This is a genomic window from Streptomyces sp. NPDC126510, assembly GCF_040302345.1.
In the GTDB taxonomy this organism is placed as follows: domain Bacteria; phylum Actinomycetota; class Actinomycetes; order Streptomycetales; family Streptomycetaceae; genus Streptomyces.
Map to the genome: position 1 here is coordinate 56,109 of NZ_JBEORR010000029.1, position 54,772 is coordinate 110,880.

The 54,772-nt window shown below is 72.0% G+C and carries 56 protein-coding genes and 1 tRNA gene (2 of these 57 only partly in view); 26 read left to right on the forward strand and 31 right to left on the reverse strand.

Annotation, left to right across the window (positions count from 1 at the left end):
• On the forward strand, positions 1-281 hold the end of the coding sequence (locus ABTX60_RS32665; RefSeq protein ID WP_352100620.1) for a phosphoribosyltransferase. It extends 2,377 nt beyond the left edge of the window; 281 of the gene's 2,658 nt are visible here — the last part of the coding sequence; the start codon falls outside the window, past its left edge; it ends in the stop codon at positions 279-281.
• Positions 281-1,090, forward strand: coding sequence for an HAD family hydrolase (locus ABTX60_RS32670; protein WP_352100621.1), 810 nt, complete (start codon positions 281-283; stop codon positions 1,088-1,090). Before ABTX60_RS32665 ends, ABTX60_RS32670 begins: the two co-directional genes overlap by 1 nt.
• Here the strand turns inward: ABTX60_RS32670 and ABTX60_RS32675 are convergent.
• Together ABTX60_RS32675 and ABTX60_RS32680 are read right to left on the reverse strand one after the other, a co-directional pair.
• Positions 1,011-1,793: a DedA family protein gene (locus tag ABTX60_RS32675; RefSeq protein WP_352100622.1), complete on the reverse strand. Its 783-nt coding sequence runs from the start codon at positions 1,791-1,793 to the stop codon at positions 1,011-1,013. The two genes, ABTX60_RS32670 and ABTX60_RS32675, sit on opposite strands and share 80 nt — an antisense overlap.
• A 57-nt stretch (positions 1,794-1,850) precedes the next feature.
• Complete coding sequence (locus tag ABTX60_RS32680; RefSeq protein WP_104780813.1) at positions 1,851-2,075, reverse strand: FmdB family zinc ribbon protein; 225 nt, start codon at positions 2,073-2,075, stop codon at positions 1,851-1,853.
• A gap of 249 nt (positions 2,076-2,324) precedes the next feature.
• On the opposite strand from ABTX60_RS32680, the gene ABTX60_RS32685 reads away from it, so the two are divergent.
• From ABTX60_RS32685 to ABTX60_RS32695, 3 genes are all read left to right on the forward strand, one after another.
• Positions 2,325-4,478, forward strand: coding sequence for a transglycosylase domain-containing protein (locus tag ABTX60_RS32685; RefSeq protein ID WP_352100678.1), 2,154 nt, complete (start codon positions 2,325-2,327; stop codon positions 4,476-4,478).
• Between the two features lie 60 nt (positions 4,479-4,538).
• A complete protein-coding gene (locus ABTX60_RS32690; protein ID WP_352100623.1) occupies positions 4,539-5,816 on the forward strand; it encodes a polysaccharide deacetylase family protein in 1,278 nt (425 codons plus the stop codon).
• Between the two features lie 107 nt (positions 5,817-5,923).
• Positions 5,924-7,096: an amidase domain-containing protein gene (locus ABTX60_RS32695; protein WP_352100624.1), complete on the forward strand. Its 1,173-nt coding sequence runs from the start codon at positions 5,924-5,926 to the stop codon at positions 7,094-7,096.
• A 19-nt stretch (positions 7,097-7,115) separates the two neighbouring features.
• Here the strand turns inward: ABTX60_RS32695 and ABTX60_RS32700 are convergent, their stop codons facing one another.
• Positions 7,116-8,519: a hypothetical protein gene (locus tag ABTX60_RS32700; protein WP_352100625.1), complete on the reverse strand. Its 1,404-nt coding sequence runs from the start codon at positions 8,517-8,519 to the stop codon at positions 7,116-7,118.
• A 74-nt stretch (positions 8,520-8,593) separates the two neighbouring features.
• Complete coding sequence (locus tag ABTX60_RS32705) at positions 8,594-9,421, reverse strand: DUF4097 family beta strand repeat-containing protein (protein WP_352100626.1); 828 nt, start codon at positions 9,419-9,421, stop codon at positions 8,594-8,596.
• Positions 9,422-9,632: 211 nt separating this feature from the next.
• Between ABTX60_RS32705 and ABTX60_RS32710 the strand changes: the two genes are divergently transcribed.
• Positions 9,633-9,704: transfer RNA gene (locus ABTX60_RS32710), tRNA-Val, on the forward strand.
• A gap of 79 nt (positions 9,705-9,783) precedes the next feature.
• Here the strand turns inward: ABTX60_RS32710 and ABTX60_RS32715 are convergent.
• Positions 9,784-10,335: a hypothetical protein gene (locus ABTX60_RS32715; protein WP_352100627.1), complete on the reverse strand. Its 552-nt coding sequence runs from the start codon at positions 10,333-10,335 to the stop codon at positions 9,784-9,786.
• 178 nt (positions 10,336-10,513) lie between these two features.
• On the opposite strand from ABTX60_RS32715, the gene ABTX60_RS32720 reads away from it, so the two are divergent.
• Both ABTX60_RS32720 and ABTX60_RS32725 read left to right on the forward strand, forming a co-directional pair.
• The gene (locus ABTX60_RS32720; protein ID WP_352100628.1) at positions 10,514-10,942 is read left to right on the forward strand and encodes a DUF6153 family protein; all 429 of its coding nucleotides are present in this window, start codon (positions 10,514-10,516) and stop codon (positions 10,940-10,942) included.
• A gap of 97 nt (positions 10,943-11,039) precedes the next feature.
• Complete coding sequence (locus tag ABTX60_RS32725; protein ID WP_352100629.1) at positions 11,040-11,711, forward strand: DUF305 domain-containing protein; 672 nt, start codon at positions 11,040-11,042, stop codon at positions 11,709-11,711.
• 42 nt (positions 11,712-11,753) lie between these two features.
• Here ABTX60_RS32725 and ABTX60_RS32730 read toward each other — a convergent pair whose 3' ends face one another.
• Both ABTX60_RS32730 and ABTX60_RS32735 read right to left on the reverse strand, forming a co-directional pair.
• The gene (locus ABTX60_RS32730; protein ID WP_352100630.1) at positions 11,754-12,107 is read right to left on the reverse strand and encodes a DUF8825 domain-containing protein; all 354 of its coding nucleotides are present in this window, start codon (positions 12,105-12,107) and stop codon (positions 11,754-11,756) included.
• A gap of 51 nt (positions 12,108-12,158) precedes the next feature.
• The gene (locus ABTX60_RS32735) at positions 12,159-13,055 is read right to left on the reverse strand and encodes a ketopantoate reductase family protein (RefSeq protein WP_352100631.1); all 897 of its coding nucleotides are present in this window, start codon (positions 13,053-13,055) and stop codon (positions 12,159-12,161) included.
• A 102-nt stretch (positions 13,056-13,157) separates the two neighbouring features.
• Between ABTX60_RS32735 and ABTX60_RS32740 the strand changes: the two genes are divergently transcribed.
• Entirely contained in the window at positions 13,158-13,412 is a 255-nt protein-coding gene (locus tag ABTX60_RS32740) for a DUF2277 domain-containing protein (protein ID WP_352100632.1), read from the forward strand.
• Positions 13,413-13,573: 161 nt separating this feature from the next.
• Here ABTX60_RS32740 and ABTX60_RS32745 read toward each other — a convergent pair whose 3' ends face one another.
• From ABTX60_RS32745 to ABTX60_RS32770, 6 genes are all read right to left on the reverse strand, one after another.
• Entirely contained in the window at positions 13,574-14,860 is a 1,287-nt protein-coding gene (locus ABTX60_RS32745; protein ID WP_352100633.1) for a phosphatase PAP2 family protein, read from the reverse strand.
• Between the two features lie 130 nt (positions 14,861-14,990).
• The gene (locus ABTX60_RS32750; protein ID WP_352100634.1) at positions 14,991-15,587 is read right to left on the reverse strand and encodes a DedA family protein; all 597 of its coding nucleotides are present in this window, start codon (positions 15,585-15,587) and stop codon (positions 14,991-14,993) included.
• Between the two features lie 284 nt (positions 15,588-15,871).
• Positions 15,872-16,324, reverse strand: a complete 453-nt coding sequence (locus tag ABTX60_RS32755) for a DoxX family protein (protein WP_352100635.1) — start codon at positions 16,322-16,324, stop codon at positions 15,872-15,874.
• Positions 16,325-16,407: 83 nt separating this feature from the next.
• Positions 16,408-18,333, reverse strand: a complete 1,926-nt coding sequence (locus tag ABTX60_RS32760; RefSeq protein ID WP_352100636.1) for an FAD/NAD(P)-binding protein — start codon at positions 18,331-18,333, stop codon at positions 16,408-16,410.
• A 270-nt stretch (positions 18,334-18,603) separates the two neighbouring features.
• A complete protein-coding gene (locus tag ABTX60_RS32765) occupies positions 18,604-20,238 on the reverse strand; it encodes an alkaline phosphatase D family protein (protein WP_352100637.1) in 1,635 nt (544 codons plus the stop codon).
• Between the two features lie 78 nt (positions 20,239-20,316).
• Entirely contained in the window at positions 20,317-20,961 is a 645-nt protein-coding gene (locus ABTX60_RS32770; protein WP_352100638.1) for an HNH endonuclease family protein, read from the reverse strand.
• Positions 20,962-21,352: 391 nt separating this feature from the next.
• Between ABTX60_RS32770 and ABTX60_RS32775 the strand changes: the two genes are divergently transcribed.
• Positions 21,353-21,934 (forward strand): TMEM165/GDT1 family protein, encoded by a 582-nt coding sequence (locus ABTX60_RS32775; RefSeq protein WP_352100639.1) that lies wholly within the window; start codon positions 21,353-21,355, stop codon positions 21,932-21,934.
• Between the two features lie 207 nt (positions 21,935-22,141).
• Positions 22,142-22,801 (forward strand): HAD-IA family hydrolase, encoded by a 660-nt coding sequence (locus ABTX60_RS32780; RefSeq protein WP_352100640.1) that lies wholly within the window; start codon positions 22,142-22,144, stop codon positions 22,799-22,801.
• A gap of 28 nt (positions 22,802-22,829) precedes the next feature.
• Here the strand turns inward: ABTX60_RS32780 and cpt are convergent, their stop codons facing one another.
• Positions 22,830-23,384 carry a chloramphenicol phosphotransferase CPT gene (gene cpt / locus ABTX60_RS32785; protein WP_352100641.1) on the reverse strand — a complete coding sequence of 185 codons (555 nt, stop codon included), beginning with the start codon at positions 23,382-23,384 and terminating at the stop codon, positions 22,830-22,832.
• Positions 23,385-23,411: 27 nt separating this feature from the next.
• Positions 23,412-24,674 (reverse strand): peptidoglycan-binding protein, encoded by a 1,263-nt coding sequence (locus tag ABTX60_RS32790; protein ID WP_352100642.1) that lies wholly within the window; start codon positions 24,672-24,674, stop codon positions 23,412-23,414.
• A gap of 159 nt (positions 24,675-24,833) precedes the next feature.
• Between ABTX60_RS32790 and ABTX60_RS32795 the strand changes: the two genes are divergently transcribed.
• Positions 24,834-26,885: an MDR family MFS transporter gene (locus ABTX60_RS32795; RefSeq protein ID WP_352100643.1), complete on the forward strand. Its 2,052-nt coding sequence runs from the start codon at positions 24,834-24,836 to the stop codon at positions 26,883-26,885.
• A gap of 45 nt (positions 26,886-26,930) precedes the next feature.
• Here ABTX60_RS32795 and ABTX60_RS32800 read toward each other — a convergent pair whose 3' ends face one another.
• The gene (locus ABTX60_RS32800; RefSeq protein WP_502992441.1) at positions 26,931-27,452 is read right to left on the reverse strand and encodes a GNAT family N-acetyltransferase; all 522 of its coding nucleotides are present in this window, start codon (positions 27,450-27,452) and stop codon (positions 26,931-26,933) included.
• 172 nt (positions 27,453-27,624) lie between these two features.
• Here ABTX60_RS32800 and ABTX60_RS32805 point away from each other — a divergent pair, with 172 nt between their 5' ends.
• Positions 27,625-28,320 carry a hypothetical protein gene (locus ABTX60_RS32805; protein ID WP_352100645.1) on the forward strand — a complete coding sequence of 232 codons (696 nt, stop codon included), beginning with the start codon at positions 27,625-27,627 and terminating at the stop codon, positions 28,318-28,320.
• A 5-nt stretch (positions 28,321-28,325) separates the two neighbouring features.
• The gene (locus ABTX60_RS32810) at positions 28,326-29,015 is read left to right on the forward strand and encodes a hypothetical protein (protein ID WP_352100646.1); all 690 of its coding nucleotides are present in this window, start codon (positions 28,326-28,328) and stop codon (positions 29,013-29,015) included.
• Positions 29,016-29,033: 18 nt separating this feature from the next.
• On the opposite strand, the gene ABTX60_RS32815 is transcribed toward ABTX60_RS32810, so the two are convergent.
• On the reverse strand, positions 29,034-29,441 hold the full coding sequence (locus tag ABTX60_RS32815) for a DnaJ family domain-containing protein (RefSeq protein ID WP_352100647.1): 408 nt from the start codon (positions 29,439-29,441) through the stop codon (positions 29,034-29,036).
• Between the two features lie 96 nt (positions 29,442-29,537).
• Between ABTX60_RS32815 and ABTX60_RS32820 the strand changes: the two genes are divergently transcribed.
• A complete protein-coding gene (locus ABTX60_RS32820) occupies positions 29,538-29,930 on the forward strand; it encodes a hypothetical protein (RefSeq protein WP_352100648.1) in 393 nt (130 codons plus the stop codon).
• Positions 29,931-29,940: 10 nt separating this feature from the next.
• On the opposite strand, the gene ABTX60_RS32825 is transcribed toward ABTX60_RS32820, so the two are convergent.
• Complete coding sequence (locus ABTX60_RS32825) at positions 29,941-30,612, reverse strand: O-methyltransferase (protein WP_352100649.1); 672 nt, start codon at positions 30,610-30,612, stop codon at positions 29,941-29,943.
• An 89-nt stretch (positions 30,613-30,701) separates the two neighbouring features.
• On the reverse strand, positions 30,702-32,087 hold the full coding sequence (gene proP / locus ABTX60_RS32830; RefSeq protein ID WP_502992440.1) for a glycine betaine/L-proline transporter ProP: 1,386 nt from the start codon (positions 32,085-32,087) through the stop codon (positions 30,702-30,704).
• A 345-nt stretch (positions 32,088-32,432) separates the two neighbouring features.
• On the opposite strand from proP, the gene ABTX60_RS32835 reads away from it, so the two are divergent.
• Together ABTX60_RS32835 and ABTX60_RS32840 are read left to right on the forward strand one after the other, a co-directional pair.
• Positions 32,433-34,487, forward strand: coding sequence for a bifunctional glycosyltransferase 87/phosphatase PAP2 family protein (locus ABTX60_RS32835; protein ID WP_352100651.1), 2,055 nt, complete (start codon positions 32,433-32,435; stop codon positions 34,485-34,487).
• Between the two features lie 182 nt (positions 34,488-34,669).
• A complete protein-coding gene (locus ABTX60_RS32840; protein WP_352100652.1) occupies positions 34,670-34,945 on the forward strand; it encodes a peptidoglycan-binding domain-containing protein in 276 nt (91 codons plus the stop codon).
• Here the strand turns inward: ABTX60_RS32840 and ABTX60_RS32845 are convergent.
• A complete protein-coding gene (locus tag ABTX60_RS32845) occupies positions 34,942-35,337 on the reverse strand; it encodes an ATP-binding protein (RefSeq protein WP_352100653.1) in 396 nt (131 codons plus the stop codon). The two genes, ABTX60_RS32840 and ABTX60_RS32845, sit on opposite strands and share 4 nt — an antisense overlap.
• A 91-nt stretch (positions 35,338-35,428) precedes the next feature.
• Between ABTX60_RS32845 and ABTX60_RS32850 the strand changes: the two genes are divergently transcribed.
• The gene (locus ABTX60_RS32850) at positions 35,429-36,256 is read left to right on the forward strand and encodes a helix-turn-helix domain-containing protein (protein WP_352100654.1); all 828 of its coding nucleotides are present in this window, start codon (positions 35,429-35,431) and stop codon (positions 36,254-36,256) included.
• Positions 36,243-36,422 carry a DUF397 domain-containing protein gene (locus tag ABTX60_RS32855; RefSeq protein WP_352100655.1) on the forward strand — a complete coding sequence of 60 codons (180 nt, stop codon included), beginning with the start codon at positions 36,243-36,245 and terminating at the stop codon, positions 36,420-36,422. Before ABTX60_RS32850 ends, ABTX60_RS32855 begins: the two co-directional genes overlap by 14 nt.
• Here the strand turns inward: ABTX60_RS32855 and ABTX60_RS32860 are convergent.
• On the reverse strand, positions 36,406-37,575 hold the full coding sequence (locus ABTX60_RS32860) for a steroid 3-ketoacyl-CoA thiolase (protein ID WP_352100656.1): 1,170 nt from the start codon (positions 37,573-37,575) through the stop codon (positions 36,406-36,408). The two genes, ABTX60_RS32855 and ABTX60_RS32860, sit on opposite strands and share 17 nt — an antisense overlap.
• Before the next feature lie 218 nt (positions 37,576-37,793).
• Between ABTX60_RS32860 and ABTX60_RS32865 the strand changes: the two genes are divergently transcribed.
• Positions 37,794-39,029, forward strand: coding sequence for a cytochrome P450 (locus tag ABTX60_RS32865; protein WP_352100657.1), 1,236 nt, complete (start codon positions 37,794-37,796; stop codon positions 39,027-39,029).
• A gap of 4 nt (positions 39,030-39,033) precedes the next feature.
• Here the strand turns inward: ABTX60_RS32865 and ABTX60_RS32870 are convergent, their stop codons facing one another.
• On the reverse strand, positions 39,034-39,624 hold the full coding sequence (locus tag ABTX60_RS32870; RefSeq protein WP_352100658.1) for a TetR/AcrR family transcriptional regulator: 591 nt from the start codon (positions 39,622-39,624) through the stop codon (positions 39,034-39,036).
• A 134-nt stretch (positions 39,625-39,758) separates the two neighbouring features.
• Here ABTX60_RS32870 and ABTX60_RS32875 point away from each other — a divergent pair, with 134 nt between their 5' ends.
• On the forward strand, positions 39,759-40,679 hold the full coding sequence (locus ABTX60_RS32875; RefSeq protein WP_352100659.1) for an alpha/beta hydrolase family protein: 921 nt from the start codon (positions 39,759-39,761) through the stop codon (positions 40,677-40,679).
• A gap of 205 nt (positions 40,680-40,884) precedes the next feature.
• On the opposite strand, the gene ABTX60_RS32880 is transcribed toward ABTX60_RS32875, so the two are convergent.
• The 5 genes from ABTX60_RS32880 to ABTX60_RS32900 are packed head-to-tail and all read right to left on the reverse strand — an operon-like array spanning position 40,885 to position 46,444.
• Entirely contained in the window at positions 40,885-41,709 is an 825-nt protein-coding gene (locus ABTX60_RS32880) for an ECF transporter S component (RefSeq protein WP_352100660.1), read from the reverse strand.
• Complete coding sequence (locus ABTX60_RS32885; RefSeq protein ID WP_352100661.1) at positions 41,706-43,364, reverse strand: ABC transporter ATP-binding protein; 1,659 nt, start codon at positions 43,362-43,364, stop codon at positions 41,706-41,708. The genes ABTX60_RS32880 and ABTX60_RS32885 overlap by 4 nt, the downstream gene beginning before the upstream one ends.
• A complete protein-coding gene (locus ABTX60_RS32890) occupies positions 43,361-44,533 on the reverse strand; it encodes an energy-coupling factor transporter transmembrane component T (protein ID WP_502992442.1) in 1,173 nt (390 codons plus the stop codon). Before ABTX60_RS32890 ends, ABTX60_RS32885 begins: the two co-directional genes overlap by 4 nt.
• Before the next feature lie 40 nt (positions 44,534-44,573).
• A complete protein-coding gene (locus ABTX60_RS32895) occupies positions 44,574-45,221 on the reverse strand; it encodes an SCO2322 family protein (RefSeq protein WP_352100663.1) in 648 nt (215 codons plus the stop codon).
• Positions 45,218-46,444, reverse strand: a complete 1,227-nt coding sequence (locus ABTX60_RS32900) for an SCO2321 family membrane protein (protein WP_352100664.1) — start codon at positions 46,442-46,444, stop codon at positions 45,218-45,220. Before ABTX60_RS32900 ends, ABTX60_RS32895 begins: the two co-directional genes overlap by 4 nt.
• 330 nt (positions 46,445-46,774) lie before the next feature.
• Between ABTX60_RS32900 and ABTX60_RS32905 the strand changes: the two genes are divergently transcribed.
• Both ABTX60_RS32905 and ABTX60_RS32910 read left to right on the forward strand, forming a co-directional pair.
• Positions 46,775-47,455: a phosphotransferase gene (locus tag ABTX60_RS32905; protein WP_352100665.1), complete on the forward strand. Its 681-nt coding sequence runs from the start codon at positions 46,775-46,777 to the stop codon at positions 47,453-47,455.
• Between the two features lie 33 nt (positions 47,456-47,488).
• Positions 47,489-48,304: an SAM-dependent methyltransferase gene (locus ABTX60_RS32910; RefSeq protein ID WP_352100666.1), complete on the forward strand. Its 816-nt coding sequence runs from the start codon at positions 47,489-47,491 to the stop codon at positions 48,302-48,304.
• Positions 48,305-48,308: 4 nt separating this feature from the next.
• Here ABTX60_RS32910 and ABTX60_RS32915 read toward each other — a convergent pair whose 3' ends face one another.
• The 3 genes from ABTX60_RS32915 to ABTX60_RS32925 form a co-directional block, all read right to left on the reverse strand.
• Positions 48,309-49,214 (reverse strand): Sco1979 family transcriptional regulator, encoded by a 906-nt coding sequence (locus ABTX60_RS32915; RefSeq protein ID WP_352100667.1) that lies wholly within the window; start codon positions 49,212-49,214, stop codon positions 48,309-48,311.
• Positions 49,215-49,272: 58 nt separating this feature from the next.
• Positions 49,273-49,740, reverse strand: coding sequence for a nuclear transport factor 2 family protein (locus ABTX60_RS32920; protein ID WP_352100668.1), 468 nt, complete (start codon positions 49,738-49,740; stop codon positions 49,273-49,275).
• Between the two features lie 75 nt (positions 49,741-49,815).
• Positions 49,816-50,841, reverse strand: a complete 1,026-nt coding sequence (locus tag ABTX60_RS32925) for a Strvi_7410 family MBL fold metallo-hydrolase (RefSeq protein ID WP_352100669.1) — start codon at positions 50,839-50,841, stop codon at positions 49,816-49,818.
• Positions 50,842-51,001: 160 nt separating this feature from the next.
• Between ABTX60_RS32925 and ABTX60_RS32930 the strand changes: the two genes are divergently transcribed.
• Together ABTX60_RS32930 and ABTX60_RS32935 are read left to right on the forward strand one after the other, a co-directional pair.
• Complete coding sequence (locus ABTX60_RS32930; RefSeq protein ID WP_352100670.1) at positions 51,002-52,453, forward strand: aldehyde dehydrogenase; 1,452 nt, start codon at positions 51,002-51,004, stop codon at positions 52,451-52,453.
• 2 nt (positions 52,454-52,455) lie between these two features.
• Positions 52,456-52,686 carry a ferredoxin gene (locus tag ABTX60_RS32935; RefSeq protein ID WP_352100671.1) on the forward strand — a complete coding sequence of 77 codons (231 nt, stop codon included), beginning with the start codon at positions 52,456-52,458 and terminating at the stop codon, positions 52,684-52,686.
• Between the two features lie 305 nt (positions 52,687-52,991).
• Here ABTX60_RS32935 and ABTX60_RS32940 read toward each other — a convergent pair whose 3' ends face one another.
• Positions 52,992-53,651, reverse strand: coding sequence for a TetR family transcriptional regulator (locus ABTX60_RS32940; RefSeq protein ID WP_352100672.1), 660 nt, complete (start codon positions 53,649-53,651; stop codon positions 52,992-52,994).
• Between the two features lie 211 nt (positions 53,652-53,862).
• On the opposite strand from ABTX60_RS32940, the gene ABTX60_RS32945 reads away from it, so the two are divergent.
• Positions 53,863-54,772 carry the 5' portion of a glycosyltransferase family 4 protein gene (locus ABTX60_RS32945; RefSeq protein WP_352100673.1) on the forward strand. 536 nt of this gene lie beyond the right edge of the window, so the window shows 910 of its 1,446 coding nt (coding positions 1-910); the start codon lies at positions 53,863-53,865; the stop codon falls past the right edge of the window.

The following is a 54,772-nucleotide window of genomic DNA, read 5'->3' on the forward strand; positions in this document are numbered from 1 at the left end:
CCGCCGTCGAGCGCATCAGCGAGGAGTACGGCATCCACGACGTGAACCTCGTCAAGCCCGGCGTCGGCGAGACCACCCGGGTCATGCTGCGCCGCGTGCCCTGGAAGGTCCTGGCACGCGCCGGAGCGGGCAGCGACCTCGACCACGTGCGCCTGCTGGCCGGGCAACGCGGCGTGCCCGTCGAGGAGGTCGAGAAACTGCCCTACACCTGCGTCGGCCTGATCCATCCGAAGTTCACCCGGGGCGCGACCGGCGCCGACGGCAAGGCGGTGGCCCTCTGATGCCCGCACTCGTCGCCAGCGACCTCGACCGCACCCTGATCTACTCCGCCGCGGCCCTGGCCCTGACCATGCCGGACGCCCGGGCGCCCCGGCTGCTGTGTGTGGAGGTGCACGAGAGCAAGCCGCTGTCGTACATGACGGAGACGGCTGCCGGGCTGCTCACCGACCTGGGCGACGCGGCCGTGTTCGTGCCGACGACCACCCGGACGCGCAAGCAGTACCTCCGCATCAACCTGCCGGGTCCCGCGCCCACCTACGCGATCTGCGCGAACGGCGGCCACCTGCTGGTGGACGGCGTCTCCGACCCCGACTGGCACGCGCAGGTCACCGCACGGCTGGCCGACCAGTGCGCTCCCCTCGCGGAGGTGCAGGAGCACCTGCTGAGGGCCGCCGACCCGGTCTGGGTGCGCAAGCACCGCGTCGCCGACGACCTCTTCGCCTACCTCGTCGTCGAACGTGAGCTGCTCGACGAGGACTGGGTGAAGGAACTCGCGGTGTGGGCGGAGAACCGCGGCTGGACCGTGTCGCTGCAGGGCCGCAAGATCTACGCCGTACCCAAGCCGCTCACCAAGAGCGCGGCGATGCGGGAGGTAGCCCGGCGGACCGGGGCCGATCTCACGCTTGCCGCGGGGGATTCCCTGCTCGACGCGGATCTGCTCCTGGCGGCGGACCGGGGCTGGCGCCCGGGGCACGGGGAGTTGGCGGACACGGGCTTCACGGCACCCGCAATCAGGGCGCTTCCCGAGCGGGGCGTTCTGGCCGGGGAGCGGATCCTGCGGGAGTTCCTGGGGGCGGTGAGGGGCGCCTGAGCGTTCGGGTGGGGTGGTCGTCGTGCGGGTGCGGCGCCGTCGTGGCTGTTCGCGCAGTTCCCCGCGCCCCTTGAGGGCGCGTCCCCTCAGGGCGTCGGAACAGCCGCACGGCGATGAACGCCGCCACCGCCACCACCGCCACCGCCAGGACCACCTTCGAGTAGGCGGAGACGATGTCCGAGACCTGGTGCCAGTTCGCGCCGAGGAAGTAGCCCGCGAGCACGAACGCCGTGTTCCAGATCGCGCTGCCCAGGGTGGTCAGGCCCAGGAACACCGGCAGTCGCATGCGCTCGACACCCGCCGGCACGGAGATCAGACTGCGGAAGATCGGGATCATCCGGCCGAAGAACACGGCCTTGGTGCCGTGCTTGAGGAACCACGCCTCGGTCTTCTCGATGTCCGCGACCTTCACCAGCGGCAGCCGGGCCGCGATCGCCACCGTCCGGTCACGGCCGAGCAGCGAGCCGACCCCGTACAGCGCGAGCGCGCCGATCACCGAGCCGGCCGTCGTCCACAGCAGGACGGCGAGCAGGCTCATCCGGCCGCTGCTCGCGGCGAATCCGGCCAGCGGCAGGATCACCTCGCTGGGCAGCGGCGGGAACAGGTTCTCCAGGGCGATGGCGAGACCGGCACCCGGCGCCCCCAGCGCGTCCATCAGGTCGTTGACCCACTGCGGCCCGGCGTCCGCTGCGATGGCTGTCATGCCACCACGCTAGGAAACCGAAGCTGAAGGACTCCTGAGGAAACCCGGACAGCCGCGTCAGCCGCAGCAGCCGCCTCCGCAGCAGCCGCCCCCACCGCCGCCGCCCGCGCGGGGCGCCGGTGCCGGGGCGGAGGCGGAGCCGCCGACCGCGACCGTGGAGAGGAGCTTCACCGTGTCGTCGTGCCCGGAAGGGCAGGCCGCGGGGTCGGAGGACTCGGCCATGGGACGGCTGAGTTCGAACGTGTCGCCGCAGGTCCGGCAGCGGTACTCGTAGCGAGGCATGGGGACAGGTTAATCCGCGCCGACGGAAGTACGGCCTTCCGGGAATGTGTTTGCTCACTGTTGCCGTACCGGTGTGGAGGACCTGTAAAGGCCGCTGATAACTTTCGAACGTCGCGAGGAGCCGTAAAAGCGGGGGAACGCAAGGGCTCGCTGCCGTCGATCACGGCAGCCATGTCCTTCCGCGCGAGCACCATGGTGAGCGGGAGGGAGACAGCCGTGTCCAAGGCTGGGCGGGAATCGGACGAGACCATGCAGTTGAAGGTCCCCGCTTCCACGAACGCGGACGAGACGATGATGTTGCGCATCGTCGAGGCGGGCGCGACCGACAAGGCCAAGTCGTCCTCCGGTACGGCCGCGGACGGGAGCGGTCCCGGCCGGCCGCGCCGGCGCAGGGCCCCCCGGGCCTCCCCCTTGTCCCGTCTCTCCGCCGCGGCCCCGGGGCCGGCGCGACTCGCCGCCCGCGTCGTGTCCGAAGCCCGCCGCCTGCGGCCCTGTTACCCGCACGCCGACCGCACCGGCTGGCGCCGCTGGGCGCCCTCGTCGCGGCAGTGGCTCGGTGCCGTGCTGACGGTCACCGGCCTGAGCGTCGTCCTGCTGGGCTCCGCCTACGCCGCCACCGACATCCCGGAGAACCTCAACTCGTACGCCACCCAGCAGGACAACGTCTACTTCTGGTCCGACGGGACGCCCATGGCCCGCACCGGCTGGGTGCGGCGGCAGGCGATGCCGCTGAAGGACATACCCGAGGACGTCCGCGGCGCGGTGCTGGCGGCGGAGAACGCGAGCTTCTACAGCGACCCCGGCATATCCCTCAGCGGCCTCGGCCGCGCCCTGTGGCGCACCGTCGGCGAGGGAGAGACCCAGGGCGGCTCCACGATCACCCAGCAGTACGTCAAGAACGTCTACCTCAACCAGGACCGCTCCGTCGGCCGCAAGTTCACCGAGGCGATGCTCGCCCTCAAGCTCGACAACGAGATGAGCAAGGACGACATCCTCGAGGGCTACCTCAACACGAGCTGGTTCGGCCGCGGCACCTACGGCATCCAGCGTGCCGCCCAGGCCTACTACGGCAAGGACGTCGGCGAACTCGACGCCGGCGAGGCCGCCTTCCTCGCCTCCCTCCTCAAGGGCGCCTCGCTCTACGACCCCTCCGTGAGCCAGGCCAACCACGCCCGGGCGGTGGAGCGCTGGTCCTGGATCCTCGACCGCATGGTCGACACCGGCGCCCTGTCGAAGTCCGAGCGGGCCCGGTACAAGGAGTTCCCCGAGCCGCTGAAGCGGACGCCCGGTTACGACACCGGCAAGCAGAGCGACTACCTCGTGGAACTGGCCGCCCAGTACGCCAAGAAGGCGTCGCACCTGACGGCCAGGGAGTTCGACCTGGGCGGCTACCAGATCTACACGACCTTCGACCGCAAGCAGGAGACCGCGCTCACCGACGCCGTGGACAAGGCCCGCGAGCGGGCGCGCAAGGACGAACCGGCCAAGGCGAAGGCCCTGCACTTCGGCGCCTCCTCGGTGGCCGCCGACGGGCGCATCCTCGCCGTCCACGGCGGCCCCGACCACCGTAAGCAGGGTTACAACGAGTCGAACGCGACCACTGTGCCCGCCGGTTCGGCCTTCCTGCCGTTCGTCTACGCCGCGGCCCTGGAGAACGGCGTGCACCGGACCCGTGACGGCGCCGCCACCGAGGTCACCCCGCAGACGCTGTACGACGGGGACGACGGCATCGCCGTGCGGACACCCGAGGGCCCCTACTGGGACCGTGGCGGCAAACAGGTCACTTCCCGCAACGACGGCGGGAAGTCCTACGGGCGCATCAGTCTGAGCCGGGCGCTCGCCCTGTCGGTCAACACGCCGTTCATGCAGCTCGGCATGGACACCGGCCTGGACAGGGTGCGGGACACCGCCCAGCGGGCGGGCCTGCTCTCCTCCAGCTTCGGACCGCAGGTGCCCGCCCTGTCCCTGGGCAGTGCCACGCCCAGCGCCATCCGCATGGCGAGCGGCTACGCCACCTTCGCCGCCGCCGGAAAGCACGTCGAGCCGTACTCGGTGGCCCGGATCACCCGCAACGGCTCCGAGGTCCCGTTGACGAAGCCCGTGGCCCGCCGTGCGGTGAAGGCGAGCGTGGCCGAGGCGGTCCAGTCCGCCCTCACGGACGCCTTCCGCACCGCCCGCCCGGGTGCGGTCACGACCGCCACGGTGGCCGGGAAGGCCGGCACCACGCAGAACGACACCGCCGCCTGGTACGTCGGCACGGCCAACTCCGTGTCGACGGCGGTGGTCGCCTACCGCATCGACCTCACCAAGAGCCTCGAACCCCTGCCGCTGGACGGGATCGCGGGCTCTCCCGGCGACAGCGTCCCGTACCGCATCTGGTCCGGTGCCCGCGGTATCGGCTGATCCCCGAGCCCGGCCCCGCTCCGTCCCCCCGCCACACCCCCCTCGCAGAATGAGCCGCGCATGAAATCGCCGTCCGGCCGCCGCCGTCGACCCCGCGCACCCCGCCGCACCGTGCCCCCGGGGGTGCTGACCCTGGCGGCCCTCCTCGTCGTCGCGTCCCTGGTGGCGGGCTACATGGTGCTGACCCGCTCGGACACCACCACCCCGACCGCCTCCTCCGGGGCCGGCAAGGGGGCTGCCGCGAAGCCGGACCAGGAGCTCCCGTGGGACGGCAGGACGAAGGTCCTCGGGGACGGTTCCACCTCCTACACCGGCCCGCAGCGGGGGCAGCTGAAGCCGGTGCCGCTCAAACCGGGCGAGAAGCCGCCTCAGTTCGTGGTCTTCTCCTGGGACGGCGCGCTGCAGGGCGACGACGGGCTCTTCTCGCACTACCGGGAGCTGGCCGAGGAGTACGACGCCCACATGACCTTCTTCCTCACGGGCATCTACCTCCTGCCCAAGAGCAAGAAGAACCTCTACACGCCGCCCCAGCACGCGAAGGGCTCGGCGGCGATCAGCTTCGCCACCGACGAGCACATCCGCACCACACTGGAGCAGCTCGGCAAGGCCTGGCAGGACGGAAACGAGATCGGCACCCACTTCAACGGCCACTTCTGCGGCAAGAAGGGCGGCGGTGACTGGAGCGTCGCGGAGTGGAAGAGCGAGATCGACCAGTTCTACGGCTTCGTGGAGAAGTGGAAGACCAACACCGGCCTCAAGGGCCTCGGCCCGCTGCCGTTCGACATCAGGAAGGAGGTCACGGGCGGCCGCGCGCCCTGTCTGGAGGGCCAGAAGAACCTGCTGACGGCCGCCAAGGACTACAAGTGGCGCTACGACGCCAGCTCCGCGGGCGACTTCCAGATATGGCCCTCCAAGAAGAACGGCATCTGGGACTTCCCGTTGCAGATGCTCCCCTACGAGGGCGGCAAGTACCAGGGCCTCTCGATGGACTTCAACTTCCTCTACAACCAGTCCGAGGGCGAGACCGAGGGCGACCCGGCGAACTACCCCGAGTGGGAAGAGCAGACCGTCGCCTCCTACATGGCCGGCTTCAACCGCGTGTACTACGGCAGCCGGGCCCCGCTGTTCGTCGGCAACCACTTCGAGGACTGGAACGGCGGCATCTACATGCGGGCCGTCGACCGGGTCATCAAGGACGTGTGCACCAAGAAGGGCGTCAAGTGCGTGTCCTTCAGGGAACTGGCCGACTGGCTCGACGTGCAGAAGCCCGGGACCCTGCAGCGACTGCGCGGCCTGGACCCGGCACAGTCGCCCGACTGGTCGACGGTCGTGAAGTGATCAGGTCCGAAAGTAACCGGCGCAACACCCTTCACAGCAGCCACACGCTCCATGCAAAGATCTCCTACCCCGGTCATCCTTCGGCCGGGGCAAGAGGGGAAACACCAGTGAAATCAAGGAAACTGAGCGGGACGCGCCGTCGCGTCACGATACTCGGGGCGGCGGCGACCTCGGTCGTCGCCGGCGTCGCCCTGCTGCCCAACTGGAGCGCAGGCGCGGCGGTCAGCGACGATCCGACGGTGGACGCGCGGACCAAGGCCACCTTCCAGCGGCTGGCCGATGCGGTCTTCACCGACCGCACCAACGCCCTGGTCGACGGCGGGCGGACCGACGCCGGCAAGCCGCTGACCGACGGCTTCTCCGGCGACGTCACGCTGTCCTCGGGCACGGCACGCACCGAGGACGCCACCCTGTCCGCGCTGGGGCAGCGCAAGGAGCGGCTGGCGAAGGCCGGCGAGACGTACGGCAAGGCCAGCACCACCGTCACCCTGAACGCCACGCGGGTGACGGGACGTACGGCCAAGGCCGATGTCACCGAGACCACGACCCTGACCTACGCGGGGGCCCGTGGCGACGGGCCGAAGACCACCGGATTCCAGGCCCGGCACGAACTGACCTTCAAGGCCGACCGGCAGGGCGACTGGCGGCTCACCGGCATCCGCGACACCGACCAGGGCGGTCTCGCGGTGAACACGCTCTCCAAGCCGGCCCCGGTCAAGGCGACCACCGCCGCCGACAACACCACGCCGAACGCCCCGCGAGCGGCGACCACCCGCAACCCGGCTCCCGCCCCGAAGAGCGGCACGACGTACGACTACAAGGCCATGGCGGCCTACGCAGAGAAGTACTGGAACGTCTACAACAAGGACTACCCGGACTTCAGCGGGCACGGCGCGGGCGGCGACTGCACCAACTTCGTCAGCCAGTCGCTGAAGGCGGGCGGCTGGAAGCACGCTCCCGGCTACGTGTACGACTACACCAAGTGGTTCGGCAACGCGGACATCCAGTCGGACTCCTTCGTCGGCGTCAACGAGTGGTCCTGGTTCGCCCAGAACTCCAAGCGGACCCAGCCGCTCGCCAACGTCTTCCAGCTCGAGGTCGGTGACGTCCTCCAGATGGACTTCGACCGGGACGGGTCCAAGGACCACACGATGATCGTCACGTACAAGAGCGGCGGTGTGCCGTACGTGACCTACCACTCCAACAACACCCTCCGCAGGTCGGTGGCGAGCCTCGTCGCGTCGTATCCGAACGCGTACTACTACGCCTACCGCACCTGAGCACGGGCGGGGGCCGGGCTCAGTGTCCGGCCCCTCGCTCTTCGCGGATCTCGCCGACCACGCGGGCGACGGACCGGCGGACCGCTTCCGTCTCCGTGAGGAAGTGCCAGTAGTCGGGGTGGCGGCCCTCGAGACCGGCGACGGCACGGTCCAGGCGGGACACGGCGTCGTCCAGGGGGCGGGCGTGGCGCGGGTCGGGGGTGTTGCGGCCGGCCATGGCGAGGCGCTGGGCGTCGCGGATGGCGAAACGGGTGCGGTCGATCTCCTGCTGGGGGTCCTTCTGCACGGCGTTCAGGCGGTGCAGCCGGTCGCCGGCGGCGGAGACGGCCTCGTCGGTGCCGTTCAGCAGCGCCCGTACGGTCGACAGCAGGGCCGTCGCGTCGGCCCAGCGCTGTTCCCCGCGGGCGGCGCGTGCCTCGGCCAGTCTGGCCTCGGCCTGGCGGACGTTCTCCGCGGCGGCGTCGGGTACGTGCTGCAGATCCTGCCAGCAGGCCGCGGTGAAGCGGCGGCGCAGTTCGCTGAGGGTCGGTTCGACCTGCTCGGAGCGGGTGGTGAGGGCCTGGGCGCGGGTGCGCAGGGAGACGAGGCGGTGGTCGATCTCGGCAGCCCGCTCCGGCAGCCGCTCGGCCTCCACGCGGACCGCCTCGGCCTCTCGTGTGACCCGCGCGGCCCGTTCCAGGGTCTGCGGGACGCCGTGCTGTCCGGCGCCCTGGTTCAGCTTGGTCAGCTCGGGCGAGAGGGCGGCGAGCCGGGCGGCCAGATCGTCCGCCTTGAGCCCGGAGGCGCGTACGGAATCGAGGGCGTCGGAGGCGGCGAGCAGGGCCTGGCGGGCCCGTTCGACCGCGGGGGCGAGACGGGCCAGCTGGGTCTCGGCCTTGCCGAGGAGGGGCCCGAGACCGTCGGTGAAGCGGTCCAGCTCCTGTTTGACCCGGCCGAGTTCCTCCTTGGCCGCGGTCAGCTCGGTCCGGGCGCGGGCGGCGGCGGAGGCCTCCAGGTCGTCGCGGTCGAGGTCGTGGGCGTCGACGGCGTTGATGTAGCGGTGGCTGACCTCGTCGATGCGGTGGCCGAGCGCGTCGAAGTCGGCCACGGCGCGGCGGGCGGCGGGCGAGTCGTCGACGGCGGTGATCGTCTCGATCGAGATGCGCAGGTCGCGCTGGGCGGTGTCGAGCTCGTAGAACGCCGCGGCGGCGGCGTCCTTCGCCGCCTGGGCCTCGGCCCGCTGGTTCTCGGCGCGGCCGCCGAACCAGCGCCGGGTGCCCCCGCCCGCGAAGGCGGCGGGCAGCGCCAGCGCGGCCACCAGCGGCAACCACATCAGGGTGAGCGCGTCCCGGAGCGGGCGGCCCGGCGTGCGGGGGGCGGTGCGACGCGGGCGGTGTGCGCGCGGCACCGACGGCGAGTCCGGCTGTCCTGGTGTCGCCGTCACATCCCTCTCCCGTGCTGTGGTCCACCCTGCCCGGTGTCATTCTCCCACCGGTTAGGGACGAACACACGGCCCGGTCAGTTCGCCGTTCGCACCGTCACTTTGCCGTCGCCGGTCCGGGCGGACAGCACATGGGCGCTGCTCTCGTCGCGGGGTACGGACACGTCCACCCCGCCGTCGCCGGTCTTGGTGGTCACGCGGTAGCCGGCCCGGGGCACCGCGATGGTCACGGAGCCGTCGCCGCTGCGGGACTCCACGCGGTCCGGCACGACGCCGAGTTCGAGGCGGACCGAGCCGTCACCGGTGCGGGTGCGCACGTCACGGGAGGAGACGTCCGCCCGGATGGATCCGTCGCCGGTGCGCATCCGCAGGGGACCGGTGGTCTCGCTGACCCGGATCGAACCGTCGTCGGTGCGCAGCTCGACGGGGCCGGTGGCGTCCCGCACGCGGACGGAGCCGTCGCCGGTGCGGATGTGCAGGGGGTCGCGGAAGCCGCGGGCCCGCACGCTGCCGTCGCCGACCCCGACCTTCACGGTGATCCCGCGCGGCACCTCGATGCGGTGCTTGGCGGAGCAGTCGACGACGACGCCGGAGCACTTCAGCCGCAGCACCAGCCGGTCGTCCCGCAGGGACCAGGTGGCCCTGGGGGTCTTGCCGATGGCGACCGAGCCCTGGAACCAGCGGGTGACCCCGACCTTGCCCGACGGATTCCCGTCGGCGGCGACGATGTCCAGGGCGGAGTCGTCGGAGTCGACGGTGAGGGTGTGGCCCTGGAGGCCGAAGGACCGGTGGTCGGGGTCCTTGTCGTCCCCGGCGGACGCCCCGCAGGCGCTGAGCCCGGCGGCGAGCACGACGGCGGCACCGGCGAGGGCGGTGGCGCGGGCGGCGGCGGTGCGAGTGGTCATGACGGTCTCCCCCTGGACGGACGACGGGCGCGTCGGGGCGCTCCACGACCGTATGGGCCGGGGGCCCGCAGGGGGATCCGGGCCACTCCCGGATCGGGGGTGGGGTTAACCCCAGGCATTGGGACCCGCCGCGGCCCCGCGATACGGGTTTGCGGGACCGTGCCCCGGGCAATGTAGGCTGTCGACTCGTCCTGGGCGTGGCCCGGGATACGGGTGCGTAGCTCAGGGGTAGAGCGCCTGCCTTACAAGCAGGATGTCGGCGGTTCGAAACCGTCCGCGCCCACAGCACGGAGTTCTGCGGCAGAGGCCCTCCAGGGATGTCCCCGGGGGGCCTTTCCCGTGCCACGCCCCGGCGGCGGGGATCAGTAGTTCGCGTTGGCGAGGAGTTCGCCGTCCTTGTCGTACACGGTGACGAGGCCGTTCTTCGACTCGTAGCAGGAGGTGAACGCCGAGGCGATGAGCTTGCCCTCGCCCTGGTGGGGGCCCATCAGGCCGCCGCTGAAGTCGGTGAACACCTCCGCCGCGTCCAGGATGTCGTTGCGCTTGTCCGCGCCGGTCACCTTCGTGACGTGTTCGACCGCGGCCTTCTCGGTGTCCGTGCCGTTCTCGGCGACGCAGTCCCGGAACTGCTCGGCCTGGGACTTCCCGTCGGCCGGCCCGGCCTTCTCGGGGCTGTCCTTCCCCGGTTTGCCGTCGGCGGCGACGGCCTTGTCCTTGTTCGAGGTGTCGCCGCTGCCGTCACCTCCGCCGCCCGTGGCGACGGCGGCGATGAGGAAGAGGGCGAGGATGCCCGCGCAGCCCAGGCCCGCGATCTTGCCCGCGCCGCGCTTCTTCGGCGGTTGGGGCGCCGGGGCGCCGTGGAAGGGCTGCTGCGGGTGGGGCTGGGTGGGCTGCTGTGGGTACTGCCGGCTCATGGGTCCCCCTCGGGATCATTCGTGTCGTGAGTACGACCCACCGGGGGAGCCACGCGGTTGTAGAAGGCTGAACGAGTTCACCTGATGGAGGTACGGGCGGTCGCACAGCCGCAGGCGGACCGCACGCGCGTCCGCCCCGGGTCGACGACGGCTCCGGGCCCTTCTCTACGATGAGCTCGTGAACAGCCCCCGCGAGCGCACGTGCCGACCCGCCCTGAGGCGGTGCCAGGTGCTGTGCGTGCTGGGGCTGTTGGCGGGGCTGCTGGGGATGCACGGGCTGGCGCCCGGGGGCGGTCTGCCCGGGCCGTCGCACGTGCGGCAGGCTGATGCGCTCCCGTCCCACACGCCTCGGACCCACACGCCCGGCGCCCACATGCCCCGGACCGAGCTCATGCGCTGCGGGCACTGCGCCGGTGGGCACGTCCAGCACGCCGACACGACCTGTGCGTCGGGTGCCGTGGGCGGGGGGCCGGTGCTGCCCCCGCTGGTCCCCGACCCGGTCCCCGTGGGCGTGGGGGAGAGCTCCGTACGGGCGTACGCGGTCGTGGATACGGATGATGCCCGCGCCCCGCCTTCCCTGGCCGAACTACAGCTTCTGCGGATCTAGACACCACGCGTCACGCCGGCCGGTACCGACCGGTGGCGGCGTGATGCCTCCGTCGTGTCCGCGATCCTCAGTTCCTCGCAGAAGCAGGAGTTCACGCATGAGCAACACCATTCGGACCCTCGCGCGCCGCGCCGCCCTGGTGGTGGCGACGGGTGCCGCGGCCGTCGTTCTCGCCGCCTGTGGCGGTGACGGTGCCGACCGTGCGGCCGGCGGTGCCGGGCACGGCGACGCCGGAAGCCACAGCCCGGCCGGGACCCCGTCGTCCGCCGGATCCCACAACGCCCAGGACGTCGCCTTCGCGCAGGGCATGATCCCGCATCACCGGCAGGCGCTGGAGATGGCGCGGCTGGCCGGTGACCGGGCCTCCTCGGACACGGTCAAGGACCTCGCGGGGCGGATCGAGAAGGCGCAGGATCCGGAGATCCGGACCATGACCGGCTGGCTGAAGACCTGGGGCGAGGACGTCCCCGGGGCCTCCGGCGGCGGTATGGACCACTCCGGGTCCGGCCACTCCGGTATGCCCGGCATGATGGGCGCCGAGGACATGGCCGCGCTGGAGAAGCTCACGGGCAAGGCCTTCGACGTGCAGTTCCTGACCCTGATGGTCGAGCACCACGAAGGGGCCGTGGAGATGGCCCGGACCGAGCAGAGCGAGGGCCGCTACGGCCGGGCCAAGAGCATGGCCGACGACATCGTCACCGCTCAGAAGGCCGAGATCGGTGAGATGAACAAGCTCCTCGGCAAGAGCGGGAGCAAGAGCCAGGGCTAGTGCGGGAGCGGGGGCATGAGCTGAGCTGACAGCCGGGCCCCGTCACGAGGCTCCGCCGGTCTCCTCCGGCGGAGCCTCGTGCGCGTGCTTCAGCTCCGAGCGGGCCGCGACCCGCTCGGAGCCCGTCAGCTCGGACCAGTAGCGGTGGGTGCTGACGAACACCGCGAGCTCGTGCTCCCGCCGGCGGAGCTTCTCCACCTCGGCCTGTTCGTCCGCGCTCCAGCCGGGGGAGGCGGGCCGTTCCACCTTGCGCCAGCCGTTGTCGTCGCTGAAGCCGTCCAGTGGCTCCACCGACCACGGGAGCCGCTTCAGCAGGGCCGACAGCTCGGCCCGGACCTGATGGAGTTCCTCCTGACCGGCCAGGAGGTCACTCGGAAAGTCATAGGTCGTAGCCACGACCCAATGATACGCCTGTTCGAATTTAGCAGGCGAGTTCCTTCCTGGGGTTCACGCGAACGTGTGCAGCTCACCCACCACGCGGGCCGCCACCGGAGCCGGAATCCCGTGCCGCTCGGCCGCGCGCAGCAACGCGCCGCCGATGGCGTCCAGTTCGAGGCGGCGGCCGGCCTCGGCGTCGCGCTGCATCGAGGACTTCATGGACGGCGGGAAGGCGTCGTACCGGGCGAGCGCCCGGGCCGGGTCCGCCGGGCCGCCGCACGCGCGGCTGATCGCGGCCGTCTCCTCCACCAGGGCGGTCAGCTCGTCGCGGTGGCGGGTGCGGACCTCGCCGAGGGGGAGGCCGTAGCGCGTGGTGAGCAGGGCGAAGGGCGCCAGGAACGACATCTTCGCCCACAGGGCCGCCGTCTCGTCCTCCAGGACGCCGGTGGCCGGACCGGCCGCGGTGAAGGTCTCGGCGAGGGCGGCCAGGCGGGGCCGGGGCACGCCCGTGCCGGTCAGATCCACCTCCGCGAAGGGGCTGCCGTGTTCGACGACGCCCGGAGCGACACGGGTCGACTCGACGCGGATCACTGCGGGGGCCACCCGGTCGGGCCGGTAGCGGGCGCGCAGGGCCGCCGGGTGTTCGACGCCGTTCAGGAACGGCACGAGGAGGCCGTCGGACAGCACTGGCGCGGGGACCCGGCCCAGGGCGGCGTCCAGGGCCGTGTGCTTGACGGTGACCAGGCACGCGTCGACCGGCTCCCGCAGCTCGGTGTCGGCCTCGACGCGGGCCGTGAAGTCGCCGAAGCGGGCGCTGCGTACCCGGATGCCGTCGGTGCGCAGGATCTCGGCGGTCTTCTCGCCGGACAGGCAGATCACACGGTGGCCGGTGCGGGAGAGCAGGGCGGCGAGCAGACCGCCCACGCCGCCGGGGCCAAGAACGGCCACGGTGAGTTCGTTCGTCACGAGGAGTTCCTCTCGTCGGTCGGCCCCGGGATGGTGGCCGCCTCGCTGCGATCATGGCAGGTCGCCCTGTCGTAGGAGGGCCGAAAGGGTGAGACTGAGGGCATGTGCCGGAGTATCAAGACGCTGCGCCCGCCCGCGATGCCCGAAGAGGCCACCGAGGCGGATGTGCGCGCTGCCGCCCTGCAGTACGTGCGGAAGGTCTCGGGTTTCCGCGCCCCCGCCGCTCACAACCAGGAGGTGTTCGACCGCGCCGTCGAGACGATCGCGCAGGCCACGGCCGAGTTGCTGGACGGCCTGGAGGTCCGCGGGGCCGGGGCGCGGAAGGCGAGCCGGCCGGTCCCGGGGGCGGGAGGTTGAGCCGGCCGGTCCCGGGGGCGGGAGGTTGAGCCGCCCGGTCCCGGGGGCGGCCGGCGAGCCGCCCGGACTCGGGGCGCGGGAGGCGAGGTGGCCGGACGCGTGCCCCGGAGGTGAGGTGGCCGGAGGCGTGCCCGGGAGGTGAGCTCGTCGGGCCCTGCGCCTCAGACCGCCGGTTCGGGCTGCGGTTCCGGGCGTGGCGCCGGGACGGAGTTCGCCTCCCACAGCCTGGTGGTCCGCCGGTAGCCGTGGACCACCGAGGCCATCGCCAGCAGGAGCAGGGGCGCGAAGAGCCACGGGTACGCGGCCATCTCCAGCGGCAGGAAACGGTAGGTGGCGAGCAGCACGGCGAAGACGACCGTCCCGTAGCCGACCAGCCGGAGACCGGCCCGGTCCCAGCCGCGGTCGTACGTGCGCAGCGCCGTCTCCACCGTGTACGCGAACACCACGCCGGCTATGAGGTCCACGCCGTAGTGCCAGCCGAATCCCAGCGTGGCGGCGAGGGTGGCGATCAGCCAGAAGGTGCCGGCGAGACGCAGCGCGCGCGGTCCCCGGCGGGAGTGGATGAAGATCGTGGTGGCCCACGCCGTGTGCAGGCTGGGCATGCAGTTGCGCGGGGTGATCCCGTCGAACGGCACGGCGTACGGGGTGGTGACCGGCGGCAGCGTGTCGGGCCACAGGTCGGCCACCGCCCAGTGCCCGCCCTCGGGGCCGTAGGCGAACATCGGCCCGACCACGGGGTAGATCATGTAGACGGCCGGCCCGAGCACGCCGATCAGCAGGAAGGTGCGCACCAGGTGGTGCCGCGGGAAGCGCTGCTCGGCCGCCACGTTGCGCAGCTGGTACAGCGCCACACACACCGCGGCCACCGCGAGCTGGGCGTAGACGTAGTCGAGGGCGTGCTCGCCGACCGGGCCGCTCGCCCTGAGGAGCCGGCCCGCCAGCCACGACGGGTTGCCCAGCGCGTGATCGGCCATGGCGATGTACGGGTCGAGTACGAGCGGCCGGGTCTTCGACGTGATCAGCAGCCAGGTGTCCCCGGTCTTGCGGCCGGTCACCAGCAGCAGGCCCAGCCCCACGCCCTTCAGCAGCAGGACGCGTTCCGGGCCCGTGCGACGGATGAGGGCGATGACCCCGAGGCCCAGGATCACCCACAGCGCGCCGTTGCCGAACGGGTGGCCCTCGTCGGGGTAGGTGCCGGTCGCCCAGCGGACCAGCAGGAACACGAGATCGATGCCGATCGCGGTGCCGAGGGCGACGAGCCGTTGCCGCCAGGTGAGCACCACCATCGTCAGAGCGAGGCTGGCGTACAGCAGGAACCCGGACTTGGGGGCGTAGACCACCTCGCGTGCCTGCGCGGTGATCGGTCCCGGCATGCCGAAGTGGTGGGCGGTGATCTGGAGGGCGACGAGGAACCCGAGAGTGATCACGCCCGCCGCGGCCCACAGCATCGCCCGTGGGTGCCGCCTCGCGGCGGAGGTGATCCGTTCCGTTCGGGAGGCTTCCCGCGACGCCGTCGTCGTCAATGTCTCAGCCGCTTCCAGGTCGTGGTGGTCGGGGGTGGGTGAGCCGGAGCCCGGACTACGACGTCCGCGGTTCCCGCCGCATCAGATACGCCGCCCCTGCCCCGGCGCCGAACAGCGCCCCCACCGACACCGCCGTCGCCAGCCAGGTCGCCCCCAGCCAGTGGGCGCCGAAGTAGCCGAGGGCGACGCTGTAAACGGCCCAGGTGAAGCCGGCCAGCGCCGACCAGGGCAGGAAGTCACGGGCGCGGCGGTGGGCGGCGCCCGCGCCGAGGGAGACCACCGAGCGGCCCGCGGGAGCGAATCGGGCGACGACGACGAGGGCGCCCCCGCCCCGGGCGAGGGCCGCGCCGAGACGTTCCTGGGCGCTGGTCAGCCGCCGGGAGCGGGAGATCGCCCGGTCCAGGCGGGCGCCGCCGCGCCAGGCGAGACGGTAGGCGGCCAGGTCACCCAGGACGGAGGCGGTGGCCGCGCAGAGGGTCAGGGCGAGGATGTCGGGCACGTCGGTCGCGGTGCCCGCTGCCGCCGCCGTGGCCGCCGTGATCACCAGGACACCGCTGGGCAGCACCGGCAGGAACACGTCGAGCAGGACGGACAAGGCCACCACCGCGTAGATCCACGGGCTGCCGATCGGCAACCCCACTTGCTCCAGCACCGCGACTCCCCGTGAATCCCCCGTGGGCCAGACCGTGCCGCGATGGCGCGGGGGGAGCGGCAGGAGTGGCCATGACAGCCATAGAGCGTACGCCTGGGGTGTGACGGGCGGTTCACGGGGGGCTCATACGTTCGGTGCGGACTGTTCACCTCGCCTCGGCTTGTCCAGATGTGTCGATATACGTAGGCATGTTGTCCACCTTGCCCGGCGGCGGGCACCGCAGACAGAACGGCGCCTTCCCTCGAGGGGAAGGCGCCGCCGTCGTTTCCGGGGGCCCGGGCGGCTCAGGCGGCCACCGGGGTCTGGCCCGCAGAGCGCTGCTCCTGCGTCGAGGTGCGCTTGGCCAGCAGCCGGTCCACACCGAACGCGCCGGAGCCGGTGAAGATCAGCAGGAACATGGCCCAGCAGTACATGGCCGCGCCCTCGCCGTTGTTCTCGATGGGCCACAGGCCCTCCGGCTGGTGGACCTTGAAGTACGCGTACGCCATCGCGCCGGACGAGATGAACGCCGCGATGCGGGTGCCGAGGCCCAGCAGCACCAGGATGCCGCCGACGAGTTCGATCACGGCCGCGTACCAGTTGGGCCAGGCGCCGGTCGCTGCGGTGCCGCCCTTGCCGTCCACGCCGCCGAGGACACCGAAGAGCGCCACGGCGCCGTGACAGGCGAACAGCAGGCCGATGACGATCCGGAACAGTCCGAGCGCGTACGGCTGGGCGCCGTTGAGGCGAGCGGTCATGTGGGGGGTCTCTCCTTCGGTTGGCCGGCGCTGGGGAGGCCGGTCGGGGACGGATACCGCGGAGTAGCCCACGTTAGGTGCGCCTAATTGATGCTTGCAAGTTCAACATTTGGCCAATGCTTTGCCTCCGGCGAGGGGTCGATCCCGGGCTCAGCCGCACGTAGAACGGCTCTGGCCACCGCGTCCGCGTCCGAAAGCGTGACCGAATCCACCCCTGGCCGAGCCCCCGCGGCGGTCACCCAGTGCACGCCTTCTGTCGGCACACCGAACGCGAACCGCCTTGTGTGTGCAACTCCTTGACGATCCATCAGACGATAGGGGCGGGGCGTGACGTCCAACCCCCCTGTCTCATAACCGTCGATGGAGTGCGGGCGGCACTGCCCGCTGCGCAACAGGCCGGCCAGAAGGGCGTCGGCGGTGTGCCGCAGGTCCGGCTCCGGCAGCCGGGCCTCTATGAGGGTTCTCACACGCACGGCCGACCCCGGCACGTCGGGGGAGTGCGCCACCCAGCCCCCGTCCTCGTCCGTCACCCGCATCCGCGGCCCGAGCACCCGCACCACCCCCGCTTCCACCAGCGCCGCGAGCTCCTCGATGCGGCGGCGCGGCGGGCCGATGGACAGGAACGCGTTGAGCGGGGTGTACCAGCGGTCGAGGTGGTCCCGGCGGGAGGCGCCGGCCAGGCCTCCGTGGTCGACGATCAGCCGCAATTCGTTGCGCAGGTCGCGCAGCACGTCCAGCGCCGCCTTCAACGGACCGCGCACATTGCCCAGGGCGGCCTGCGCGGCGTCCTCGCGCAGATACGACAGCAGCCAGTCGTCCCACGCGCCGCGATGCCCGAAGTCCCGCCCGGTGTACGGGCGGGAGATCCGCTCCCAGCTCCACCGGTCGGCGTCCGGCACCCCGAACTCCGTCGGCAGCGCCGCCTCCTGGGGATCGCCGTGCGGGAGAGCGAGGAAGCGGTCGGTGAACTCCCGCTCGCGCCCCGCATCCGCCGCGGCCCGCCGGATCAGCGTGCCGTAGTAGACCGTCTCGACCTCCTTCGCCACCAACGGCCATATCTCCGCCAGGAAGTCGGGCGCCTCCCCGGAGTCCGCGCGCTTGCGGAACCCGGCGATCACCTCCGGGGTGAGGACGAGCGGGACGTGCCGGCCGTACGGCCCCTTCGCGTTGTCGCCGCGTGCTTGGTACGGGACGCCCCGCCGGGAACCGGCGAAGAGCCGCGGCTCACGGCCGGAGGGCAGATACCGCAGGCCCTCGGCGTCCCGTACGAAACGGCCGCCCCGGCCGGTCGTCAGCAGGGCCGTGTGGTCGAAGAAGTTGAGGCCGAGGCCGCGCAGCAGCACGGGCTCGCCCGGGGGGACGGAGGACAGGTCGACATCGGCCGGGTTGGCCGGCGGGACGTGACGCAGGCCGTGCCGCGCCGCGTGGGCCGCGTACCGCAGCAGATCCGGGCCGGCGGTCCTCGGCAGATGCCCCTGGGCCAGCACCACCGCGGACAGGCCGGCCAGGGTGCGGCCGTCGTCGAGGGTGAGGGCCTGGCGGTCGCCGGGGGCGTCTTCGAGGCGCACGGCGCGCGCCCGGTGGGTCTCGACCCGTACGGACGGCGGCGCTTGCCGTACCACCTCGGCGAACACCCACTCCAGGTAGCGGCCGTAGTCGGCCCGGGTCGGGTACTCGTCCGGGCCCAGCCCGCCGCCCGCCCACTCGTGCAGGCTCGGACCCGGGCGGATCGGGCCCGAGCAGTCCACGCTGTCGTCGGTGAACAGGGTCACCTGGCAGGCCACGGTGTTCATCAGCAGCTCGGGCGACTGGGCGGTGCGCCAGACGCGGCCGGGGCCGGGCGGGTCCGGGTCGATCACGTGGACCGTCAGCCGGACGCCGGGCGGCAGGAGTTCCGGAGCGGAGGCGCACAGGCGTTCCAGGACGCTGGTGCCGCGCGGCCCGGCGCCGACCAGGGCGACGGAGACGCCCGCGGGTCCCGTGGCCGGTCCGGGACCCGAGACCGGCACGGATTCCTGCGTTTCCGGGCTTTCCGGGCTTTCCGGGCTTTCCTCGGTTTCCTGGGTTTCCTCGTGCGACGCAGACAAGGGTGGGACTCCCGGGCGTGGGGGGCGCGTTCGGCGGTCCGCCGGGCAGGAAGCGGACGGTCCGCCTCATCATGCCGTCGCCGGGGAGGGACACCGGGGTTCGTGGGGAAGGATTGACGGTCGCTGTGGGATGCCTCACGAGCATCGTGGGACATCCCGAGCACAGCGCGACAAAGGGGTGGAACGGTCGGGTTACGGGGCAAGCTCCGAATCCAGCAACGTCGTCAGGCGGGGTCCGGCCCCCTCGCGGGCCTTGGCGTGCTCCAGTCGCAGCCGGGCGGAGCGGCCGCGCAGGGTGAGGGTCATGAGCTGGTTGCCGAACCAGGGGCCGCCCGTCTTGCGCCAGCCGACCGGCGGGCTCGGGAGCCGGCCGTGCCGGGCCAGGGCGCGGCCGAGGCTCCGCGCCATCGCGCTCCAGCCGATGCGGAAGGCCAGCCGCATCGACAGCGGCACCGAGTTGTGGACGGGGGAGCAGACGAGCTGCACGACCCGGGCGTCCGGGCTCCGGCCGGGCCACGTGGGCTCGGCGATGTAGGCGTGGTGCACGTCCCCGGACAGTACGCACACCGTCGCCGGCGCGTCCGGCCCCGAGCCCGCCTCGGCGATCAGCTCCGCCAGCCGCGCGAAGGACTCGGGGAACGCCGACCAGTGCTCCAGGTCCGCGGCGCGCCGCACCTTCTCCCCGAACCGCGCCCAGCGCTCGCCGCGTTCGCCGCCGCACAGCGCCGCGTTCCACCCCTCGGCGTCGTGCACCAGGTGCGGCAGCAGCCAGGGCAGCGAGGTGCCGATCAGGAGGTGGTCGTAGGACTCGGTGTCCCGCACCTGCTCGCGCAGCCAGGCCTCCTCGCCCGGGTCGAGCATCGCGCGCTCGTCCTCGGCGAGGACCCGGGCGGCCCTGCTGTCCACCATCACCAGGCGTACCCGCCCGAAGTCGCGCCGGTAGCTCCAGCGGACCGTGGCCGCGTCGGCGTCGGCCCGGGAGGCGAAGGCGCGCAGTACGTCGGTGCCGTCGGGGGTCTTGCACACCTCCTCGTACACCGGGTCGGCCGCCAGCTCCTCCAGGGAGAGGTTGCCCAGGTGCTGGTGGACCCAGTACGACATCAGGCCGCTCAGCAGCCGCTCCTGCCACCAGCCGGTGGAGCGCATGTCGGTGAGCCAGGAGGCGGAGGTGTTCCAGTCGTCGATCACGTCGTGGTCGTCGAAGATCATGAAACTGGGCACGGTGGACAACAGCCAGCGGATGCGCGGGTCGAGCCACGACTCGTAGTAGAGGTGGGTGTACTCCTCGTAGTCGGCGACTCCGCTGCCCGGCCCCTCCTTCAGGTCGCGGCGGCCCGCAATCCAGCGCTGCGTCGAGTCGGAGGTCTCGTCGGCGTACACCTGGTCGCCGAGCAGCAGCAGGACGTGCGGCCGCTCGCCGTCGGGGTCGGCCGCCAAACGGGTGGCGAGGGCGTCCAGGGCGTCCGGGCCGACGGGATCGTCGCCGCCCGCCGGCGGGGAGGCCCAGCGGCAGGAGCCGAAGGCCACGTCGAGGGCGCCCTCCGGGCCGGGCGCGTGGATCGCCGAGGGCGGGAAGGGGGAGCCGGGCAGCGGCCACACCCGGGTGCCGTCGAGGAGCACCTCGTAGGTCGTGGTCGTACCGGCCGTGAGGCCCGTCACCGGGACCAGCGCGTAGTGGTGGCCCGCGATCTGGAAGCTGCGGGCCGTGCCGCCGGCGCCGTCGGCGCACCGCACCTCGGCGGTGCACGGACGGCTCGTCTCGACCCACACGGTGGCGGACGAGCCGTCGGTGTACCTCAGCAGCGGTCCGAGGCGCAGTGCGCTCATGTCGTTCCCCTTTCCGTCGCCCCGTACGGTACGCAGCGACGGAGGCCGGCGGGGAGGTCCCGACACGACATCAGCGTGTCAGCAGCTCGCGAGGTAGTTCTGCAGCGCGGACTTCTCGGCCGAGTCGACGGAGAGGCCGTAGTAGTACTTCACCTGCACCCAGGCGCGGACGTAGGTGCAGCGGTACGCCGTCCGGGACGGCATCCAGGTGGCCGGGTCCTGGTCGCCCTTGGCCTGGTTGACGTTGTCGGTGACCGCGATGAGCTGCGGGCGGGTGAGGTCGTTGGCGAACGCCTGGCGGCGTGACGTCGTCCAGGAGCCGGCGCCGGAGTCCCAGGCCTCGGCCAGCGGGACCAGGTGGTCGATGTCCAGGTCGGAGGCGGCGGTCCAGGTGGCGCCGTCGTAGACGGAGTACCAGCTGCCGCTGGTGGCGGCGCAGGAGGAGTCCTGCTGGACGTTGGTGCCGTCGCGCTCGAGGACGACCTCGCGGGTGTTGCAGGCGCCGGACTGGGTGATCCAGTGCGGGAAGAGGTCGCGGTTGTAGCCGGTGCGGTCCTCGGTCGCCACGGTGAGCGAGGCCAGGTAGGTGCGGGCGGTGGCGCCGCTCACGGGGGTGGGGAGGGCGGCGGAGGCCGTGGGGGCGCTGAACAGGGCCACGGAGGATATGAGCGCGGTGGCCGCCGCGGCGACGCTCAGTCGTCGACGCGCGTAGAACCTGGGCATGCGAACTCCCTGGGGAGAGGGGGGTGTGGCTTGCGAGCGAGGGAATGCTCGCGCTGCCGTGTGACGCACAGATGTGCGTCCGGTGAGAAGTTAGTGACGCGGCCATGACATGACAAGATTCGAGGCGGAACTTTTCACTCCGGGCGAGTCCCGTACCATGGACGGCGCAGAAGGGGAGTAGCTCTTCGCCGGACCGTCGACATACTGCTCAGCCCGCCTGAGCCGGCGCCCGGAGGCCGGTCCTTTCCCGGACCTGCCAGCGAGACCTTCGGCAGAGCAGTGCACGCCCGTGCCGTCCCCCGGCACGGGTACCGATGTGCTGCCGTGCCGAGGTGTCGCGTGCGAAGGTCCAGCACTCTCGGTGGGGCAGCCCCGACCGATTGAGGAACCCTTGATCAGCCTGACCGTGACGGCCGTCGTCTTCGGCGTCGTCTTCCTCGCGGAACTCCCGGACAAGACCGCCCTCGCCGGGCTCGTCCTCGGCACCCGCTACCGCGCCTCCTACGTCTTCGCCGGGGTCGCCGCCGCCTTCGCGCTGCACGTCGCGCTCGCCGTCGCGGCCGGCAGTGTGCTGACGCTGCTGCCGCAGCAGATCGTGCAGGCCCTCACGGGCGTGCTCTTCCTGGGCGGGGCCGCGGTGCTGCTGCTGAAGAAGAGCGAGGACGAGGAGGAGGTCCGCAGGCCGGAGAACCAGTCCTTCTGGAAGGTCTCGGGCGCCGGCTTCATGCTCATCCTGGTCGCCGAGTTCGGTGATCTCACCCAGATCATGACGGCGAACCTGGCCGCCCGCTACGACGACCCGCTCTCCGTCGGCCTGGGTGCGGTGCTCGCGCTGTGGGCCGTGGCCGGGATCGGCATCGTCGGTGGGAAGGCCCTGATGAAGAAGGTGCCGCTGCGGCTGATCACGCAGATCGCGGCGCTGGTGATGCTGGCGCTCGGGCTGTGGAGCCTGTGGGAGGCCGTGACCGGATGACCCGGGCGGGCTGAACGGGGCGTGAATGTCCGGTGGGGGCCCTGGCGCAAAGCCCGGCTTGTTTTGTATCGTGGAGAAACAAAGTGGCCTCCGCCCGTTTTCCCTGACCGGCGGGCGGGGCCGCCTTGTCCCCCCGGGGCGTGCCGGTCGCGATCCGTCCTCAGCCCCTCTCCCGCGCTGGAACGCGCCCGAGCCTTGGAGCTGCCGATGACGGCCACCGCCGTGCTCACCGCCCGCGCCCTCCTTCTGGACATGGACGGCACCCTCGTCAACTCCGACGCCTCGGTCGAGCGGATCTGGCGGCGCTGGGCCGAGCGACACGGGCTGGACGGGGACGAGGTCATGAAGGTCGTGCACGGCCGGCAGGGCTACGCCTCCATGGCGCTGCTGCTGCCCGAGCGGCCGATGGAGCAGAACCACGCCGACAACGCCCGGATGCTCGCCGAGGAGACGGCCGACACCGACGGTGTCGTCGCGATCCCCGGGGCGCCGGAGTTCCTGGCCTCGCTGCGGGGTCTGCCGCACGCGCTGGTGACCTCCGCCGACGTGCCGCTCTCGACGGCACGGATGGCCGCGGCCGGTCTGGAACTGCCCGTGGTGCGGGTGACGGCGGAGTCCGTCGGGGCGAGCAAGCCCGACCCGGAGGGCTTCCTGAAGGGCGCCGCCGAGCTGGGGATCGCCCCCGCCGACTGTGTGGTGTTCGAGGACTCCGGAGCCGGTATAGCGGCCGGTCGCGCCGCCGGGATGACGGTGGTCGGCATTGGTCCCCGGGCTGCGGCCCACGAGCCGGACGTGGTGGTCGAGGACCTCACGCGGGTGCGGGTGGAGCCCGCGGGCGACGGGACGATCCGCCTGCACATCGGGTGAGCTCCGGCTGCCCGTGTCACCGCCCGGCTCACCCGGAGGGAGAAGGCGAGCGCATCACATGGGCAGCGATCACGCGCGCGCACTCCAGGGACTCGGTGTGTGTCGTGTCCACCTCCACGTCGTAGCTCATGCCCTCGTGCACCACGCGTGCCTGTGACGCGGCCATGCCCCGCACCCGGTCTCCCCGGGCGATCTCGCGCCCCGCGGCGACCTCGCTGTCACACCGAACGCCCACCCACAGCACGGTGAGACCGGACAGGACCTTCTCCCAGCGCTGCCGGGACGCCGGGCCGCCGAGGAAGACGTCGTCGACGATGATCCCGGCGCCGGCGCGGGCCATGGCGGCGATCCCCTCGGTCCAGGCCGCGTCCAGAGCCCGGAACTCCGCGCCCACGCTCACGCCGCCGTCCGCCGCGAACGTGATCCCGCCGTCCGAGTCCCGCAGCCTCGCGGGCAGCGCGTCGACGAACGAGTCGACACCGAAGGCCGGCCACGGATCGGGCAGAACCTGTTGCAGGCACCGGACGATCCCGGACTTGCCCGAGCTCGAACCGCCGTTGAGAACGATCACCTGAGTAGTCACGGCGTCACGGTAGGACGCCCGGGCCGGTCACGGCTCCCGGGTTTCCGACTCCAGCTTGGCCCGTGTCTCCCGGTCGTAGACGCCGAGGTCGTCGGTCTGGATGCCGCGTGACCACTGGTAGGTGCGGACCGCTTCTTGGAGGCGGTCGTCGTAGGCGCCGTCGGTGTCGTCGTCGTAGAGGTACAACTGGCGCAGGCGGAACTGGAGTTCGGTGACCTCCGGGCCGCTGTCACCGAGGCGCAGGACGGTGGGGCCGGCCTTCTGGCGGGAGTTGTCCGGGGGCGCCTGCTCGGCGCCGGTCGCCGTGGCCGACGGCTGTGATGCCGACGGGGAGGGCGACTGCGACGGGCTCGCCGAGGCGCTCGGCGCGGACGGCGACGGCGAGGCGGACGGGCTCCCCGTCCGGGACGGCGAAGGCCGGGGCGCCGCCGGGGCCGGGGGAGCCGCCGGGGCGCTGCCCTCCGGGAGCGTGGACGCCGCGCTGCTGGACGGGGCGTCCGGCACACTCGCGCGGATGCCGTCCGGCAGCGCGGTGTCCCGGGAGGGGCTCTCGTAGGAGAACAGCCCACTCGCGTACCCGGCCGCCGCGACGACGGCGGCACAGGCACCGGCGGTGGCGAGCAGCAGGGTGCGCCGCCGTCGCCCGGACCTTCGCGCACCGCTCCCGCCCCGGTCTGCCGCGCCGCGCTCCGCCCTCCCCACGCCGTCGAACAGGCGCAGGTCGGTGACGCTCGGTTCGGTCGGGGCGGGGGCCGGGGGCGTCGGGCCCATCGAGACGGTGGCGGCCGGAAGCACGGCGGTCGCGTCCGGGTCGACCGGGCGCAAGGGCATCGTGACGCCGGCGGGGGAGGGCGCAGTGGCGGCACTCCCGGCGGGCTCCGGCTCCCCGTGCTCCGGCGAGGCGGTGACGCCCGTCGCCGTGTGCGGGGACGTAGGGGCGGTGCCCGTCCCCGCGTGCCGGGGCGCGGCTCCTTCGGCCGTCGGCCCGCGGCCCTGGGCAGGCGATGCCTCGGCGGGGCGGGGCCCGGAGCCGCCGTCCGTGTGGGGGGCGCTGGTGGTGTCCTCGGCCGCGTCGCCCGGGGGCACGACCGGCGTCGTCCTCGTGGCGGGGTCGATCTCCACGTACGGGCGGATCCGCAGCGGGTCGAAGTCCTCCGCTGCCGCCGCCTGGGCCGTGCGGGCGTCGTGCAGGGCCTCGGCGACTCGGTGTGTGCAGGCGCAGGCAGGGGTGTTGTCCCGCTGTCTGGGCGCGCCGCACTCCGGGCACGGGTGGCCGTTCGGCGGTTCCACGCGTTCCTCCCTCCCCTCGCGAACTCCAGAGATTATCCAGATCTTCTCCACAGTGCGGTCGAGGAGCCCCCGGAAGCGCGGCTTCCAAAAGGGCCCGGCAGGCCATAACAGGTCACAGCGGTCACGATGGAAAACATCACAGGAGACGCGGGAGGTCGGATGGCCGAGGACGGGAACGCCACCACGCTGACGCCCCAGGGCACGGCCCCCCGGGAGCAGGTGCCCGGGAACGTCCTGGTCTCCATCGGCGCCCTGCTCCTCGGCATGCTGCTCGCCGCCCTCGACCAGACCATCGTGGCGACCGCCCTGCCCACGATCGTCAGCGACCTCGGCGGACTTGATCACCTGTCCTGGGTGGTCACCGCGTATCTGCTGGCCGCGACCGCCGCCACCCCCCTGTGGGGCAAGCTCGGCGACCAGTACGGGCGCAAGAGGCTCTTCCAGACGGCGATCGTGATCTTCCTGGTCGGATCCGCGCTGTGCGGCGCCGCACAGGACATGGGCCAGCTGATCGCGTTCCGGGCCCTTCAGGGGCTCGGCGGCGGCGGGCTGATCGTGCTGTCCATGGCCATCGTCGGCGATCTGGTGCCGCCTCGGGAACGCGGCCGCTACCAGGGCCTGTTCGGGGCCGTCTTCGGCGCGACCAGCGTGCTCGGACCGCTGCTCGGCGGCCTGTTCACCCAGCATCTGAGCTGGCGCTGGGTGTTCTACGTCAATCTGCCCGTCGGCGTCGTGGCCCTCGCCGTGATCGCGGCCGTCCTGCACATCCCGCGCCGGGCGCGACGGCATGTCATCGACTACCTCGGCACCTTCCTCATCGCCGCCGTCGCCACCTGCCTGGTGCTGGTCGCCTCACTCGGCGGGTCGACCTGGGCGTGGGGGTCCTGGCAGATCGTCGGCCTCGCCGTGCTGGGCGCCGTCCTCGCCGTCACCGTCGTGGCCGTCGAGCGGCGGGCCGCCGAACCCGTCCTGCCGCTCAAGCTGTTCCGCGTCCGCACCTTCACCCTCGCCGCCGTGATCAGCTTCGTCGTCGGGTTCGCCATGTTCGGCGCCATGACCTATCTGCCGACCTTCCTCCAGGTCGTGCAGGGCGTCAGCCCGACCATGTCCGGTGTGCACATGCTGCCGATGGTGCTGGGCCTGCTGCTGGCCTCGACCGCCTCCGGGCAGATCGTCAGCCGGACCGGCCGCTGGAAGGTCTTCCCGATCGCCGGCACCGGCATCACCACGCTCGGGCTCCTCCTGCTCCACCAGCTCGACGAGCACAGCTCCACCGCCGAGCTGAGCGGCTTCTTCTTCGTCTTCGGGCTCGGGCTCGGCCTGGTGATGCAGGTGCTCGTGCTCATCGTGCAGAACGCCGTCCCCTACGAGGACCTCGGCGTGGCCACCTCCGGCGCGACCTTCTTCCGCTCCATCGGCGCCTCGTTCGGCGTCGCCGTCTTCGGCACGGTCTTCGCGGGCCGGCTCGGCGATCAGCTCACGGACGCCTTCCGGGGCGTCCAGCTCCCGCCCGGCATCTCCGTGGACACCCTCAAGGCCGACCCGCGCGGCATCGCCGCCCTGCCGTCCGGCCTGCGCCCACCGGCCCTGCACGCCTACGCCGTCTCCATCACGGACGTCTTCCTGTACGCCGCCCCCGTCGCGCTCCTCGGCTTCGTGCTGGCCTGGTTCCTGAAGGAGGACCGGCTGCGCGGCTCGGTCACCGCACCCGACGCCAGCGAGACCCTCGCCAGCAACCCCGTCGAGCGGTCCTCGTACGACGAGGTGTGCCGGGCGCTGTCGGTGCTCGGCACCCGTGCGGGGCGGCGCGAGATCTACCGGCGGATCACCGCCCGGGCGGGCTACGACCTGCTGCCCGCGACGAGCTGGCTGCTGCTGCGGATGCGGCGCTACGGCTCCGTCGAGCCGGGCGTGCTCGCCGACACCATGCCCCTGCCCATCACCGTGATCATGGAGGCCGCCCGGCAGGCCGAGGAACGCCGCCTCGCCGTGCGCCGGGGCGTCGACATGGTCCTGACCGAGGAGGGGCGTGAGGTCGCCGACCGGCTGGCCGGGGCCCGCGAGGAGTCCCTCGCCGAGCTGCTCGGCGACTGGTGGGGGCCGGACAGGCCGGCCGACCTGGAGCAGCTCGTGCGCGAACTGAACGGCGAACTGTGCGGATCGCGGCGCGAGCGGCCCTACCGGGTGCGCTCGTCGCAGGAGCCGGTCTGAGGGCGGTCAGCCCCTGCCTTTCGCAGGAGCCGGTCTGAGGGCGGGTCAGCCCTGCTCTTCGCCGGATCCGGTCTGAGGGCGGCCCAGGTCCTTGCTGAACCAGTGCTCCGCGTACCGGTCGTCGTTGTGCGGTCCGGTCTCCGTGTAGCCGAGGCGGGCGTAGAGGGCGCGGGCCTCGACGAGATCGCCGCGGGTGTCGAGGATCATCCGGGTGGCGCCGAGCGCGCGTGCGGCGTCCTCGGCGGCCCGGACCAGGAGCGGGGCGCCACCCCGGCCGCGCATCACCTCGTACAGGAACACCCGCTTGAGCTCGGCGGTCGCGCCGTCCAGCAGTCGTACGCCCGCGCTGCCGGCCGGCTCACCGCCGTACCGGGCGACGAGCAACCGGCCGCCGGGCGGCGCGAGATCGGCACCCGGCTGGGCTGCGATCTCCCGTTCCAGTTCGGCGGGGTCGGTCCGACGCCCCTCGTGCAGCAGGTACCAGCGGTCACTGACCTCGGTGTAGTACGCCCGCCACAGAGCGGCGGCGACCGGGGAGTCGTACGGTTCCTGCGTCACGGTCCACATCACGGACCGCATTCTCCGCAGCCGCCCCCTCGGACACGCAACCGAATACTTCCGGCCACGTGTTGCGCCCCGGGTGCGGCCGGGAGCCGTTTGGGGACGGGCTTTGGGGACACCCGACGGGCGAACCGGCTCGCGAGGAGAGCCGGTTGGGCCGAGAACCCGGAAGGCATTCATGTCCACTGGCCTGATCATTGCTCTGATCGTGATCGCGGCGGTCGTCATCATCGCGGCCGTCATGACCCTGCGCGCCCGCGGGCCTCGGCGCGGCCCGAGCCTGAAGCGGCGCTTCGGACCCGAGTACGACCGGGCCGTCGCCCGGCACGACGGTGACGCCAAAGCGGCCGAGCGCGAACTGACCGCACGCGTGCAGCGCCACGGCGACCTGCGCGAGCGGTCGCTGGAGCCGGCGCAGCGCGAGCAGTACGAGGCGCGCTGGACGGCCGCCCAGGAGCGGTTCGTCGACTCGCCGCGCGAGGCCGTCGCCGAGGCGGACCGGCTGCTCGCCGAGCTCGCCGGTGTCCGCGGCTTCCCGGACGGCGGGCAGTACGAGGAACAGCTGGCCGCGCTGTCCGTGCACCACGCCCACCACGTGGACGGCTACCGGCGCGTGCACCGTGCGGCGCACCTGCGTGCGGAGGACGCCCGCGACGGCGGCCAGGGTACGGAAGACATGCGTGAGGCCATGGTGGCGGCCCGCGCCCTGTTCGAGGAGCTGGTGAAGCCGGCCCGCCACGACGGCGGCGGCCACACCGGCGGACGGCACGACAGCGGCCGCGAGCGCGCCGCTCTGAACGGCGGCCGCAAGGCCCCGGCCCGTGGCGGGCACCTGCCGTGGGCGATGAACCGACGTCAGGCGAAGGAGAGTTGAGGGCAATGACCGACATGACCCGACCGCCCGGCGACCAGACGCCGGCCGCCCCGGACGCCCGCGGCGAGAGTGCGCTGGGAACCGGCCGCCGCACGACCGCACCGGACACGGGCCGTCACGAGACCGCCCGGGGCGCGGAACAGCCCCCCGGCTCCGGCTCCGGCCTCGGAACGGACCGCGGCACCACTCCCGGGCCCGAGGCCGGCCGCGGCGTCCCGCACGGCACCGACGCGGACCGCGCCGTGGCGCACGGCACCGATGTGCCCGGCACGGACCGGCGCGCGGACCGGCCCGACGCGGACCGGTACGACACGGACCCGCATGACGCGGACCTGCTGGGGTCCGGAGCACCCCGCGGTGACCACGGCACCGGCTCCGACAAGGCCGGCCCCGCCAAGAACCGGGCCCACCTCCTCGCCCACGAGGAGTGCGACAAGCTCGGCTCGCAGCTGCAGCACGCCGTCGCCGGGTTCGTCGACGGGCCCCGGTCCGCCGTCGAGGAGGCCGACCACGTCCTGGAGGAGATCGCGGCCCGCTTCACCGAGGCCGTGACGCAGCGCCGCCGCACCCTGCGCCACTCCTGGCAGTCCGTCGAGGGCGGCGAGAGCAGGTCCGTGTCGTCGGCCGACACCGAGCAGCTCCGCCTGGCCCTGAAGGACTACCGCGAGCTGGCCGAACGGCTGCTGCACGTGTGAGCCGGGGGACCCCCCCGGTCAGTGATCCGCCCGGCGCTCCCGCCACTGCCGTACGACGTCCTCGACGTCGTACGGCTTCTTTCCCAGCGGGGGGCCGGGCGGCGGCTTGAACATCATGTCGCGGATCTTGACGTTGACCTCGTCGATGATCTTCCGGACGATCCGCTCCGAGGGGGCCGCGAGCGCGGCCTCCAGCGCGTCCTCCGCCTCCTTGCGCAGAGCCAGCGCCGGCGGGAGGACGGAGAAGCCCTCGCGGGCCATCTTCCGCTTGACCCACCACAGTTCGTCGTAGGTGCTCTCGACGTCAGCGGGGAGCGGCGCGCCCGCGCCCGGCAGCCGGTCGAACTCCCCGCGTGCCTCCGCGTCACGGATCTGCTTGTCGACCCAGGACTCGAAGTCGACGCCCGGTGGCTTTCGCTCGGTCATGAGTTCATTGTGCCGGACACCGCGTGGCCGGGCGTTTTATCATGCGGCGGGCCCAGAACCTGGCCGGCCCACCAGGACGTCTCAGGAGGAGCGCACGTGCTCGAACTCACCATGGCCACCGTCGCGGAGGCGGAGGCGGGCGCCACGGCCGGCATGCTCATGGCCGACGCGTCCAGCGAGCCGGGCGCGGTGCTGCGGGTGGGCCGCGACAAGTCCGTGTGCCGGCTGAGCACGCCGGACGACTGGCTGTTCGTCTCCCGCGTCCACCTGGAGTTCCTGTGCGGGCCGGAGGGCACCTGGCAGGTGACCTGGCTGCGCGGCTCCCAGCCCGACCCCTCCTCAGAGGTACGGCTGATGATGGGGGAGTACGCCCAGCCCCTGACCTACGGCGGCACCGTCCCACTGCCCCGGGGCGGCAGCGGCGAGATCATCATCCAGGACCGCACCGCCCCGCGCAGCGTCAACGTGGGCTTCTACCACGAGGTCTGACGGCGGGGCCTCAGGCCAGCACGCGGGCCAGTGCGAACCCGTCGTAGCCCTTCATCCCCACCGTCTGGATCGCCGTGCCGCTCAGCCTCGGGTGGGCGGCGATCAGCTCGATCGCGGTGCGGGTGCCCGTCACGTCCGGGGCGGTGCTGTCCGCGTCGACGACCCGGCCGCCCCGTACGACGTTGTCGAGGACGATCAGGCTGCCCGTGCTGGTGAGTCTGATCGCCCACTCCACGTAGTGCGGGTTGTTGGCCTTGTCGGCGTCGATGAAGACCAGGTCGAACGGGGGCGGGTTCTCGTCGGCCAGCTTGGGCAGCGACTCCAGGGCCGGGCCCACCCGCACCTCGACCAGCTTCTCCAGCCCGGCGCGCGCGATGTTGCGGACGGCGACCTCGGCGTGCCGGGGGTCGTACTCCAGGGAGACCAGCCGCCCGTCGGCGGGCAGGGCGCGGCCCAGCCAGATGGTGCTGTAGCCGCCGAGCGTGCCGATCTCCAGGATGTGGCGGGCGCCCTGGATCTGGGCCAGGAGCTGGAGGAGCTTGCCCTGGTTGCCGGCGACGTTGATGTGCGGAAGCCCGGCGGCGTCGCTGTCGCGCAGGGCGGCCGCCAGGGCTTCGTCGTCCGGGGCGAGGTGGGCGGTGAAGTAGGCGTCGACCTCGTCCCAGACGTGCGACTCGCTCATGCACCTCTACCTTTCGTCAGCATAGTTAGCATCCCTAACTACTGGCGCTGACGAAGATAGTTGGTGCGCGGGTCGCTGTCAGCGGGATTTCACTCGGCGTGTCGGCCCGCCACCGAGGGCGCCGAACCGGGCAGGGGACGCCCCGCCGACTCCGCCATGCGCCACACCGCGAAACCGCCGACCACGGCCGCGGCCATCATGTAGTACGCGGGCATCATCATGTTCCCGGTCGCGCCGATCAGGGCCGTGACCACGAGCGGGGTGGTCCCGCCGAACAGGGACACCGAGACGTTGAAGCCGATCGACAGCGAGCCGTAGCGGACCTTCGTCGGGAACAGCGCCGGCAGCGCGGACGGCATCGACGCCGTGAAACAGACCAGCAGCATGCCGAGGGCGCCCATGCCGAGCGCGACGGCGAGCAGGCTGCCCTGGCGGATCAGCAGGAGGGCCGGGACGGACAGCAGCAGGAAGCCCGCACAGCCGGTGGCGATGACGGGGCGGCGGCCGACCCGGTCGGTCAGCGCGCCGGCGAACGGCTGGGCGATCATCATCACGGCCATCACACCGAGGACGACCAGCAGGCCGTGCGTCTCGTCGTAGTGGAGCTGGCCGGTCAGGTAGCTCGGCATGTACGACAGCAGCATGTAGTCGGTGACGTTGAAGACCAGCACCAGGCCGATGCAGAGCAGCAGCGCGCGCCACTGGCCGGTGACCATCTCGCGCAGCGGCGTCTTCGGGCGGTTGTTCTCGGCCTTCTCCGCCTCGGCCGCGAACGCGGGGGTCTCCTCCAAGCGCATCCGGAGGTAGAGGCCGATGATGCCCATCGGGCCCGCGACCAGGAACGGGATGCGCCAGCCCCAGGAGGTCAGGTCGTCGGCGGAGAGCAGTGCGGTCATGATCGTGACCAGGCCGGCGCCCGCGATGTAGCCGGCGAGTGTGCCGAACTCCAGCCAGCTGCCGAGGAAGCCGCGCCGCTTGTCGGGGGCGTACTCGGCGATGAACGTGGAGGCCCCCGCGTACTCGCCGCCGGTGGAGAAGCCCTGCACGAGGCGGGCGACCAGGAGCAGGATCGGCGCGCCGACACCGATCGTCGCGTACGACGGGATCAGACCGATCGCGAAGGTGCCCGCCGCCATCATGATCATGGTCAGGGCGAGGACCTTCTGGCGGCCCACGCGGTCGCCGAGCGGGCCGAAGACCATGCCGCCGAGGGGGCGGACCAGGAAGGCCGCGGCGAAGGCGCCGAACGTGGACAGCAGCTGGGCGGTGGGGTTGCCCGAGGGGAAGAAGACCTTGCCCAGCGTGACGGCGATGTAGCTGTAGACGCCGAAGTCGAACCACTCCATCGCGTTGCCCAGCGCGGCCGCCTTCACGGCGCGCTTGACGAGCGCGGGGTCGGTGACGGTGGGGTCGGGGGTCTTCGCTTTGCGGGTCTTCACGAGAGAAGCGGGGGCGACGACTGAGGCAGTCGACAAGGCTCGCTCGCCTACCTTTCGATGGGGGCAAGGACGCGGTCCCGCGCGGCGGCGCTGTCGTACGGGCCGAATGAGCGACGATAGGCGGATTTGCTCCGCTCACGGGCGGTACGCACATCGTTGCACGCTGCACGTAAACCGACGCTGTGCAGGTGCTTCTGCCCCCTCCTCGATGGCTCCCACCTGATCTTCATGTGATCCTTATCGCTTCCCAGTGTGCAATCGCCAATGATCCGTTGCCGCCCGCGTCCTCTTCTCCGGGGTCGTGTGATCCCCATAGGGTTCGCAGGAGAATCCCCGCATTCTGGATATGTGGGATGAACTGCTGCGGAAGGCCGATGAGGCGTGGCGAAGGCGGATCACGGCGGACGACCGGCGGAAGGCTTCGGAGCGACGGCGGTCGACGGGGTCCGCACACGCCTGCGCACCACCCGCCTCGTGCTGTGGCTGATCGCCGCCGTCCTCGCCGCCCGGCAGGTGGCCGCCGTCCTCGCCACCCCGCGCGGTGAGCGGCTGACGGACCTGGAGACCTGGGTCGGGCCCAACGGTGTGCTCCATGTGAACGGCTCGCTGTACGACTCCACCCGCTTTACGGGCACGCCCTTCTCGGGCCTCGTCCTCAAGCCCCTCACCCGTTCGGCCGAACAGGCCCTCGGCTGGGGCTGGACCTTCGGCACGCTGCTGCTCGTCGTCGCCCTCGGGCTGACCGCCGCCCGCGCCCTGCCCCAGCCGGTCAGTCGCCGTACGGCACTGCTGGCCGCGCCGGTCGCCGTCAGCCTGCTGATGCTGTCCCTGCCCGTCCGCGACACCCTGTCGCTCGGCCAGACCAGCATCATCCCGGTCCTGCTCGTGCTGCTCGGCTGCTTCACCGTCCGCGGTCAGCGCACCAGCGGCCTGCTCATCGGCGTCGCGGCTGCGCTCCAGCCCACCCTGCTGCTGTTCACGCCCCTGCTGTGGTGCACCGGCCGCAGACGCGCCGCGCTCGCCACCGGCGTCACCTTCGCCGCCTGCACCGGGCTCGCCTGGGCGGCGATGCCGCACGACTCCTCCCGGTACTGGGTCCACCACCTGGCGGGCGCCGGCCTCGGCGGCCGGGCCGACGACCTCGCCAACCAGTCCCTGCACGGCGCCCTGCTCCGGCTCGGCCTGGACGGCCCCGCGGAGGTCGCGCTCTTCCTGACGCTCGGCGCGGCCGTCGCCGTCCTGGCCCTGCGCCGGGCCGTGCGCTGCTTCCGGGACGGCCGTGCGCTGCTCGCCGTCGCGATCACCGGCTGTGCCGCGATCGTCGTCTCACCCACGGCCTGGCAGCACCAGCTGCTGTGGGTGCTGCTCGCGGTCGTCGGCCGGGTGGGCACGCGCGCGTCGGACCGGTACGTGTGGCCGGTCACCGTCGTCCTGGTCATGACCCTGCCGGCCCAGCTGCTGCTGCCGGACATGGCGCTCCTGCGGCCGCTGCGCGACAACGTCGTCCTGCTGGCCGCGCTCGCCGCCGCCACCGCCGTGCCGTTCCTGTCCCGCTCCTCGCCGTACTACCGGGCGCCGCTGCCGGTCGCGTACGCGCCCGTCGCCCCTGCCCGCTTCCGGCACCTGCCGCTGCTGCCGTTCCTGCGCCGGGTCCTCAGCAGGCCCAACCTCCTGCTCGAACTGCTCCTCCTGCGCGTCACCTACGCCGCCTACTCGCAGGTCCGGCTCGCGGCCACCGGCGGCAGCAACTCGGCGGGGCGCGCCGAGGCCGAGGAGCACGGCATGCAGATCTACGACCTGGAGCGCACCCTGCGACTGGACATCGAGCACTGGGTCAACCGCACCGTCGTCGGGATCGGGTGGCTGCGGGAGTTCCTCGACCAGTACTACACGTCGTTCCACTTCGTCGTGCCGCTGACCGTCCTCGCGGTCCTCTACTGGCGCCGTCCCGGCGACTACCGCTGGGCCCGCTCCGCCCTGGGCTTCGCCACCCTGCTCGCCCTGGTCGGCTTCTGGCTCTACCCCCTGGCCCCGCCCCGTCTGATGCCGACGCTCGGCTTCGTCGACACCGTGCACGGCGTCCAGGACTTCTCCCAGCCCGACTACGGCACGCTCACGGCCCTCACCAACCAGTACGCGGCCATGCCGTCCCTGCACTTCGGCTGGTCGCTGTGGTGCGGCCTCGTGATCGCGGTGCTGGCGCGGCGGTGGTGGGTGAAGGCGCTGGGCCTGCTGCATCCGCTGCTCACCGGGGTTTCCATCGTGGCGACCGGCAACCACTGGGTGCTGGACGCGGCCGGGGGAGCGGTGGTGGTCGCGGTGGGCTTCGGCCTCACGTACCTCCTCCAGGGGCCGCGCCGCCCTGCCTCCACCGTCCGGCCGCCCGGGCGCGACCTCTCTCCGAGATGCAACTCGGTTGAGGGCCGCGCACGATGAGGAAAAGGGCCCCCTCCGTGGAGGTGATCGGAATGCGACGTGTGCTCACCGCCGTGGCGGCGCTGGCTGTTCCCCTTTCCCTTGCGGGAGCACCGGCTGTAGCCGCCTCACATGGACCTTCTGCGACCGCCGTGGTGGAACACGCCCAGGTCGCCGAGAAGTTGAACGGTCCAACAGTCCTCGTGGCCCAGGGGCCCGATGACGTATGCGACTTCACCGACAACCGGCCGACCCTTCAGCGGGGGTCGTCCGGGGCGGCCGTCCGGCAAGCCCAGTGTTACCTGAACCAGGCGATCGGCGCGGGCCTGGACGAGGACGGCGACTTCGGCCGCGTCACGCAGTCCGCGACGAGGGCCTTCCAGCAGTGTGCCGGCATCGTCGTCGACGGACGTATCGGAGCTCAGACCTGGTCGTTCCTCTCCTTCTGGGCCAACGCACCGGGGGCTCCCTTCTGTTAGCGGGCCCCGCACTCGAACCACACGGTCTTCCCGCCCTCCGACCACAGGGACACGCCCCACTTGTCGGTCATCGCGTCCAGCAGGAGCAGCCCCCGGCCGTTCTCGGACTCCGCGTCCAACCCGGTTGGTGTACGCGGCATTTCATCGCTGCCGTCCGTGACCTCCACCCGCACGCCCGTGCGCTGCCGCAGCAACAGCAGCGCGCAGCGCCGGTCCGGGACGTGCCGTACGACGTTGGCGAGCAGCTCGGTCACGCCCAGCTCCACGGCGTCCGAGAGCTCGGGCATGCGCCACTCCTCCAAGAAGGAGCGGACGATCCGGCGGATGTGCCGGGGGGCGTGTTCACCGACGGTGAGGCGCATCGAGTACTGGGCGGGAAAGTATCCGTTCACGGGACGAGGCTGACGTGTGGTGACTACTCTCGGCAACGGAACGGATACAACCCGTCCCGTGGTGGACGGGGTTGCGTGAGAGGGGCTCTGCGTGACCAACATCAACGCCCTGGACCCGGGTGCGTCCCCGCTCGACTACTACGGCTATGAGCTACGGCGGCACAGGGAGGCGGCCGGGCTGACGCAGCGGCAGCTGGGCGACATCCTCAACTACACCGGCTCGCTGGTGGGCCAGATCGAGACGGCCCGCAAGATCCCGACGCCGGAATTCAGTGAACGGGCCGACGCGGCGCTGGGAACGGACGGCATGTTCTCCCGGCTCGTCGGACTCGTGTTGCGGAGCCGGCTGCCGTCCTGGTTCCAGCAGGTGGCCGAGCTGGAGATGCGGGCCACGGAGGTCTGCTCCTTCCAGACGCACATGGTCCTCGGGCTGCTTCAGACGCAGGGGTACGCGCGGGCTGTGTTCGGCGCTCTGGACCAGACGGACCTCGAAGACCGCACGGCGGTGCGCCTGGCCCGCCAGCGGGTGTTCGAGAGGGCGGAGGCGCCGGTCTTCTGGGCTGTCCTCAGTGAAGCTGCTCTGCACCTGGAGATCGGCGGTCCGGAGGTCATGCGGGAGCAACTGGCGCACCTGTTGGCGTTCCAGAGTAATCCTCGGATCAACATTCAGGTGCTGCCGCTTTCGGTAGGGGCGCACGCGGGCCTGACAGGCTCATTCGACCTCTACCACTTTGCAGGCGACCCCACCATCGTCTACACGGAGAGCTACGGCAGCGGGCTCACGACGGCAAATCCGGACACCGTGAAGAACTGTGCGCTCCGTTACGATCATCTCCGAGCTGCCGCGCTTTCCCTCAAGGACTCGGCAAGGCTCATCCGGCGCGCGATGGAGGAACGCTATGGAGATGCAGTGGCGTAAGTCGTCCTACAGCAGTGACCAAGGCGGCCAGTGCCTCGAAGTCGCCGAAACCCCGAAGGCGACCGTCGCCATACGCGACAGCAAGACCCCGGCGGGACCGATCCTCACCCTCGACCCCGCCGCCTTCACCACGTTCGTCAACTGGACGTCTACAACCGCTGAATGATCGTGCCGGTGGCCAAACCGCCCCCCGCGCACATGGTGATCAGCGCGAACTCCTTGTCCCCGCGTTCCAGTTCGTGAAGTGCCGTCGTGATGAGCCGGGCCCCGGTCGCTCCCACCGGGTGCCCGAGCGCGATCGCGCCACCGTTGACGTTCACCTTCGACAGGTCCTGGTCGAAGACCCGCGCCCAGCTCAGCACCACCGACGCGAACGCCTCGTTGATCTCCACGAGGTCGATGTCCTTCAACGACATCCCCGCCTTGCCCAGCACGGCGTTCGTCGCGTCGATCGGGCCGTCGAGGTGGAAGTGCGGGTCGGAACCGACCAGCGCCTGGGCCACGATCCGGGCCCGGGGCCTCAGCTTCAGCGCCCGGGCCATCCTCTTCGACGCCCACATGATCGCCGCCGCTCCGTCGGAGATCTGGGACGAGTTGCCCGCCGTGTGCACCGCCGTCGGCATGATCGGCTTCAGCGCGGCCAGCGCCTCCGCCGTCGTGTCACGCAGACCCTCGTCCTTGTCGACCAGGCGCCACATGCCCTGCCCCGCGTGCTGCTCCTCCTCGGTCGTGGGGACCTGGACCGCGAACGTCTCCCGTTTGAAACGCTCCTCCGCCCAGGCGTGCGCGGCCCGTTCCTGGGAGGCGAGGCCCAGCGCGTCGACGTCCTCGCGGGTCAGGCCGCGGTGGCGGGCGATGCGTTCGGCCGCCTCGAACTGGTTGGGCAGGTCCACGTTCCACTCGTCGGGGAACGGCTTGCCCGGCCCGTGCTTGGAGCCCGACCCCAGCGGCACGCGCGACATCGACTCCACCCCGCAGGAGACGCCGACGTCGATCACGCCGGCCGCGACCATGTTGGCCACCATGTGCGAGGCCTGCTGGGAGGACCCGCACTGCGCGTCCACGGTCGTCGCGGCCGTCTCGTACGGGAGCCCCATGGTCAGCCAGGCCGTGCGTGCGGGGTTCATGGACTGCTCGCCGGCGTGGGTGACCGTCCCGCCGACGATCTGCTCGACGCAGTCCGCGGGGATGCCGGTGCGGCCGAGGAGTTCGCGGTAGGTCTCGCCCAGGAGGTAGGCGGGGTGCAGATGGGCGAGCGCGCCGCCGCGCTTGCCGATGGGGGTGCGTACGGCTTCGACGATCACGGGTTCGGCAGCCATGGGTGCGGGTCCTCTCCGGGAGGCTCAGCGGAACTAGTACGCGTTCTAGTTCTGCAAGCAGTGTGCTGAGGGCCGCTCGGTGACCGCAATAGTCGTGCGGGCAATTGGCGGGCCCGTGCCTCTTGCTACTTGTAGAACCCGTTACTACCGTCACCGCAACTCCGCACAGCTGATGGGCCGTCAGACCGATGAGTCGGTACGAATGGTGGGAGCCGCCCATGCCCAGTCCCGCGCTGCCCGACGGGTTCGACTTCACCGACCCCGACCTGCTGCACGACCGCGTGCCCCTGCCCGAGTTCGCCGAGCTGCGCCGGGCCGAACCGGTCTGCTGGGTGCCGCAGCCGACCGGTCTCGCCGGCTTCCAGGACGAGGGCTACTGGGCCGTCACCCGGCACGCCGACGTCAAGTACGTCTCCACGCACCCGGAGTTGTTCTCGTCGTCCCTCAACACGGCGATCATCCGCTTCAACGAGCACATCGAGCGCGACGCCATCGACGCGCAGCGGCTCATCCTGCTGAACATGGACCCCCCGGAGCACACCCGGGTCCGGCAGATCGTGCAGCGCGGGTTCACGCCCCGGGCGATCCGGGCGCTGGAGGACCGGCTGCGGGCGCGGGCCCACTCCATCGTCGAATCCGCCCGCGCGCACACCGGGCCGTTCGACTTCGTCACCCAGGTCGCCTGCGAACTGCCCCTCCAGGCGATCGCCGAGCTGATGGGCGTCCCCCAGGAGGACCGGGACAAGATCTTCGACTGGTCCAACAAGATGATCGCCTATGACGATCCCGAGTACGCCATCACCGAGGAGGTCGGCGCCGAGTCGGCCACGGAGATCATCGCCTACGCGATGAACATGGCCGCCGACCGCAAGCAGTGCCCGGCCCACGACATCGTCACGCAGCTCGTCGCGGCGGAGGACGAGGGCAACCTCAGCTCCGACGAGTTCGGCTTCTTCGTGCTGATGCTGGCCGTCGCGGGCAACGAGACCACCCGCAACGCCATCACCCACGGCATGCACGCCTTCCTCACCCACCCCGACCAGTGGGAGCTGTACAAGAGCGCGCGGCCGGAGACGGCGGCGGAGGAGATCGTGCGCTGGGCGACCCCGGTCGCCGCCTTCCAGCGCACGGCCACCCAGGACACCGAACTCGGCGGCAAGCGCATCCGCGAGGGCGACCGGCTGGGGCTGTTCTACGCCTCGGCCAACCACGACCCCGAGGTCTTCGACGACCCGGACGCCTTCGACGTCACCCGTGACCCCAACCCGCACCTCGGTTTCGGCGGCGGCGGTCCGCACTACTGCCTGGGCAAATCCCTCGCCGTGCTGGAGATCAACCTCATCTTCAACGCGATCGCCGACGCCATGCCGGGTCTCCGACTGGTCGAGGATCCGCGTCGATTGAGGTCGGCGTGGATCAACGGGGTGAAGGAACTCCGGGTTCAGGCCCAGTAGCGGGTCAGTGCGGTTGGCGCAGTCCCGCGACGAGGAGCGCGACCAGTCGGCGTGCGTCGTAATGGGGGTCGCTGTCAGCGCCGACGCACAGGTTTCCGATGCCGCGCATGAACGGGTAGGCGTCCAGGTCGGAGCGGATCTCGCCGGACGCGGCGGCGGCTTCGAGCAGTTGCGTGCACACCGGCAGGAGGCGTTCGAGGAAGTAGGTGTGCAGCGGCCCGAAGCAGGTGCTGTCCTCCTGCATCGCGGTGGCCAGGCCGTGCTTGGTGACCAGGAAGTCGACGAAGAGATCGACCCAGCGCACCAGGGCGGCATGGGGCGTCGGGCCGGCCGCCAGCAGGGCCGGGCCGGCTTCGGCGCAGGCGTCGACCTGGTGGCGGTAGACGGCGATGACGAGATCCGCCCGGGTGGGGAAGTGGCGGTAGATCGTGCCCACCCCGACGCCGGCCCGGGCCGCGATGTCGCGCACCGGCGCGTCCACGCCCGAGCTGACGAAGACCTCGGCGGCCGCGTCCAGCAGGGCCTGCTGGTTGCGCCGGGCGTCCTTGCGCTTGGACCGGGCTGAGCTTCCGGCGCTCTGGCCGCTGTCGTTCACCGAGTCGTCCTTCCCTGCGATTGCGTGCGGTTGCGTGCGGTTGTAAAGCGGAACCGTGTTCCGTATCGTGAGCCGGGCAATCGGAACGGCGTTCCGTTTCATTCATGATGGCAGACCTGACCGGAAGGCACCCCATGCCCGGCACTTCCCTGTCCGACTCAACCATGGTGATCTCCGCGAAACCGGTGGTCCTGCCCGCCCCGGGCCGGGGCGAGGACCTCCAGGTCCGCGTGTCCGCCCCCGCGACCGGCGGCGATCTGCCCGTCCTCGTCTTCTCGCACGGCTTCGGCTGGTCGATGAACGGCTACGCCCCGCTGGCGGACCACTGGGCCGCCCAGGGCTTCGTGGTGGTGCAACCCACCCACCTGGACTCCAGGACGCTGGGCCTGCCTCCCGAAGACCCCCGCACGCCGCGGATCTGGCGCTTCCGCGTCGAGGACCTCACCCGCGTGCTCGACGGACTCGACGTTCTCGAAGCCTCCGTACCGGGCCTCGCCGGACGCCTCGACCGCGACCGCGTCGCCGTGGCAGGCCACTCCTGGGGAGCCCAGACGGCGAGCACGCTCCTCGGCGCGCGCGTACTCGACTCCGACGGCGTTCCCGGCGAGGACATGTCCGACCCCCGAGTGAAGGCGGGTGTGCTGCTCGCCATGGCCGGCCTGGGCGACGACCTGACCCCGTTCGCCGCCGAGCACCTGCCCTTCATGAGGCCGTCCTTCGACGCCATGACCACACCGGCGCTCATCGTCGCCGGGGACGCCGACGACTCCGCGCTGACCACGCGCGGACCGGACTGGTTCACCGACCCCTACACCTACAGCCCGGGGAACAAGAGCCTGCTCACGCTGTTCGGGGCGGAGCACTCGCTCGGGGGCATCCCCGGCTACGAGGTGGCGGAGACGACCGACGAGAGTCCCGCACGCGTCGCACTGCTCCAGGGCCTCACCACCGCCTACCTGCGCAGCGCCCTGTACCCCGGGGACACCGGCTGGAAGGCGGCGGCCGCCGCGCTGGACGAGGATCCCGAGCCGCTGGGGAAGGTCCAGAGCAAGTAGGCGAAGGCGTATACGAAGGCGAAGGCGACGGCCCCGGGGATCGAGGGGCCGTCGCCTGGTCGTCCAGAGAAGCAGGGCTCCAGCCGCGCCCGCAAAGACTCCTCGTACTAGGTTCGGCCGCATGTGGGGGATGGGTGAGCACGTGTGACCTGGGGCTCGTGTCTACGGCCTCGCTTCGTACGTGACACGGGTCATGTGGGGGGCTTCACGTCGCGGGCGTCTCGAAGGTGACCGGCGTCTCGAAGGCGGCCCGGCGCGTGGCGCGCCGCAGCGCCCTGAGGACGGCGGCGCCGAGGAGGAGCGTCAGGACGACCGTGACGACGGCGCGGCCCAGGTCCCAGCCGAGCGAGGTAGCCAGGCAGTAGGCGAAGAAGCGGGCCAGGTTCGCGGCGACCGCGGCCTGCGGGTCGAAGGCGACGTTCGAGGCGAGGGCGCTCATGAAGGGCCAGCCCGCCAGGTTCATCACCGTGCCGTAGGCGAACGCGGCGAGGAAGCCGTAACCGGCGAGCAGCGCGAGCTCGGCCCGGCCCCGCAGCCGGTCCGGGCCGGGCAGCAGACCCGCGCCCATCGCGAACCAGCCCATCGCCAGCATCTGGAACGGCATCCAGGGGCCGACCCCGCCCGTGAGCAGCGCGGACGCGAACATGGTCACCGAGCCGAGGACGAACCCGAAGCCCGGCCCGAGGACCCGGCCGCTCAGCACCATCAGGAAGAACATCGGCTCGATACCGGCGGTACCGGCGCCGATCGGCCGCAGGGCGGCCCCCGTGGCGGCCAGCACCCCCAGCATCGCAACCGCCTTCGGGCCGAGACCGGACTCCGAGATCGCCGCCGCCACCACCGCGACGAGCAGTACCAGCAGGCCCGCGAAGAGCCAGGGCGCGTCCTGGGCGTGGGCGCTGAGCCGCGAGGTGGGCGGGGTCAGGAACGGCCAGCCGACGCCGACGACGCCCACGGCGCTGACGAGGATCAGGGCGGCGACGGAGCGGGGGCCGAGGCGGACGGCCCGGGCTTGCTTCTGGGGGTTCACGAGCGGGCTCCGGAGTGAAGCGCCGCGCGGACCTGGGAGACCGTGAGCCAGTGCTGGGGCGCCAGGATCTTGGTGACCTGCGGGGCGAAGGACGGCGATGAGACCACGATCTCGGCCGTCGGGCCGTCCGCGATCACCTCGCCCTCGGCGAGCAGCACCACCCGATGGGCGAGCTCGGCGGCCAGCTCCACGTCGTGCGTGGCCAGGACGATGGCGTGCCCCTCGGCGGCCAGCGAGCGCAGCACCGCCACCAGCCGGGCCTTCGCCGCGTAGTCCAGGCCGCGGGTGGGCTCGTCCAGCAGGAGCAGCGGGGGCCGGGCCGTCAGCACCACGGCCAGGGCGAGCGCGAGCCGCTGCCCCTCCGAGAGGTCGCGGGGGTGGGTGTCGTCCGTGACGCCCGGCAGCAATTCGGAGACCAGGGCCCGGCAGGTGCCGGGGGCCGCGCCCGCGTCCTTGTCGGCCGCGGCGCATTCGGCGGCGACCGTGTCGGCGCAGAGCAGGTCGCGGGGCTCCTGCGGGACCAGGCCGACCTTGCGGACGAGGTCCTTCGGTGCGGTGCGGTGGGGTGTGGCGTCGCCGAGGTGGACGGTTCCGGAGCTGGGCTTGACGAGGCCGACCAGGGTGTTGAGGAGGGTGGATTTTCCGGCGCCGTTGCGGCCCATGAGGGCGATGGTCTCGCCGGGGGTGATGGTCAGGTCGATATGGTGCAGGGCTGGGACGCGGCCGCGGGTGACCGAGAGGGCTCGTACCTCGCCTATGGGGGTGGGTTGTTCGGAGCGCTTGCGGGTGCCGCGGGTCTGTGGCTTGTCACGCAGTTCCCCGCGCCCCTCGAGAAAGGCGCTTTCCAGCTCTCGCTTGAGATCTCCTGCCCTGCGGCGGGCGTCGCGGACCGTCAGGGGGAGGGGGGTCCAGCCGGCGAGGCGGCCCAGGGCCACCACCGGTGGGTACACCGGGGACACGGCCATCACCTCGGCCGGGGGGCCCAGGACCGGGGCGGAGCACGGGCCGGGCAGGAGGACGACCTGGTCGGCGTACTGGATGACGCGTTCCAGGCGGTGTTCGGCCATGAGGACCGTCGTGCCGAGGTCGTGGACGAGCCGCTGGAGGACGGCCAGCACCTCCTCGGCGGCCGCCGGGTCGAGCGCGGAGGTCGGCTCGTCCAGGACGAGGACGCTCGGGTGCGGGGTGAGAACCGAGCCGATCGCGACGCGCTGCTGCTGGCCGCCGGAGAGGGTGGCGATCGGGCGGTCCCGCAGGCCGGCGAGACCGAGCAGGTCGAGCGTCTCCTCGACGCGGCGGCGCATCACGTCCGGGGCGAGGCCCAGCGACTCCATGCCGTAGGCGAGTTCGTCCTCGACGGTGTCGGTGACGAAGTGGGCGAGCGGGTCCTGGCCGACCGTGCCCACGATGTCGGCCAGTTCGCGCGGCTTGTGGGTGCGGGTGTCGCGGCCGGCGACCGTGACCCGGCCGCGCAGGGTTCCGCCGGTGAAGTGCGGCACGAGTCCGCTGACCGCGCCGAGCACCGTGGACTTGCCCACGCCGGACGGGCCCGCCAGCAGGACTAGTTCGCCTTCCGGGACCTCGAAGTCGACGCCCCGCACGGTGGGCCCGTCGGCCCCGTCGTAGGTCACGGAGACATCCTCGAAGCGGATCACGACGGCTCCTTCGGATCGGGGGCGACGAACGCGGGCAGCAGGCCGAGGAGTACGGCCGCGGCCGGCCAGAGCGGGAGGGCGGGGGTGACCAGGGGGACCACGCCCGGGTGCAGGGCCGCGGGGTCGCGGGCTCCGGCGAGGGCGAGCAGGGCCGCGACCGCGACGCCGGAGCCGACGACCAGCCAGGCGCGCACGTCCCAGCGGTCCGGGCGGTAGCGGGTGCGCAGCGACCGGCGGCCGCCGAGCTTCAGACCCGCGAGGGCGGCGGTGAGACCCGCGAGGAGCATGGGCAGGCCGTAGCCGGCGCCCTCGGCCGTGAGGAGGCCGTACGTCCCCGCGCAGACGCCCAGCAGGCCGCCGAGGGTGAGGGCGGCGGTGGTACGGCGCACGGCGGGCGGGACCCGGGCGGTACGGCCGTAGCCGCGGGCGTCCATCGCGGCGGCCAGGGAGACCGACCGCTCCAGCGCGCCCTCCAGGACGGGCAGCCCCACCTGCAGCAGGCCCCTGAGGCCCCTGTCCGGGCGGCCGCGCAGGCGGCGGGCGGCGCGCAGCCGCTGGACGTCGGCGATGAGGTTCGGGGCGAAGGTGAGGGCGACGACGACCGCGACGCCCAGCTCGTACAGGGCGCCCGGCAGGGACTTCAGCAGGCGGGCGGGGTTGGCGAGGGCGTTCGCTGCACCGACGCAGATGAGCAGCGTGGCCAGTCTCAGTCCGTCGTACAGGGCGAAGGTGAGGGCCTCCGCGGTCACCTCACCACCGAGGCGGATGCCCTGGGCCCAGGAGGGGAGGGGAAGCTCGGGGAGGGTGAGAAGGGTGTGGGTGCCCGGGATGGGGGAGCCGAGGACGGTCGCGAAGAGCAGGCGGACGAGGATCACGGCGAGGGCGAGTTTCACGAAGGCGCCGTACGAGCGGGACCAGGGAGTGTCGGGGCGGCGGGTGGCCACGACGTAGGCGGAGACCGTGATGAGGAGGGCGAGGAGCAGGGGGTTGGTGGTGCGGGTGGCCGCGGTGCCGAGGGCGAGCGCCCAGAGCCACCAGGCCCCGGGGTGCAGTTGGGCGCGGCGTTGGCGCCCGGGCCGGGGTGGGTGCGCAACCCGGCGCTGCGGGGTGCCGCCTGCGCCCACCCTCCCCCGAGCTCTCGGCTTCGCTCCAGCAGGGGGGACCCCCATCGCCCCGGCGGCACGACTGCCCGCGGGCTGGGCGGGACGGTTATCCACGCCGTCGTACCTGCCAGATCGCCGCGCCGCCCAGGACCACCACCACGGCGATACCCGCGACCAGGCCGAGGGACGGGCCGCCGTCCGACGGGGTGTCCGTCCGTGCTGCCGGCTTCCCCTTCTCCTCCCCTTCCTTCCGACCTCGCTGGATCTGCTCGCCGCAGCCCTGCTCCGGATAGCCCGAGATCGCGCACAGCAGGGCGTTCGTGTCGTAGCGCAGCGGCTTGGCGACCGACGCCAGGGCCTCGGCCGTCGTCGCGTCGGGGGAGACCCGGGCGCAGGCCGTGCGGGCGGCGGGCGGGGTTTCGCCGTCGGGTGCGTCCGACGGGGTGCCGAAGTCGAGGACCAGGGCCACTCGCTTGCTGCCGTCCCGCGCGGGCGTCTTCGCGCAGATCGTCGCGAAGTCGGCCTTGCCTCGCGGCCGGGCCGCGTCCGCGGAGCCCTCGCTCACCGCGAAGCGGAAGCCCTGGACGTCACCGTCCGAGGGGCGGGCCTGGGACGGGCCCTGGGTGGCGTAGACCCAGTGGCCGGCGTCGCGCTCCCAGAACGACCAGTACCGGTAACCGGCGGCCTGGGCCTGGCCCGCGCCCGCGCACGGCAGGAGCGAGGCCAGGAGGAGCAGGAGGACCCGGCGGATCACAGCTGCTGCTGCTTCTTGCGGCCGGTGAACAGGAAGCCGATGCCGATGCCGGCGACCAGGCAGACGCCGACGTACCACCAGATGCCGAAGAAGTCGGAGCCGGAGTCCTCCTTCTCGTCCGAGGCCCTGGTCTCGGTCTTCCCGGCGGTCTGCGGGGCCGGGCCCGTCGCGCCCAGCTGCTTGACGAGGTCGGCACCGCCGAAGTCGCGCGGGTTCGTGCCCGTCGCGTGGGCGGCGAGGATCAGCTGGGCGTAGGCGGCCGGACCGCTCCGGGCGGCCCAGGACGTGGAGTTCTTCTCCAGCCACCGCACGGACTTCCCTGCCTGCGCGGTCTCACCGAGCGCGGCGAGCGCGACGACGGCGTCGGCGGTGTTGCCGTAGTCGGGCTGGGGCTCGGCACCGGCCAGGGCGGACATGAGATGCCCGTCGTCCTTGGCGAGGGCGGTGGTGAGGTAGGCGGCCCCGTTGGCCGCGGCCTGCTCCGGCGTCCCGGCCTTCGCACAGCTCGCGTCGGACTTCTCGCCGGCCTTGTCGCCGGCCTCGACGACCATGCCCTTGCCCAGCGCGCCCAGTACGCCCGCCGCCGTCGCGTCCGCGTTGGGCGCGAGCTCGCCCTTCTTGTCCGGCTGGAACGCGAAGGCACCGCCGCCGTCCCCGCCGCAGGGCAGGGCGAGCTTCAGCAGCGCGTCGTAGGGCGACTTGCCGTCCTTCTCGGCCCGGCCGGGCTTCTCGCCCGCGGCGGCGAGCGCGCCTATGACGACCGACGTCGAGTTGGTGTCACTGGCGCCGCCGGGCGAGTAGCCCCAGCCGCCGTCCTTGTTCTGGACGGACTTCAGCCAGTCGACGGCCTTGCCGGTGACGTCGTCGTGTCCGCCGAGCGCGGCCAGGGCCTGGACGGCGGCGGACGTGGCGTTGGTGTCCCGCATGGTCTTGGCGTCGCACGCGGTGGTGGGGTCGGGGCGGTACGAGGCGAAAGAACCGTCCGCGCACTGCTGACGGGCCAGCCACTGCACGGACTTGGCCGCCGGCTTCACTCCGACCGTGTCCTGCGCGAGCAGGGCGAGGGACTGCCGCCAGACCCCGTCGTACTTCGGGTCGGTGCCGCCGTACAGGGCGGAGGGGAACGCCTGGGAGGGCGACGGGGACGGGGCGGCGGCGGCCGGGGTGGCGGCGCCGATCACGGCGACGGCGGCCAGGACCGCGGCGCTGCGGCGGACGTTCATGATCGGCGGGTGCCTCTCCCTGTGGGGGAGCCGGGCAGCGCGGGGCACCCCCGGGCGGCTCGGCTCCGTATACCTCGACGGTGCCGCGCACCGGCGGGCTGCCGGGCACGCGAGCCGGTCACGAACCGTACGCGGCGATCCGGCTCACCGTCTGGGCGACGGTTCACGAGAGGGGTCTCCCCTGCTCGAGCGAAGTCGAGAGCTTGGGGAAGGGTCAGCGCCGGAATTGCACCGGCTTCCCCCCGTACGGTGTGATGACGACCCGCTTACTGTACCCGCACGTAGGAAACGGGCCGAGGGGGTGCCGGGCGGGCGGGGTAGCTTCCCTCCATGCCGACCACACCGCCACCGGGAAGGCTGCTCGGCTCCGGGCGTCGTGCCGATGTGTACGAGATCGACGAGGCGTGGGTGCTGCGCCGTGAGCGGGACGGCGGGGGAGACGCGGTGGCCGAGGGCGCGTTGATGGAGCACGTGCGCGCCCACGGGTATCCGGTGCCGCGGGTCCGCCCGGCCGGTTCGCGCTCCGACCTGGTGATGGAACGGCTCTCCGGCCCGACCATGCTCCAGGCCTGCCTGGCGGGCGCCCTCGACGTGACCGAGGCGGGCTTCGTTCTCGCCCGGCTGCTGCGCGACCTGCACGCCGTCCCCGCCCCGCGCTCCGCCGACCCGGCCGTCAGCGTCCTCCACCTGGACCTGCACCCGGAGAACGTGATCCTCACCGCCGACGGCCCCCGCGTCATCGACTGGTCCGACGCGGAGGAGGGCGACCCGGGGCTGGACTGGGCGGCGACCGCGGTGATCCTCGCGCAGGCCGCCGTCGCCGGAGACGCCCTTTCCGCACCCGCCGACGCCATGCTGACCGCTCTCCTCACCGGCCCGTGCCCGCTCACCCGCCCGGCTCTGGCCGAGGCGCTGCGTCGCCGGGGCGTGAGTCCGGCGATGAGTGAGGCGGAAGTCGAACTGCTGCGATCCGCAGAGGAGTTGATCCTCTTTCGGGGACGGAAGGGCTAACGTGGGGAGCCCCGATCACACGCAGGAGCGTCCATGACCGACCCGGTGGAGAAAACCGAGCAGGAGCCGTTCCTCAAGATCGACACCTCGGTGCCGCACTCGGCCCGGATCTGGAACTACTGGCTGGGCGGCAAGGACAACTACGAAGTCGACCGGGTCGCCGGTGACGCGTTCCGCGAGGTGTTCCCCGGTATCGAGACCGGGGCCCGCGCCGCCCGTTACTTCCTCGCCCGCGCCGTGCGCCACCTCGCCGCCGAAGAGGGCATCCGCCAGTTCCTGGACATCGGCACCGGCCTGCCCAACGTGGACAACACCCATCAGATCGCCCAGCGGGTGGCGCCGGAGAGCCGGATCGTCTACGTCGACAACGACCCGCTGGTGCTGGCCCACGCCCGCGCCCTGCTCACCAGCACGCCGGAAGGCGTCACCAACTACGTGGACGCCGACCTGCGCGAGCCCGGCGCCATCGTCCGGGAAGCCGCGAAGACACTCGACTTCGACCGGCCCGTCGCCCTCATGCTGATGGGCATCCTCGGCCACATCGAGGACCACGACGAGGCCCGCTCGATCGTCCGGCGGCTGGTGGACGCCCTGCCGCCCGGCAGCTACCTGGTGCAGTACGACTCCACCGACACCAGTGAGGACTACGTCCGGGCCATCCAGACGTACAACGACGGCGGTTCGATCCCGTACATCCTGCGCAGCCCCGAGCAGATCGCGCGCTACTTCGACGGTCTGGAGCTGCTCGAACCGGGCGTGGCGTCCTGCTCGCGCTGGCGTCCCGACGCGGCGGCCCTGGGTCTCCCGGCCGAAGTCCACCAGTACGGCGGCGTCGCCCGCAAGAACTGAGCCCTCAGGTCTCCTGAAGGATGCGGTGCAGGACGGTCGGAGTCTCGTCGGGCGACTCGGCTTCGACCACCAGCCGGTTCATCGCGTCCCAGTAGCACTCGATCTCGGCCGGCCGGTCGGGGTAGAGGGCGCCGGTGAGCTGCTCCAGGTAGACCACGTCGGGCAACTGCCCGCCGGGCAGCCGCAGAATGGTGACCGAACCGCCCTCCGCGGCGTGCGCGCCGGCGCTGAACGGCAGGATCTGCACCGTGACGTGCGGCAGCCGGCAGCTGTCGATGAGATGCCTGAGCTGCTCCCGCATCACGCGGATGCCGCCCACGGGGCGACGCAGCGCCGCCTCGTCGATCACGGCCCACAGCCGGGTCGCCGGCTGCCGGTGCAGAATCCGCCGGCGTGCCATCCGCAGCGCCACCCGGCGGTCGGTCTCCGCCGCACTGGCGTCCGGGTGCGCGAGCCGGACGGCGGCCCGCGCGTAGTCGGCGGTCTGCAGCAGGCCGGGAACGCGCTGGACCCGGAAGCAACGGATGAGACTCGCCGCCTGTTCGGCCCCGAGATAGGTCTGCGCCCAGGCGGGCACGACATCGCTGTAGGACCGCCACCAGGCGGGGGTGTTGGCCTGCTCGGCCAGCGCCAGCAGGGTGGCGCGCTCGGCCTCGTCCGTGACGCCGTAGAGCGTCAGCAGATCGGCGACGTCGCGCAGTTTGAAGCCGTGGCGGCCCGCCTCCATCCGGCTGATCTTGGAGGGAGAGGCGCGGATGACATGCCCCGCGTCCGCCCGGCCGATGCCCTGCTCCTCCCGCAGCCCGCGCAGCCGGGCCCCCAGGGCCAGCCGAGGCACCATGGGCCCGGCCGACCGGCCGTCCAGGACCCCGCTTCCGGTGGACCGGTCTGCGGCTTCGTCGGTGCCCATGGGCGTCTCTCCCGGTGCGAGCGTTGCGTTCGACCATCCTAGGGGGCGCCCGGCAGCGTCAAGGGCCTTGTGAAGCAGGCAGGTTCGGGCGGGGTGTGGGCCCGCCGAAGGGAAGGTGGAGGGTCCGTGAGGCGAGCAGCCAGGTCCCGTCGCCGACGCGGTGGAACGTGTCCTCGTAGTGCCCGATCTGGACCGGCGGCCCGGCCGGGACGACACCGCCCTCGTAGCCGTCGACGCGGTACGTCGTGAAGTAGGAGACAGCCCCGGCCGTGACCGGCGATGTCACCGTGACGAGGACGTTGGACATCATGCGTCGGGACAGCCGGTCGGCCGGACGGGACCCGAAGTACGCACGCAGCGCGTCGCGGCCCTTGACCAGCCGCCCGTCCAGTGGCCACTGCCAGACGCCGTCCTCCGTGAACAGCCCGGCTACGGAGGAGGGTTCGCCGAGGTCGAGCCGGTGGACGAAGTCGAGGATCAGACGCTCGCAGGCGCGCTCGGCGAGGAGGCGCTCCATGGGGTCCATAGGAGTTTTTAGCACCCTTCCGGCCCGCCCCGCGACGGGAATCGCACCTCGCGTCGCCCCTTGCTCGCGCGACCTTCACACCGCCACGTACGTCACCGGCTCGCTCCCCGGCACCGCCTCCGCCCGCCCCAGCTTCACCAGCCGCCGCAGGTGCGCCTCCGCCTCCGAGACGGCGATGGTGCGGGAGCCGTAGGGGATCTGGTCCCAGGGGCGGTTCCACTCCATCCGTTCGGCGATCTGCCAGGGGGTGAGGGGCTCGGCGAGCAGGGCCAGCAGGTCCGTGAGGCGGGCCTCGTGGTGGGTGAGGAGGGCGCGTACGCGGGCGGCGGCGTCGGGGAACGGGTGCTGGTGGGCCGGGAGTACCTCCGCGGGTGCCAGGCGGCCCACACGTTCCAGGGAGTCGAGGTAGTCACCCAGGGGGTCGGTCACGGTGGCGTCGTCCGGGTCCTCGTAGAGGCCGATGTGCGGGGTGATCCCGGGCAGCAGGTGGTCGCCGGAGAACAGGCGGCCCCGGCCCGGGAGTTGCGCCGGATGGGTCTCCTCCAGGTGGAGGCAGACGTGGCCGGGCGTGTGCCCCGGGGTCCAGATCGCGCGCAGCCGGCGGCCGGGGAGGCCGAGGAGTTCGCCGGGGACGATGTCGCGGTCGGGCAGGGCGGGGGAGAGGCCGGGCAGGGTGCGGGGCCGGGCCCGGCGCAGGGGTGCGAGGTGCTCCTCGGGCGCACCGGCCGCGGCGAGTTTGGCCGTCATGTACGCGTACCACCGCTCGGGGCGGGCCTCCCGGGTCCGCCGTACGACCGCGGTGTCCGCCGCGTGCATCGCGATCCACGCACCGGACGCCTCCCGGACCCGGCCGGACAGGCCGTGGTGGTCCGGGTGGTGGTGGGTGACGACCACGCCGTGGATCTCGGTGACCGAGGTGCCGCAGGCCGTGAGGCCCCGCGCGAGGGTGTCCCAGGAGTCCGGGTCGTCCCAGCCGGTGTCGATCAGCACGGGGCCGCGGTCGGTGTCGACGACGTACACCAGCGTGTGGCCGAGCGGGTTGTCCGGGATGGGGACCCGGAGCGACCGGACGCCTCCGCCGTGGTCGGTCACCTGTGTCATGGGGGTCCCCCGTCGCCGGCTTCCCGCCACTATAACTAGAACGGGTTCCAGCGAGGAGTCTCCGTGTGGTGCGCGGTCCGTGGACTCCTCGGGGCGGGGCTGGTATCAGTGGGCGTATCTGATGAACCGTCAGAGAACGCTCCCGGGGAGGCAGTCGGCCATGACCGAGCTCGTGGAACACGGACAGCTTTTCATCGGCGGGGAGTTGACCGACCCCCTGGGCCAGGACGTCATCGAGGTGGTCTCGCCGCACACCGAGGAGGTCATCGGACGCGTCCCGCACGCCTCGACGGCGGATGTGGACCGGGCCGTGGCGGCGGCGCGGCGCGCGTTCGACGAGGGGCCCTGGCCGCGCATGAGCCTCGACGAGCGCATCGAGGTCGTCGGCCGGATCAAGGACGCCATCACCATCCGGCATGACGAGATCGCCCGCGTGATCTCCGCCCAGAACGGCTCGCCGTACTCCTGGAGCGTCCTCGCCCAGGCCCTCGGCGCGGTGATGGTCTGGGACTCGGCGATCACCGTAGCGAGGAACTTCACCCACGAGGAGCGGCGCGACGGGGTGCTCGGCAAGATCCTCGTGCGGCGCGAGCCCGTCGGGGTCGTGGCCGCCGTGGTCCCCTGGAACGTCCCGCAGTTCGTCGCCGCCGCCAAGCTCGCCCCGGCCCTGCTCACCGGCTGCACGGTCGTCCTCAAGCCCTCACCCGAGTCGCCGCTCGACGCCTACCTGCTCGGCGAGATCGCGCGCGAGGCCGGGCTGCCGGAGGGCGTGCTGTCGATCCTGCCCGCCGACCGGGACGTCAGCGAGTACCTGGTCGGGCACCCCGGCGTCGACAAGGTGTCCTTCACCGGGTCGGTCGCGGCCGGCAAGCGCGTGATGGAGGTCGCCGCCCGCAACCTCACCCGCGTGACGCTCGAACTGGGGGGCAAGTCCGCCGCCGTCGTCCTGCCCGACGCGGACGTCGAGACGGCCGTCGCGGGCATCGCCCCCGCGGCATGGATGAACAACGGGCAGGCCTGCGTCGCCCAGACCCGCATCCTCCTGCCGCGCTCCCGCTACGACGAGTTCGCCGACGCCCTCGCCGCCGCGGCCGGCGCCCTGACGGTCGGCGACCCGCTGGACCCGGCCACCCAGGTGGGCCCGCTGGTGGCCCGGCGCCAGCAGCAGCGCAACCTCGACTACATCCGCATCGGCCAGGAGGAGGGCGCCAAGATCCTCACCGGCGGCGGACGCCCGGCCGGCCTCGACCGGGGCTGGTACGTCGAACCGACCCTCTTCGGCGACGTCGACAACTCCATGCGCATCGCCCGCGAGGAGATCTTCGGCCCGGTCATCTGCCTGCTGCCCTACGACGACGAGTCCGACGCCGTGAAGATCGCCAACGACTCCGACTACGGGCTGAGCGGCAGCGTCTGGACGGCGGACGTCGAGCACGGCATCGACATCGCCCGGCAGGTCCGCACGGGCACGTACTCCGTCAACACCTTCAGCCTGGACATGCTGGGCCCCTTCGGCGGCTACAAGAACTCCGGCCTGGGGCGGGAGTTCGGGCCCGAGGGGTACGGCGAGTACCTGGAGCACAAGATGATCCACCTCCCGGCGCAGGGGTAGCGATGGGTGACCGCTGGCACGTCGAGGTCGACCGCTCCCTGTGCATCGGCTCCGCGCAGTGCCTCCACCACGCGCCGGACGGATTCCGTCTGGACGCCGCCCGCCAGTCCCGGCCGGCAGCCCCCGACATGGACGCGAACGAGCGGGTGCTGGAGGCGGCCGAGTGCTGCCCGGCGGAGGCGATCGTGATCACGCTGAGCAGCGGGGAGGCGGTGTTCCCGCCGGAGGAATGACGCCTAAAAATCATGGATTGAGGGGTGTCATTCCCTTTCGGGCGTTTTATCCTGGAAATCGGCCTACGAGGCGAGTGAGGGAGTCCGACCGGAGTAGCCGACGTCGGCGGGAAGTGAAGTTCGAGCTTCCGCGGGTGCCGACTGCGACGGTAGGGCTGAGAGGCCGGAAGGGCGCAGGGCCGAAAGGCCGGGCGACCGGAAGGCGACCCCCATCACCTGATCCGGACCATGCCGGCGAAGGGAACCCGTCTCGTAGGTCCTTCGCGTGCCCAGGCGGTCCTTTCCGCGCCCGGGGCCTGCGGCGCTCACGGGGCGGCGGGCGCCGTCAGGTCGATCAGGCGGCACACCGTCTCGATGTCGATCTTCACCTGGGCGATCGAGGCCCGGCCCGACAGCCAGGTGACCAGCGCCGAGTGCCAGGTGTGCTCGATGACCCGGACCGCCGAGAGCTGCTCCGGGGTCGGGTTCTCCTGACCCATCGCATCCAGGATGATCGCCGTCGTCTGGCGGGAGACCTGGTCGACCTCCGGGCTCACGCTGCGGTCGGCGAACGTCAGCGCGCGCACCATCGCATCCGCCAGATGCGGCTCGCGCTGCAACGCCCGGAAGGCCCGCATCAGCGTCTCCGCGACGCGCTCGGCCGCGGTCTCGCCCTGCGGCGGCTTCTTCCGCAGTGTGCCGTGCATGTGCTCCAACTGGTCCTGCATCGTGGCGACCAGCAGGTGGATCTTGGACGGGAAGTAGCGGTACAGCGTGCCGAGCGCCACCTGGGAGGACTCCGCGACCTCCCGCATCTGCACGGCGTCGAAGCCGCCCCGGCTGGCCAGCTGCGCACTCGCGTGCAGGATGCGGCGACGGCGGGCCTCCTGCCGCTCCGTGAGGGGCGGGGAGGCGGGGGCTGCCGCTCTGGCTTCCACCTTGGCCGGCTTGTTCACCTTGGCGCTCACCTTGGCTTCCGCGGGCATGTGTCGGTCCCGTTCCGTGACCGTCCGTGAGGACGAGTGATCACACAGCATGGCACGGGCCCGGTCGTGGCGTGAATCACCTGATCCACTGCTCACAGCTCCCTTACCTGCCGGTAGATTCAGAGCCTCCGAACGATCAAGTCTGAAACTTGTTCTAGATTAGCGTCCCGGCGTAATCTCGCGGGACAGTGCAGGGAGAAGGGGGCCCGGAGTGACCGCTGAGGCCAGGGAGGCCGGGGCTCCACAGGCCCTCGCTGCCGACGGCTTGCGACCGCTCAACATCGCGCTCCTCACCTATAAAGGGAACCCGTTCTGTGGCGGCCAGGGCGTCTACGTCCGGCACCTCTCGCGCGAACTGGCCCGCCTCGGCCACCGGGTCGAGGTCATCGGCTCCCAGCCGTACCCCGTCCTCGACGAGGGCCACGACGGGCTGAGTCTCACCGAGCTGCCCAGCCTCGACCTGTACCGCCAGCCGGATCCTTTCCGCACACCCGGGCGCGGGGAGTACCGCGACTGGATCGACGCGCTGGAAGTCGCGACGATGTGGACGGGCGGTTTCCCGGAACCCCTGACGTTCTCGCTGCGCGCCCGCCGCCATCTGCGCGCCCGCCGCGGTGAGTTCGACGTCGTGCACGACAACCAGACCCTCGGCTACGGCCTGCTGGGCGATGTCGGCGCGCCCCTGGTGACGACCATCCACCACCCCATCACCGTCGACCGGCAGCTGGAGCTGGACGCGGCGGACGGACGCAAGCGGCGCCTGTCGGTGCGGCGCTGGTACGCCTTCACGCGCATGCAGAAGCGCGTCGCGCGCCGGCTGCCGTCCGTGCTCACCGTGTCCGGCACGTCACAGCAGGAGATCATCGACCACCTCGGGGTTCGGCGGGACCGCATCCACGTGGTCCACATCGGCGCCGACACCGACCTTTTCTCGCCGGATCCCTCGGTGCCGGTCGTGCCGGGCCGGATCGTGACGACGTCCAGCGCGGACGTGCCGCTGAAGGGCCTGGTGCATCTCGTCGAGGCGCTCGCCAAGGCACGGACCGAGCACCCCGGCGCCCATCTCGTCGTCGTCGGCAAGCGGCCCACCGAAGGACCGGTCGCCCAGGCGATGGAGCGGT

Bases quoted from the DNA above. Each gene is read 5' to 3' on its own strand.
- ABTX60_RS32670 (WP_352100621.1), top strand. From the start codon at position 281: ATGCCCGCACTCGTCGCCAGCGACCTCGACCGCACCCTGATCTACTCC.
- ABTX60_RS32675 (WP_352100622.1), bottom strand. From the start codon at position 1,793: ATGACAGCCATCGCAGCGGACGCCGGGCCGCAGTGGGTCAACGACCTG.
- ABTX60_RS32680 (WP_104780813.1), bottom strand. From the start codon at position 2,075: ATGCCTCGCTACGAGTACCGCTGCCGGACCTGCGGCGACACGTTCGAA.
- ABTX60_RS32685 (WP_352100678.1), top strand. From the start codon at position 2,325: ATGCAGTTGAAGGTCCCCGCTTCCACGAACGCGGACGAGACGATGATG.
- ABTX60_RS32690 (WP_352100623.1), top strand. From the start codon at position 4,539: ATGAAATCGCCGTCCGGCCGCCGCCGTCGACCCCGCGCACCCCGCCGC.
- ABTX60_RS32705 (WP_352100626.1), bottom strand. From the start codon at position 9,421: ATGACCACTCGCACCGCCGCCGCCCGCGCCACCGCCCTCGCCGGTGCC.
- ABTX60_RS32715 (WP_352100627.1), bottom strand. From the start codon at position 10,335: ATGAGCCGGCAGTACCCACAGCAGCCCACCCAGCCCCACCCGCAGCAG.
- ABTX60_RS32725 (WP_352100629.1), top strand. From the start codon at position 11,040: ATGAGCAACACCATTCGGACCCTCGCGCGCCGCGCCGCCCTGGTGGTG.
- ABTX60_RS32740 (WP_352100632.1), top strand. From the start codon at position 13,158: ATGTGCCGGAGTATCAAGACGCTGCGCCCGCCCGCGATGCCCGAAGAG.
- ABTX60_RS32745 (WP_352100633.1), bottom strand. From the start codon at position 14,860: ATGCTGTGGGCCGCGGCGGGCGTGATCACTCTCGGGTTCCTCGTCGCC.
- ABTX60_RS32755 (WP_352100635.1), bottom strand. From the start codon at position 16,324: ATGACCGCTCGCCTCAACGGCGCCCAGCCGTACGCGCTCGGACTGTTC.
- ABTX60_RS32765 (WP_352100637.1), bottom strand. From the start codon at position 20,238: ATGAGCGCACTGCGCCTCGGACCGCTGCTGAGGTACACCGACGGCTCG.
- ABTX60_RS32770 (WP_352100638.1), bottom strand. From the start codon at position 20,961: ATGCCCAGGTTCTACGCGCGTCGACGACTGAGCGTCGCCGCGGCGGCC.
- ABTX60_RS32780 (WP_352100640.1), top strand. From the start codon at position 22,142: ATGACGGCCACCGCCGTGCTCACCGCCCGCGCCCTCCTTCTGGACATG.
- ABTX60_RS32795 (WP_352100643.1), top strand. From the start codon at position 24,834: ATGGCCGAGGACGGGAACGCCACCACGCTGACGCCCCAGGGCACGGCC.
- ABTX60_RS32800 (WP_502992441.1), bottom strand. From the start codon at position 27,452: ATGTGGACCGTGACGCAGGAACCGTACGACTCCCCGGTCGCCGCCGCT.
- ABTX60_RS32805 (WP_352100645.1), top strand. From the start codon at position 27,625: ATGTCCACTGGCCTGATCATTGCTCTGATCGTGATCGCGGCGGTCGTC.
- ABTX60_RS32810 (WP_352100646.1), top strand. From the start codon at position 28,326: ATGACCGACATGACCCGACCGCCCGGCGACCAGACGCCGGCCGCCCCG.
- ABTX60_RS32815 (WP_352100647.1), bottom strand. From the start codon at position 29,441: ATGACCGAGCGAAAGCCACCGGGCGTCGACTTCGAGTCCTGGGTCGAC.
- ABTX60_RS32825 (WP_352100649.1), bottom strand. From the start codon at position 30,612: ATGAGCGAGTCGCACGTCTGGGACGAGGTCGACGCCTACTTCACCGCC.
- ABTX60_RS32855 (WP_352100655.1), top strand. From the start codon at position 36,243: ATGCAGTGGCGTAAGTCGTCCTACAGCAGTGACCAAGGCGGCCAGTGC.
- ABTX60_RS32860 (WP_352100656.1), bottom strand. From the start codon at position 37,575: ATGGCTGCCGAACCCGTGATCGTCGAAGCCGTACGCACCCCCATCGGC.
- ABTX60_RS32865 (WP_352100657.1), top strand. From the start codon at position 37,794: ATGCCCAGTCCCGCGCTGCCCGACGGGTTCGACTTCACCGACCCCGAC.
- ABTX60_RS32875 (WP_352100659.1), top strand. From the start codon at position 39,759: ATGCCCGGCACTTCCCTGTCCGACTCAACCATGGTGATCTCCGCGAAA.
- ABTX60_RS32890 (WP_502992442.1), bottom strand. From the start codon at position 44,533: ATGGGGGTCCCCCCTGCTGGAGCGAAGCCGAGAGCTCGGGGGAGGGTG.
- ABTX60_RS32900 (WP_352100664.1), bottom strand. From the start codon at position 46,444: ATGAACGTCCGCCGCAGCGCCGCGGTCCTGGCCGCCGTCGCCGTGATC.
- ABTX60_RS32905 (WP_352100665.1), top strand. From the start codon at position 46,775: ATGCCGACCACACCGCCACCGGGAAGGCTGCTCGGCTCCGGGCGTCGT.
- ABTX60_RS32910 (WP_352100666.1), top strand. From the start codon at position 47,489: ATGACCGACCCGGTGGAGAAAACCGAGCAGGAGCCGTTCCTCAAGATC.
- ABTX60_RS32915 (WP_352100667.1), bottom strand. From the start codon at position 49,214: ATGGGCACCGACGAAGCCGCAGACCGGTCCACCGGAAGCGGGGTCCTG.
- ABTX60_RS32920 (WP_352100668.1), bottom strand. From the start codon at position 49,740: ATGGACCCCATGGAGCGCCTCCTCGCCGAGCGCGCCTGCGAGCGTCTG.
- ABTX60_RS32925 (WP_352100669.1), bottom strand. From the start codon at position 50,841: ATGACACAGGTGACCGACCACGGCGGAGGCGTCCGGTCGCTCCGGGTC.
- ABTX60_RS32930 (WP_352100670.1), top strand. From the start codon at position 51,002: ATGACCGAGCTCGTGGAACACGGACAGCTTTTCATCGGCGGGGAGTTG.
- ABTX60_RS32935 (WP_352100671.1), top strand. From the start codon at position 52,456: ATGGGTGACCGCTGGCACGTCGAGGTCGACCGCTCCCTGTGCATCGGC.
- ABTX60_RS32940 (WP_352100672.1), bottom strand. From the start codon at position 53,651: ATGCCCGCGGAAGCCAAGGTGAGCGCCAAGGTGAACAAGCCGGCCAAG.